This window comes from Nostoc sp. (assembly GCF_036917975.1).
Taxonomy (GTDB): Bacteria; Cyanobacteriota; Cyanobacteriia; order Cyanobacteriales; family Nostocaceae; genus Nostoc.
The window spans coordinates 1-43377 of sequence record NZ_JBALEJ010000084.1; the positions used below are offsets into that span (position 1 = coordinate 1).

A 43377-nucleotide genomic window follows, 5' to 3' on the forward strand; every position below is an offset into this window, starting at 1 on the left:
TCGTTCGCTTCGCTTCAGGCACTTATTCAATATAGCGAACCCATTTCATTGTGTCAACTACTTTTTCCAAAATAATTTGGGAACGCTTTTATGTCACTATCAAAGCCTTAGAGAGTAAGGGTTTTAAGCTATAGTATTGCTGGATGTCACTAAGGAAGCAATTAAAGTTGTGAGGAATTCTGGTGTTGTGCCGCCCTGGTTGGTTTTAGATCCACTGTTGCGTGACTGGTTGATGGAGGATATTGGCAGGGGCGATCGCACTACAAATACGCTACTAGTAGAAGATGTAACACTAGGCTCTGCTAAATGGATCGCTAAGGCTTCAGGGATAATTACTGGCTTACCAGTTGCAGCTAGGGTGTTTAAGATTTTGAATGAGAAAGTCAGCTTTGTGGCGGTGGCGGCTGAAGGTGCATGGTGTGAGCCGGGACAGGTGGTAGCTGAAATTCATGGTTCGCTGGATGCACTGCTAATGGGGGAACGGGTGGCGCTCAACTTGGCTATGCGTTTGAGTGGCATTGCTACGCTGACTAATATATATGTAGATAAAATTGCAGATTTACCTGCTCAGTTGGTTGATACGCGTAAAACTACACCAGGGCTGAGACTGTTGGAAAAGTACGCGACTGCTTTGGGTGGCGCGATTAATCACCGCATGGGGTTGGATGATGCGGTGATGATTAAGGATAATCACATTGCGGTGGCTGGGGGAATTGGAGAAGCTGTTACCCGTATTCGTTCTCAAATTCCTTATCCCTTGACTATAGAGGTAGAGACGGAAAGTTTAGAGCAGGTGAAAGAAGCTTTGCAGCACAAGGCTGACATTATTATGTTGGACAATATGCCTTTGGATATGATGCGTCAGGCGGTGCAGTTGATTCGCCAGCAGGATAGCCGGGTGAAAATTGAAGCTTCGGGGAATGTGACTTTGGAAACGATTCGCGCTGTGGCGGAAACGGGTGTTGACTATATTTCGAGCAGTGCGCCGATTACTCAATCGAAGTGGCTGGATTTGAGTATGAGGATTAAATAATTACCTCTGAATTTGACGTATTAGACCCCTGCCTGGATTAAAAAATGGGAAAATATGGGTGTTTAGATTTCAGTGCGCGGTTGAATATATTTATTAAGGGAATAGCTTTATTGATGCGTTCACGTTTAAAACTGGTTAGTTTGATATTTGTATCCATAACATGTGCTAGTTTTTCTACTTATTACTCTTTAGTTTATCAAGCTAAAACCCTTCATCTAAAAGGAGCAACATTTGATTTTACGGAAGAGTATGCCAAGGCGATAGAGTCCTATCAGCAAGCACTAGTCATACGTAGGATACTGCATGATCGGCGAGGTGAAATTAACACTCTCAATGGAATGGGGATAGTGTATCGTCATCAAGAACAATATTTACAAGCTCTAGAAATTTACCAGCAAGCTTTGGATGTCTCACAGCAAGCAAACTATTCACTAGAAAAAAGTGATACGTTCAGCAATATTGGAGTGGTATATGAAAAGCAAAGAAAGAACTCTGAAGCATTAAGTTCCTATCAGGAAGCGTTGCAACTTGCTAAGACAGAAGGTGATCGAGAACGTGAAGGTACAATTCTCAGCAATATTGGAGTGGTATACGCTAGTTTAGGAGACTCCCGAAAAGCATTAGATTTTTGTTAGCAAGCTTTGATAACTAGTTCTACCGCCCCTGGAATCAAACTCAATATTTTGCTATTGCAAGAAAAGCTGGGAAGAGATGTACTCAATAACACACAGTGTAAGCTGTAGATAACTAAAACTAAAAGGAGTTTCAGCTTAAGTTGACACCAATGGGCATGTTCCCTACACTTTGCGATATAGTTTTGTACCGCATCTGAATGGGAACCGCTATAAGCACCTTTAATACAAAAAGACCAGCCTCCCACAGCTGGTCTAGAAAATGTTTTTTTGCGTTGTCTTCTCAAGAGAGTTAAAACCCAATTGCGCGTTCCCAAAATGCAACGGGCAACTTTTCTTAACAATATTGTAACAGCCAACACAGATTTTTCCTGAATATTCATCAAAAAAAGATATTAACAAAGCTTAAAAGCCTCTATCTATCAGGAGAATTTAGCAAGTCGCAAGGTATAGATGGGGAAATGAAGGGAAGCAGGGAGAGAAATTTTACCTTATCTCCCTTATCCCAGGGTCAGTTTTCACCAAATCAATTTCAACTTGACAAGCTGCTGATGGTGGGAGCAACTTCTGTATCTGCTGATGTTTCGCCCACGCGAAGGATTTTAGCCCCCAATTGCTGCAACTTCACATCAAGTCGATCGTAGCCGCGATCGAGGTGCTGTAATCCTTGAATTGTGGTTTGTCCTTCTGCTGCTAGTCCGGCAATGACTAGCGCTGCCGATGCTCGTAAGTCTGTACCTAATACTGGTGCGCCAGACAATTTTGGTACTCCCCGAACGAAAGCAGCATTGCCTTTGACACGAATATCGGCCCCCAAGCGATTTAACTCTGAGGCATGACGCAAGCGATTTTCAAAGACGGATTCGTTAATCACGCTGTCACCTTCTGCCAATGTCAGCAAAGCCATGAACGGCGCTTGCATATCTGTGGGAAAACCTGGATGGTATTGAGTTTCAATATCCGTTGCCTTGAGGGTTTCCGCAGGCAGAATGCGTAAGTGTTCAGGCTTGTCCTCAATTATTGTCACTCCAATATCCCGCAGCTTGGCAATGACTGGTATAAGGTGTTCTGGAGCCACTGGTGAAAGGATAAGTTCTGAGCGGGTAATTGCTGCTGCCAGCAAAAATGTTCCAGCCTCAATGCGATCGGGAATAATACTGTAGTCAACAGAATGCAATTTGGGGACTCCTTCGATAATAATTCTGCTAGTCCCCGCGCCCTTAATCTTCGCTCCCATCGCATTACAGAAGTTAGCCAGATCAACTACTTCTGGTTCTCTGGCAGCATTTTCGATGATCGTTTCACCCTCTGCCAGGGTAGCCGCCATCATCAAGTTTTCCGTTGCTCCAACACTAGCGATGTCTAAGTAAATCTTCGCACCTTTTAATCTCCGGCTGCTGCCAGGGACGTAGGCATTACAAATGCCATGCTCAATTTGTACTTCCGCTCCCATTGCTTGCAGTCCTCGAACATGCAGGTCAACAGGTCTTGCCCCAATAGCACAACCCCCTGGTAATGGCATCTGTGCTACTCCCAGTCTTGCCAGAATGGCTCCAATGGCGAAAAAACTCGCCCTCAGCTGGGTAACTAGTTCGTAGGGAGCTTTTGATGTTTTAATCTCGCTGGCATTAATGTCTAAAATGTCGCCTTGTCGTGTTAATTGCACACCCAAAGCCAATAACACCTGACCCATACGCTCTACGTCCGCTAACAAGGGGACGTTGCGGATACGACAATCGCCCGGACACAGCAAGGCTCCAGCCATGATTACCAGTGCTGCATTTTTTGCCCCGCTAATTTTCACATGACCTCGCAAAGGATGCCCACCCCAAATTTGCAAGACTGAGGAGTCTGCTTCTGGAGCAATTTTGGCATCTGGTAAGCTGGTAGAAGGATTAATAAGCCTACCTCCAAAAGTAATACGTATTTTATATGTTTGAAGTTGGTTTTGATTCTACAGTAAAGATTCAAAATGTCCACGTTTTAGAGCAGCATCTTGCATAAAAAAATGTTTTTTGAGTGAAAAATACGGGCTGAAAATCAGCAATGGCAAGCCTTTTGAGCTTTTGAAAAAATTAATAAAAAATAACGAGCAAGTAGTACTTTTAAGCAAAATTAAATACTCAGTAAAATAACTTAAGTGTTCTCTAAAAATCAATGCTCTATTGTTTCAGTTAATATTTTAATTTGACCGATCGCTTGAATCACTCGTTTCCAGTCTGAGATTCTGAACTAGGCGCTATATTTTTACTTGACAAAGGTAAAAAATTACGCAATCATAGGAAATTGTCGATAAGTTACAAGTGTGAGCGGAACTGGCGGAATTGGCAGACGCGCTAGATTCAGGTTCTAGTGCCGCAAGGCTTCCGGGTTCAAGTCCCGGGTTCCGCATATCAATTTTGGATTTTAGATTGCCGATTTTAGATTAATCCAAAATCCAAAATCCAAAATCCAAAATCCAAAATCGTGTTGACCAGTTTACAAAATTCCCTAGTTAAGCAAATTCGCAAACTGCACTCCACCAAGGAGCGGCACAAACAGAAGTTATTTTTACTAGAAGGGACACACCTGTTAGAAGAGGCTTGTGCGGTTAATTACCCACTAGAAGCAGTGTGTTGTACCCCAGATTGGCAAGCAGCCCACCTTTTGCTGTGGGATGAAGCTTGTAGCCGATGCGATCGCGCCGAAATTGTCAGTAGAGAAGTCTTGGATGCGATCGCTACTACAGTCCAACCAGATGGGGTGGTGGCAACGGCAAAACGCAGGGAACGCCAAACTCAACTGCCATTTACTGGTTTAGTGCTAGCTTTAGAAACTATACAAGATCCCGGCAATCTTGGTACAATTATCCGCACTGCCGCCGCCGCCGGAGCATCGGGGTTGTGGGTAAGTGGAGATAGCGTAGATTTAGATAGTCCTAAAGTTCTGCGTGCTTCCGCAGGGCAATGGTTTCGCCTAGCAACAGCCGTAACCGAAGATTTGAAAGCGACAGTCCAACAAAGTCAGCAGGCAGGAATGCAGGTAGTAGCAACCTTACCCAGTGCAACTTTAACTTATTGGGAAGTAGACTGGCGAAAACCCAGTCTGATTTTACTGGGAAATGAAGGTGCTGGATTGTCAGCAGATTTAGCAGCGATCGCAGATCAGCAAGTCAGAATTCCTTTGAGTCCTGGGGTGGAATCTTTGAATGTGGCGATCGCAGCCGCTTTAATGTTGTACGAAGCTCAACGGCAACTAATTTGTCAGTAATAAATTTTAACTAACTTTTTACCCCAATTGGGTTTTTGTTATTTCTTCGAGATATTTTTCAATATCAGCAACCGCGTCTTCAAGAGCCGCTAAATCAATATCTATCAAGTCTTGATCGAGTTCAGCTTCAGTGAAATTACTAGTATGCAGTTGGGGTATCTCCTCTTCCTCAGTCGAATTTTCTTGTAAGATATCTTCCAACTGTTCGAGGGACTGTTGAAACACTTGATCGGCAGCGCGGCGCTGTTCTGGCTGATTTTGCTCCATAATATTAACTTGAAAATCCTGATTTACTGACTTAATTTTGATTCTAGTTCCTACAGATTTAAATTTTGCACTTATAACATCATAGTTGTGTGCTGTATCAACTTTAGCAGTGCTTATCAAGAATATCGATAACTGTCTGCAATTGAGAGGAGGCAGGAGGCAAAAGCAGAAGGCAGGAGGAAAGAATTATGATTGATTACTTTAGTTGTAGGTCATTACCCAGTAGACATCTGGTGAAAATGAATGTAGAGACGTAGCATTGCCATTGGTGTTAACTTAAGCTGGAAATAGCTTAACTGTTGGCTTCCATGCCCGCCCGGAAATAAATAAATGAGTAATGAGTAATAAGTAATACCCATTACTCATTACTTATGACTTCAAAAATAAATTTCTTTGGCTTTTAGCTAAAGTCTACTGAAGTAGACTGGAGATTTTTGGCGATATTTAGTCATCTTCAGATGACTTTCGCTATTATACGGGAATTTCAATTCCCGGCGGACAAGCGGTTTCACGTTAAGTTGACACTAATGGTCTCGCCTGCCCACATACAAGGGCGGGCAAGATGCCCACCCCACAAGATTGGGTAATTTATTTCTTGGAAGTCCCATAAGCCAGAAAGCCCCCATTGTAGAGACGCGATTCATCGCGTCTAAAATACTGGCGCATTAGACAGACGCGATAAATCGCCGTCTCTACAAAGACAATTATTTCTGTTTTTTAATCTAGTAGTCTGTCCCATTAATTTTGCAGGGCTGCTAGATCCCCGACAGCTTCTGTGAAGTCGGGGATCTGAACACCACTAACCTCTCAAAACTTTTGGGACAGACTACTAGTCTGCTAAACCTATGTTGTTACTTTCTTCACGCAGCGTGTATCTTTCCCAGCCTCTTTACAGTTTTCAAAAACGATTTTTTTATTAACAATCTCTTGCTTTGCATTCAATACCTTTTGTTTTACTGCTTCCGGTATAATAGCTCCAAATTTCCCTAAAAATAAGATATCTGTTCTTTCTAACCCGATTGTATATATTTGTCCTTTGATTTGTTTTTGTTTAGCTAATTCTGCTATGTAAGCGATGGCTAAATCTAAGCGTTTGACAGCGCTGGTTAAAACAGCTTTTGGTGCAACATCTAATTGATCCTCGGTATTTCCAAAAGCATATACTCCTTTTTCACCTGCTGTTTGTAAGACTGCGGCTGAGGCATTGTCTAACCATTGATAGATGACATCAGCACCAGAAGAAATTAGTGCCAGAGTCGCTTCTTTGGCTTTGGAAACATCATTCCAATCACCTGTAAAAGTAGAAGTAACTTGGATATTTGGTTTAACAGACTTTGCTCCTAATTCAAATCCCCGCAGTTCTCCCTCGGTAGCGGGAAACTTCTCTCCAGCAATATAAGCTAATTTATTAGATTTAGTGACAGAAGCACCAATAATGCCGCACAAATAACTAGCTTGTAGGTGATCTATTCGTAAAGAAGCAATATTCTCAGCCTTGAGATTACCATTTACTCCCACAAAAAATGTGTTGGGAAACTGTGAGGCTACTTGTTCAATTGCGGCATCAAATTGTCCGCCATGCGCGAAGATGAGATTGTAGCCTTTACGAGCAAAATCGGTTAATACTTCTGTTTGATCTGCCTGTGCTACTTTTTCGACATAGGCGGTTTCTGCACCTAGCTTTTGTTTTGCTAGATTGATTCCTTCATAACCAGATTGATTCCAGCCTTTATCGGTAATCGTCCCAGGGAGAGCGATCGCTATTTTAAACCCTTCAGCACCACCCGTTGTTGTCGCTGTAGGTGTCGTCGGCTTATTACTGCAAGCTTGCAGCAGCAAGCTGGTACCAAACCCTGCTGAAGCAAGCAAAATAAATTCACGCCGACTAAAGTTTGTTGTCATACCTCGCCTTTAGATAAATAACTATTTGAGTTATTTCAACACTCTAAAGTCGTAGGTGGTACTTTGGAAACAATTTTTCCCGGATTTCTCAAAGACGCGATAAGGGAACTCCAAGAAATAAATTATCCAAGTATTGTGGGGTGGGCAACATGAGTACCCAGTCTATAGGGCGGGCGAGACGCCCACCCCACAAGAGTTAATTGAATATTTTTTTATTTGTCAGTCCCTAAATCGCCGTCAAGACAAAAGACTAATTGGCGATTCATCGCATTTTTTACCTTATCCTGGATTTTATGCAGTTTTAGCATTCTCATCTGCTGCTTGTTCTGCAACATTTTTCAAGCGGCTTGACCTGATTTTGCGGATGCGATCGCTATAGCGAACACCACCAACCATACACACACATGACACACCAGCGCCAAGTTCTATACAGATATTGTGTGGTAAATTCATAACTTGTTTACATCATTTTTCTTAAGCACCTGGGTATCTCAAGCGTGAAGATACCCTTTTATCTATTTAACTAAATACTCGCCTAATTTATTTTTAAAAGTATTCAATTTTGAAAGAAGAATGCAATAGACATCTCCGAAAATGAATGTAGAGACTTAGCACTGCTACGTCTCTACAAGGGTTTTGGATAACGCATATTTAATTTCTGGAGATGTCTAATGAAGGGATAGAGTTTTAAATGAGTGAAAAAATTTAATACTAGTTTCGCTCACAAGGGTCGTTAGCGTAGCGGGACGAAGTACGGTTTTAAACCAATATTCATTACCCAGTCATACAGAATTCATACTGAGTTCTGACCGGAGCAACGGAAACGTCTCCGGCTCCGTTCCTGAGTTCTGAATTCTTCTTATAAACCTCTCTTAGAGAAGAGTTGCATATCAGATTGACGACGATATGACAAAAATATGACGAAGATGTGACGAAAGTGTGATGATATTGATGAGGCTGTGAATACAAAAAGTAACAAATTATTGACTTGTTGTATATAAAATTAATAACATTCTGAATGTTTCTATCTTAGATATCGGGAAATACTGATACAGTAAAGAATACAGTGATTATATCTGATGTGGCAGGAGTAACTTCATGCAAAATTCTGACCATAAAGTGTATTATTTAATACAGTTTTTTATCAGAAAGAAATAAACAATTAGTCAAATTTATTAGTTTATTCCTGTAAGTGAATATTCAGATTTATCAAAATATCAGTGTTTTTGATATTAGAAAAATGTGGTTAAAAACTTACAGAAAAACTTCTTTTTTGTTGTTGATGGCGTCGCAACTATCGTAATGTGATAGCCTAGCGGTTTTGAGACAATCATGCTCAAGTTTATTTGACATAAATACTTCAGATTATTCCTCAACACCTTGACTGACAATTGAAGTTTTAGTTGTTGAAAAATACTTACCTTGATGGAGGTTTTACTTAGTGGGTAACAAAAGAAGCAGACTAAAAACCATCTTGTTTAAAGCTTGTAGTTCTTTGGGAAAAAACAGCCGCAATTGCCTCAATCTATTTGGCTATTTGGTAACAAGCTTTATTGTCTTTTTCGTGAAGGCGGGATCTACCCAAGTCTTGAAAGGCTTTTTCCTCAAAAAGCATCAGCAATTCCCCACAATCAAGAAAATGCCTCAAAATGTTGGGCAAAGTCAGCAAGTTAACAAGTTGGCGCGATTGGGACAGCGTTTACGCGATCCGGAGTGGAGGCGCTACGGTTACTTACTACTGCTGGGCAAGACAATGGCTATCATGATGCTGTTGATGGTATTTGCCTTCATCCCCAACTTGATAGAAACACCAGCTCTGGCAGCCGATCCAGTACTCAAAGGCAATGACATCGTTAACCCGATTAATACTCTCTGGACGCTGCTAGCGGCCTTCTTGGTATTCGCAATGCAGGTAGGTTTTACGATGCTGGAAGCAGGCTTCTGTCGCTCTCGTGAAACCGTCAATGTCTTGATGGAGTGCATCGTTGACACCTGTCTTTGCGGTTTATTGTTCTATGCCTGGGGCTTTGCCTTCATGTTCAGTCATGGTAACGGCTTGATTGGGCTGAATTGGTTCTTCCTGCAAGGTGCGCCGGCGACTTATGAAAGTTCGGGTGTGGCGTTCCTGGCATTTTGGCTGTTTCAGTTTGCCTTTGCAGACACCTGCTCGACGATTACCTCTGGGGCGATGATTGGACGGACAGGGTTTATTGGCGATCTTCTCTACAGCTTTGGCGTTTCTGGATTTATCTACCCAATTATCGGACACTGGGCTTGGGGACCAGACGGTTTTCTGGTAACGATGGGCAGCAAAGATGGTTTCCTGCCTTTCTTGGGAACTGGCTTCCATGACTTTGCAGGCTCTACAGTTGTTCACACCATTGGGGGATTCATTGCCCTAGCGGGTGCGATCGCCCTTGGGCCGCGTTTGGGTCGTCGGTTCAAGCGCGACGGTGGCGGGCCGATGTTACCTCATGACCTTGTAATTGCTGCTTCCGGCGGTCTAATTCTGTGGTTTGGGTGGTACGGTTTCAACCCCGGCTCGACACTTTCCGCGATGGACTTTGTGGGGACTGGACGAGTTGCCGCCAATACTACCTTAGCAGCATGTGCAGGCGGTCTGTCGGCACTGTTTTTTGGATATCCGAAAACAAAAAAGTGGGATTTGAGTTTCACAGTCAACGGGTTTTTGGCGGGTTTGGTTGCGATTACTTGCCCTTGCTATTGGGTGAATCCAACAGGTTCTATCATCATTGGGACGGTAGCTGGCGTAGTTGTCATTCTCGGAATAGACCTTTTGGAATGGCTGAGGATTGATGACCCCATCGGTGCAGTTCCTGTACATGGTTTTTGCGGGATTTGGGGAACGTGGTCGCTGGGCTTGTTTGCCACTGGTGAATTCGGCGCGACTGGCCCCATCACACCTGATATCTCTGCGCCCTTAAGAGGTCTGTTTTATGGTGGGGGGATACAGGTGTTGAGCGCACAAGTTATTGGCAACCTAATTATTACTGTGTCTACATTTGCTGTGGCAATGGGGTTGATGTATTTGGTAAATTTGACCGGCACACTGCGTGTGTCGAAAGAAGGCGAATTGGAAGGTTTAGATTTACATGAGCATGGCATACCAGCCTACCCTGAATATGTCATTAGTACATCAGCTAATCCTGAGAACTCTCCATTAGAAGAAATGAATAAATAGAGAGTTTTGCCAAGCGCGCCCTAAACAGAGAAAAGTGCCAAAAATCCATTAGTCTTTATCCCCATCACTCGGTGGGGCTTTTTGATGGAGAAAAAGTCACACAATTTTGGATTTTGGATTTTAGATTTTAGATTGACCCCATGCCTAAAGTCAGGGGCTTATCAATTAATTTTAGATTTTAGATTTATTCTCGCGTTTAAATTCGGGGGCTTGAAACCTTTTTAAATTTTAGATTTTGAATCTTCAATTCCATTATCCAAAATTTAAAATCTAAAATTCGGTCAGGATTAGGTATTTTGACGACATTATTTGTTAACTGTCCTTGTGTTGTCAAAGGGCGATCGCTTTTTGCCCACATGAGCGCCTAACACACTGATAGGTAACATGGTGCGTTAGGCTAAAGCCATAACATACCTTACTAAATTGGATATTTTTTTAATTGAATTACCTTATTGTCCAATACAGTTCTGTTAAGAATAATCGTAGAGTAGTATATGCCATCGACAGGAAAACTGCTGTATGAGTCGTCCCCGAATCATTCAACCCGGTCAAAGCTATACATTCAGCAAATATTTTGAACTGCCGTTTTCCCCAGAAGATATTCTTGCTGAACTTGGTTGTTTTTATAAACGCGAACGGTTGCAATTACCAAAAACAGAATTTAACTCTGAGATAATTGCAGAATTGCACCGAATAATTGAGCGTAACCTGCAACGTGTCAAGCTACTTAGTGAGGATGCTCGCAAGCAAGCAATTATCGCACCGATATTACTTGAAGTTTGCGAAATTGCCCAAACCCAATTGAATATTGAGTATCCCATTAATGTTAGTGACCAACTAAAAGGCAGCTTAGATTATTACATTAATAAAGGTAAGGGATTATTAGTAATTGAAGCGAAACAAGCAGATTTAAGTAGAGGATTTACACAATTAGCAGTTGAGTTGATTGCACTCTATCAATGGATAAATTCAGAGTTGCCGATTCTTTATGGGGCAGTAAGTACTGGTGAAGATTGGCGATTTGCAACATATAACCGTCAGGAAAAACAGATAACGGAAGACCTCAAATTATATCGGGTTCCTGAAGAATTAACTGAATTAACTCACATTTTAGTTGGCATATTGAGCAATTAGACTTCACATCTTACGCTGGGTGAATGGAAGCACCAGACGAATGGAATTTGCGACTACACAGACAAAACCCACCTTTCCTTCTCTACGAGAGGCTGCGCCAACGGAACGCTACGCGAATGTGGGTTTCAAACCCTCAATTTTTCCTTAGTCCGCGTAGGCGGACGAAAGTTTGTGTAGCCGCGATTTCTAATCGCCAGGTATTTTGTAAATTATCAAGACTCCATCTCTGCCAATTCTAACCACCGTTCAGTCGCCACATCGATCGCGTGCTTGAGCTTTTCCACATGATCATACAATTTCTGCACTTGGCTATAATTCCCCGGTGAGACATTCGCTAGCGTTTTCTCAGTTTCCGCCTTCTGGGCCTCTAACTCGGCAATTTTACCTTCCAACTGCTCAAATTCCTTTTTCTCCCAATTGGATAATCTCCGCCGTTTGGTATTCTCTACATCCTTGGGTGAAGCTGCACCATTTTGGGTTTCAACATTTTTCGGCTTATCCTTAGCGTTCGCAGCCTGTAGCTGTGCCTCTTCAGCCTTCTTATAGTCCAAATAAATCGAGTAATTACCTGGATATTGCCGCAGATTACCGCCTTCCTCAAAGGAAAATACTGTGTCGATGGTGCGATCGAGAAAGTAGCGATCGTGAGAAACTACAATTACACACCCGACAAAATCTTCTAAATAATCCTCTAGTACTGCCAATGTCTGCACATCTAAATCGTTTGTCGGTTCATCTAAAATCAAGACGTTGGGCGCACCCATCAACACCCGCAACAGAAATAAACGGCGTTTTTCACCACCAGAAAGTTTACTAATTGGCGCATATTGTTGATTACCAGGAAACAAAAACCGCTCCAACATTTGCGAAGCAGTAATTTGAGTTCCATCGGTAATTTTGATAAATTCACCTTCTTCTTTGATGTAGTCAATCACGCGCTGATTTTCGTTTAAGGCTGTGAGCAATTCTTCAGAATGCTGGTCAAAATAACCGATGTGAATTGTAGTCCCAATTTCCGCAATCCCTGAATCTGGTTGAATCTGACCAGTAATAATATCCATTAAAGTGGATTTACCAGCACCATTCGCGCCGATGATGCCGATGCGGTCTTCTGGACTAAATTCGTAGGTGAAATTATTAATCAGGGTGCGCCCATTATATGCTTTAGAAACGTTATTTAATTCAATAACCTTTTTGCCAATGCGACGACCAACTGTCGAAATATCAACTTTACCCTGAACTTGTTTAAATTCAGTATCCCGCAGAGCGTGAGCACGGTCAATTCTAGCTTTTTGCTTGGTACTTCTGGCTTTCGGCCCTTTTTTGAGCCATTCTAACTCGCGGCGCAACAAGCCTTGGTGTTTACGTTGACTGCTTACGGCAGATTCTTCAGCTAAAGCTTTCTTTTCGAGGTAATATGAGTAGTTACCTGTATAGGTGTAAATGTCGCCTCGGTCAATTTCCACAATCCGATTGGTAACGCGATCTAGAAAATAGCGATCGTGGGTAATCAAAAACAATGCGCCGCGATAGCGATTTAAATAACTTTGTAACCATTCTACAGAAAGAGCATCAAGATGGTTTGTCGGCTCATCCATCAGCAAAACATCGGGTTCTGATAGCAAGGCTGATGCTAAAGCAATGCGCTTGCGATAACCTCCAGATAAAGTGCCTATCTTGGCATCAAAGTCAGAGATTCCTAATTTTGTCAGGATAATTTTGGCATTAGTTTCTAGTTCCCAAGCATCATTTGTATCCATCTGCTGCATCACCACAGAAAGACGAGACATCAGTTGACTATCATCTGGATAGTGAACCAATTTATCTGAGAGTTCTTCATATTCACGCACCAAAGCAATATGTTCGCCACTGTCGGCGAAAACTTGCTCTAAAACTGTGTGATTCTCATCTAAATCTGGCTGCTGGGGTAAATAAATAATTTTAGAACCGGAGTTGATTAAAATTTGCCCGCTATCAATGGATTCTAAACCAGCGATCATTTTTAATAGAGTTGATTTACCAGAACCGTTAGTACCAATTAAACCAACTTTATCGGTAGCATCAATGCTAAAGCTAGCATCTTTTAAAATCTCTTTGATGCCAAAGTCTTTTTTGACTGATTGTAGTGTAATAATACTCATAAGATTGAAGTCGTTAGTTATTTTTCATTACTGAGTAGGCAAGGCTCATACCTTACCTACATTATGCATTGCCGAATACTATACAAATAAATCCAAGGGTAGATGTCCATACATTTCGTTGATTCCATCTTCGTGGTAAGACTGGCAAGATACTAATACACCACGATGATGTCCAGAGTATGAATCAAGATAACACAGACCATTTTTACCATTTAATTTGATATAAACTGGGCCTTCCGGTGTTAGTAAATTATCTGGTGGTTCATAACCCAAAGCCAGAGAATAGGTTTTCATTGCCAATATTCCTTCTTCTGCTGTATCAGCACAAATTCCTAAAATTTGGTAATCAGCAAGCTTGGTGAGCAAAATTAAAGCACTACGAATTACTACTTTTTCTGATGAGTCGAGAATAGGAGCAATGTCTAGACAGTTGAATTTGTTCAGTAATTTTTTCGCTTCTTCGGCGGTGAGATTTTGACGATTGGAGGTTGACATAAACTTCGATTTTTATCTTGTTGGTTTTTCTGCTGTGTTTGAGTTGGGACTAGCCAAACTTACTAAGTATTATTGACTCTAATTAAGGTTGATTTTGAACATTCCCAAGATTGAATATGAAGGGAACGCCGCTTTTTGAGTCACCACCCATAACCAGGACTTTCGGCATCTGAGCGCCGCCACTTCTCCAAGCTTCAATTGCTTCTTTTTGTAGAACTAACTGTCCTCCTTGGGCTTTGAGTGTCTCTGCTAAAAGTCTTTGAGCTTCTGCTCTACCTTTAGCGCGATTCACATCTGCTTGTGCTTCTTGTTCGGCTTCACGTGCTACATAAACGGCTCTTTGCGCTCGCTGTTCAGCAATTTGTTTTTCTTCCACTGCTTTGGCAAATTCTGGTGAGAATGCTAAATCAACTACGCTAGTATCTAACACAATTATCCCATATTTGTCTAAGCGATCGCCTAACGCTTGATCGAAGTCTTCTTTCAGTTCACTTCTCTTGGTAATTGCTTCTTCTACTGTTCTTCTAGCTGCGGCAATTTTAAATGCTTCTTGTGTCTGAGGGGCAATGATTTTTGAGACAATATTTTCTAATGTTCCTTGTTTTCTTCTAACTTCAACTACCTTGATCGGATCGAGGCGAAAGTTAATTGCAAATCTCGCAGATAAATTTTGCAAATCTTTAGTAGAACTCTCTGCTGGGACTTCAAATTTTTGCACTGTTAAATCATACACATCTATCACAGTAATAAAAGGCGGTTTCAGGTGAATACCTTCCAATAAAGCGCCATCTCTCGCTTTACCCAAGATGCTGATTACTCCTGCTTGTCCTGGGTTAATAATGATAAAGGAATTTAGCCCGATAATCACTAGTATTGCTAACACGATTCCTAAAACTGTGGTTTGCCAATTACCCAATTGCTGATTTTTCAAATTCCTTTCTCCAATATGAGTGCTGAGTGCTGAGTTAGGAGTTAGGAGTTAGGAGTTAGGAGTTAGGAGTTAGGAGTTAGGAGTTAAGAGTGATTATTCTACTTATTGTCTCCTTTTCCCAGTCTCCAGTCCCCAATCCCCAGTCCCCAGTCCCCAATTTAAGTTTCTCACTAGTCTGTCTGAATCAATCTTCAGACTCAGGACTTAGGACTCAAGACTTTGTTCCGTGGTAATATCAGTGACACAAAACCGCAAAAAGCCGTGGCTACTGTATTAAAATCTCATCGGGCATCAAGAAGGCGTAAACATTCAACGCATCCTCTCCAGCGTTTGCTGGAGTATGGACACCAGTATCGTAAACAAATTTGGCTGGCAACTACTTATTCTATCGTCAATAAATTTTTCGACTTAGCACCACCCGGCTTAATTGGCGTGGCGGTGGATGTGGTAGTCAAGAAACAGGATTCCATAATTGCACAGTTAGGGGTACGGGATGTCTTTCAACAATTTTTGATTATTTCATTCTTGACTGTGGTCATTTGGATACTAGAATCGGTTTTTGAGTACGCCTACGCTCGACTTTGGCGAAATTTGGCTCAGAATATTCAGCATGACTTACGTTTGGATGCCTACAAACATTTGCAAGAGTTGGAATTGGCTTATTTTGAAGAACGCAGCACTGGCGGTTTAATGTCTATCCTCAGTGATGATATTAACCAATTAGAGCGGTTTTTGGATGGAGGAGCGAATGATATTATCCAAGTTTCTGCAACTGTTGTGATTATTGGCGCTGCTTTCTTTATTTTGGCTCCTAGTGTAGCTTGGATGGCTTTGTCACCGATGCCATTTATCCTCTGGGGTTCTTTTGCCTACCAACGACTACTAGCACCTCGCTACGCTGATGTCAGAGAAAAGGTAGGTTTTCTCAATTCGCGGTTGTCAAATAATATTAGTGGAATTACTACTATTAAAAGCTTCACCTCTGAAGCTTATGAAGCCTCTCGTTTGGAATTAGATAGTGACGCTTATCGCCACAGTAATTCTAAGGCAATTACTCTTTCTGCTGCTTTTGTGCCCCTAATTCGGATGCTGATTTTGGTGGGGTTCACGGCATTACTTTTGTATGGCGGGATGGCAGCGGTTTCGGGAACAATGTCTGTAGGTACTTACAGCGTATTAGTGTTTTTAATCCAACGCTTGCTGTGGCCTTTAACTAGATTAGGCGAAACTTTTGACCAATATCAAAGGGCAATGGCTTCTACTAATCGAGTCATGAATTTGTTAGATACTCCTATTGCTATTCATACAGGTGATGTGGCGTTACCTATAGATGAAGTGCGCGGTGAAGTGCAATTTAACAATGTTTATTTTGCCTATAAAGATAGATTTCCAGTGATTAAAAATCTGTCTTTGGATATTCCGGCGGGGAAAACCATTGCAATTGTCGGTTCTACTGGTTCTGGTAAAAGCACTTTAGTCAAACTATTGTTGCGGTTGTATGAAGTGCAAGCTGGAAGTATTACTCTGGATGGGATTGATTTGCAAAGTTTGAATTTGCAAGATTTACGGCGCTGCATTGGTTTGGTGAGTCAAGATGTGTTTCTCTTTCATGGCACTGTAGCGGAGAATATTGCTTATGGTAGCTTTGAAACTACAGAGCCAGAAATCATCAGGGCAGCGAAGATAGCCGAGGCGCACGAATTTATTATTGAATTGCCCGAAGGTTATGAGACAATTGTGGGGGAAAGAGGACAAAAGTTATCTGGTGGACAAAGACAACGGATTGCGATCGCACGCGCAGTCTTAAAGAATCCCCCTATTCTGATTTTAGATGAAGCTACCTCAGCAGTGGATAATGAAACAGAAGCGGCAATCCAGCGATCGCTAGAACGGATTACAGTAGATAGAACTACAATTGCGATCGCTCATCGTCTTTCTACCATCCGCAATGCCGATTGCATTTATGTTATGGAACATGGGAAATTAGTAGAATCGGGAACCCATGAGCAATTGCTGGAGAAAGACGGTATTTATTCCGGCCTCTGGCGTGTACAGTCAGGTTTGAGATAAGTTTCGCCTATTGTCTGTGTCTTCATTACGAATTATTTATGTTTTTTGGTAATAGTCAACCAGAATCAGGTGATACTAAGTGGCGTCGCCAGTTGGATAAGTTTGTCAAAGCAAATCAGCAAGAATTGGCGGCGCTGTTTTGGGGATTGTGGTTAGCAAATGGTGACAGTCAAGGTACTATTGGTATTGATTTGCAACCAACGCCGCATTTTGTTTATTGTCCGAAAGAGCAGATTGAGAATTTAAATATTAGAGTTGAGAATCGGCTTCAGGAAATTTTGGGAATTGTGGAGAATCATCAGCCGGATGTGGAAGTTGTGATGATTGGGATTGGGAAGGGGGAAATTAAGTTAATTCAGTTTGCGCCGGAACCAGCACCACCGATTTGTTTTGAGCAAGTTGGGAAGGATGTGGATGGGTTATTGGATGTGTTGGAGGAGAGGATGAGGGGGGAGATTGTTTTTTAACAAACTCCGTGGGTTTAAGTCCCCCGGTTCAATAACCGGCAAGTTTTGGGTCGGGGTCTAAATCCCCGGACGCTCGCAGACTCGCTACCGCTTCGCTAACACAAAACTTAATTACGAATTACGAATTACGAATTACGAATTATTTAACGCAAAGGGACGCTAAGGGAAGCGCAGAGGAACGCGGAGGAAATGCTCTCGTCTTGAAAGACGTAGCTCTGTTCCCACGATGAGAGTAGTGGAAGCGTCTTTTTCCCCTACTCCCTACTCCCGCCCCAACGGGGCTTGGTCAAATCCAGTAGCAAGACTGTGAGTCTCAATTAGATGATCCAGTCTTGCTAACATTCAAATGCGGTAAGCTTAAATGCAGCGATTAGACACCAAATTGGCTCTCGATATCCTTTGGCGGCAAGGGTTGGCGTTCCTTCTGGGAATTATTATCTGGTGTGTGGCTGATCCCGCACTGGCAGTAGACTGGACTCATCCACTGTCATTTAGTAATGCAGAGTTATCAAGACGTGATTTTTCTGGACAGAGTTTGCAAGCTGCGGAGTTTTCTAACGCCAATATGGAACTGGCTAACTTTGCCAACGCTGACTTACGGGGAGCAGTCATGAGCGCTTCAGTGATGACAAAAGCAAATCTCCACGGAGCAGATTTAACGAATGCAATGGTCGATCAGGTAAACTTGACTAAGGCAGATTTGAGCGATGCAGTTTTCAAAGAAGCTCTTTTGCTCCGCGCTATCTTTAATGATGTAAATATAGACGGTGCAGATTTTACAGATGCAATTTTGGATAGGGTGCAAATCAAAGAACTGTGCGGTAAAGCCAGTGGTGTGAATTCTAAAACAGGCGTGCAAACTCGTGATTCTCTAGGATGTCAATGAAACGTGTTGGTGTAATTGGTGGCGGACAACTTGCCTGGATGATGGCAGATGCAGCACAAAAGCTAGGTGTAGAATTAGTAGTACAAACTCCTAGCGTTCACGACCCGGCCGTGTCAATTGCTGAGGAAATCGTTTTCGCTCCGGTAGATGACGCTAGTGCTACAGAGATATTAGCTAAAAAATGCGATGTCATCACCTTTGAAAACGAATTTGTTAACCTGCAAGCTTTATCTTTTTTAGCACAGCAAGGCGTTTGTTTCCGCCCCAGATTAGAAGCTTTAGCCCCTCTTTTAGATAAATATCATCAGCGTTGCTATTTACGCGATTTGGGCTTACCAGTTCCTCAGTTTTTCGCCTTTGACGAGGTGGAAAATATCAAATCAAAAATAGAATATCTAGGTTTTCCAGTAGTTCTCAAATCTCGCCGTCACGGTTATGATGGTCAAGGTACTTTCATAATTCAGGATTTTGCTACTTTAGAACAAAAGCTAAGTGATGAAAGCACAACAAAGACTTTAAATCAATCACTTTTCTTGTTAGAAGAATTTGTGCCTTTTGAACGGGAACTAGCAATAATTGCAGCTCGTTCTGTACAGGGGGAAATTGTCACTTATCCAGTAGTGGAAACCCAACAAGAACAACAAGTGTGTCGGCGGGTGATTGCGCCAGCCGAGATTACGCCCAATCAAGTAGCAGAAATAGAAGCGATCGCACATACTCTATTAAATAGCCTAGAAGTAGTAGGAATTTTTGGAATTGAGCTATTTATCCGTGCTGATGGCAAAATCCTGGTAAATGAAATTGCCCCCCGTACCCACAATTCTGGGCATTTTTCTCTTGACGCCTGCGAAACTTCTCAGTTTGAGCAGCACCTCAGAGCCGTTTGTGGTTTACCTTTGGGAAATCCAGCTTTGCAGTGCGCGGGTGCTGTAATGGTGAACCTACTGGGGTATGAAAATTCTCACAGTGACTACCAAAGCCAGCGTCAACAAATAGCAGAAATTCCCTACGCGCACATTCACTGGTATGGGAAGACAGAATCACGTCCTGGGCGAAAGTTAGGGCATGTCACTGTTTTGCTGGATAATCAAAATAAAGAATCGGCAACTGTATACGCCAACGACATCGCCCACACCATAGAATCTATCTGGTATCCCAGGTAAACGAATCAGAAAGTTTCGATGTTGAACACACAACATCTTTTTGAAAGCTATAATGAATGAGTTGCACTACGACGTTGGTGACTGCCATCAAGTTTTTTGATCTATGCCTTTAATGACAAGGGAGTCAACTGTTCTCGTGGCAGTATACCGGGCATGTACCCGGAAACTTTAAACGAGGAATTTAGGTTCCCACCTGGATAAACCCAGGTCATAAACTTAGGTAAAACGGCGTCGCGGTGAACTTAAAATTATTAGCTCTCAAAGTCAATTAGAACTTGGGAGCTTTAATTATTTCAATCAGTTTCAAATAAGCAAACTGATATTAGAGAAATGAGTATTACTTATTACTCATTTATCAAGGAAGGCAGGAGGCAGAGGGCAGTTCTTGCTGGAGGAAAACAGCGCTGGTGTCTCCTGCCCGTGACCGTTCGCGCAGCGTCTCCAAGAGTTGGGAACAAGGGTTTAAAACCCCACCGTCTACACGGTGCTTACAATTTGGTTGGGGTTTGAATCCCCATCCAAATTGTGCCTCCTGCCTCCTGCCTCCTGCCTCTTTCAATTATTCCCTGGCGGGCATGGAAGCCAACAGATAAGCTATTTCCAGCTTAAGTTGACACCAATGGGCAGTGCCCTTACGGGTGTACTTTAGGAGCAATTCATCTAGACCAAAGCGGCTTACCGCAGGGTATGGCCCCTACGACAGATGTGATTTTCCCAATTATTCATATTTGGTCTTTTATGTCAATGCGTAATTCCTATCGTCTTGGTTTTGGCATTTGTTATAAACTTGAGTTACAGCATTTCTTGAAATTGAGTACTATATCATCAGCAACCCAATGTTATGAATATAGAAGGTTAATGATAGTTCTCGCTTCTATTACTATATAACCGAGTAGTTAGCCTCTAACGAAAGAAATTTTTTTAATAAATAAAAATCTATCTGTAGATAAGTTACTAAAACTTGCAAACTAGCTTAGGGTATGTACAGCCTATGCAATAAGTATTGGTTGTTCCAAGACATTTTCATGCCCCATATTCATTATCCCCAATTATTGCGTTATAGTATTGCTGTATTAATTGTCACATCTGCGTTAATGATAATGTTGATGTTAGACCCCTGGTTAAGCATGAGTGGAACTCCTTTTTTGCTATTTTTTAGCGCTGTCATGCTGAGTGCTTGGTATGGTGGTTTGAAATCAGGGCTATTGGCAACCTCCTTGTCTGCGTTACTGAGCAATTACTTCTTTCTCCCGCCAGTTTTTGAGCTAAGTTTTGACCTCTCAAATTCTGTGAGAATTGGTTTGTTTGCATTACAAGGATTGCTTTTTAGTATCATCTGTGAAGCATTAAAGACTGCTAAAAAACGGGCTGATGAAAATTTCCAAAAGCTGAGAGTTAGTGAAGAACGATTTCGATTAGCGTTAAGTAGTTCAGATATCACGATCTCTCAGCAGGATCGTGATTTACGATACCAGTGGATTCATAATCCTCAAGGTGTAGATACTGCTGAAGAAATGCTAGGTAAGTCTGATGATGAATTATTTCCAGCTATAGTAGCAGAACAATTGAGGGAAATTAAGCTGAAGGTAATAGAGACTGGCGTTTCAGCCCGTGAAGAGGTTTATCTGACAGCTTGTGGAGAAGACCGTTATTATGATTTGCTAGTTGAACCGCTAAGGGATGTAGACAATAGCATTCAGGGTATTACCTGTGCAGGTGTGAATATTACTGAACGCAAGCAAGCAGAACTAGAAAAAGCCAAGTTGCACCAGGAACTTCAGCAAGCTATTCAGCAAAAAGACGAATCTCTAGCGTTACTCAATGCTTGGCTTACTAGTTCACCTGTGGCGCTGGCTTTTCTCGATACTGAACTGCGCTACATTTATGCTAATGAAGCCCTGGCTGCTATCAACGGTGTACCGCAAAATCAACATATTGGCCGCACCTTTAGGGAAGTATTACCGGAATGGGTAGCGCAAATTGAGCCTGTTTTTGAGCAAGTGATGGCAACTAGGCAGCCCTTGCTTGACCAAGAAGTGAGTGGTGAAACCTATCCGCCTGGAGTATATCGTTATGCTCTTGTCAGCTATTATCCGGTGTGTTTGCCGGATGGGCAGTTGTTGGGAGTGGGCATTAGTTCAATTGATATCACTCAACTCAAACAAACTGAGCAAGCATTACGCGAAAGCGAAGCGAAGTTTCGTAGTGTAGTTGAGTCCAATATGATTGGTATTGGCTTCTGGGATAAAGACGGTAAGATTACAGATGCTAACGATGCCTTGCTGAATATGGTGGGTTATACCCGTGAAGAATTAGTTGCGGGAACACTTCGTTGGCAAGACTTAACTCCTACAGAGTACGTGCCACTCGATAAACAAGCAACTCAATTTCAAGATAGCCCCTTTTGCACACCATATCAAAAAGAATATATCCGTAAAGACGGCTCACGCTTGTCAATTTTGGTAGGTGGTAGCCATTTTGAAGGGACTGTAGATCGAGGCGCTTTTTTTGTTCTCGATATTACAGAGCGCAAACAAGCTGAAGAAAGACTGCGCTATATCGCCCAAATTAGTAGTTTACTCTCTACTTCACTAGATTACGAACAAACCTTAGAACAGATCGCTAAAATCTCAGTTCCCCAGCTTGCGGATTGGTGTAGCGTAGACATTTTAAATGATGATGGTTCCATTCGCCGCCTACCCATTGCCCATGCAGACCCATCAAAAGCGGAGTTAGCGCGTAAACTTCAGGAGTCTGCGACAGATTACAAAGGTGCAAGTGCAATTACTAGAGTATTGCGAACTGGGCAAAGTGAATTAATCTCAGAGTTATCTGACTCGCTATTAGTCGCCAGTACTCAAAATCAGGAACACTTAGAACTTGTTCGGCAATTGGGGATGAAGTCTGTGATGATTGTGCCGTTAATCACACAAGGGCAAATACTCGGCACCATCAGCTTTGTCAGCGCCGAATCAGCCCGTCGCTACGATCGCACTGACCTAACTTTAGCAACAGAGATTACCCATCGTGCTGCCTTAGCAGTGGAAAATGCCCGACTTTATCGAGATATCAATCAAGCTTTAGTCCATTATGCCGAATCTCTATCTCTTTTGGATGCGCTACTCCAAGCAGCTCCTGTTGCTGTATGCTTTTTAGATCGCCAACTGCGATATATCCGAATTAATCAGGTTTTTGCTGACATTAACGGTTTGACCATCGAAGAACATCTAGGGCGCAAATTTGCAGAAGTGTTACCTGCGATGGCCTCTGAGTTTGAGCAACAGTTACAAGGCGTATTAGAAACTGGAGAACCCCTGCTAAATATCGAAATTAGTGGTGAGACAAGAGAGCAACCCGGACGTTACGGCTACTGGCTGGGCAATTATTACCCAGTCAACAACGCAATAGGTGAAACGGTAGGAATTGGAATTATTTTAGCAGACGTGACAGCAGCAAAGCTAACAGAAGTTGCCTTGCGGGAAAGTGAAGAAAGATTCCGCACCATCTTCAATCAGGCCACCGTAGGTATTACCCTACTTGCATTAGATGGACAATTTCTCCAGGTAAATCCGGCTTTTTGTGAGATTACTGGCTACAGTGTGGAAGAATTAATCGAGTTGAGTTTTCAAGAGATTACTCACCCTGATGACTTGGTAGTTGATCGGCTTTATGCTCGACAAGTATTAGCTAGAGAAATCAATGGTTATTCTTTAGAGAAACGCTACATTCGTAAAGATAGTTCCCTAGTGTGGGTGAAGGTGACTGCATCAGCAGTTTGGGATGCTGAGGGTAAACCAAAACATGGTTTGGCGATTATCGAGGATATTAGCGATCGCAAACGAGTAGAAGCCACGCAACAATTTTTATTAGAATCCAGCGCCTTACTAGCTGCTTCCTTAGATTATGAAGTCGTTTTGAAGAACGTCGCCCATCTAGCCGTTCCCACCCTAGCCGACTGGTGTGTTGTCGATATTTTTACGGAAGATCAGTCAGTTAAACATCTGGAGATCGCTAGTGCTTACCCCATCAAAACCAAGATCATGGAGGAATTACAACGGCGTTATCCTAGAAGTACCGAGCGAAGACGTTCAATTTTCTTCAAGTTAAAGGAAGGAAAATCCGTTTTTCATCCAGAATTTTCGGACTCGTTGATCGCAGGGTTCGCCGAAGATGAGGGACATCATCAGTTGCTGTCCAGTTTAGAGATTCGTTCTATGATGCTAATTCCCCTCTACTCTCGTGGGCAATTATTCGGCTCAATAGCTTTTACTACAGCCGATTCTGGGCGCTATTACAAAGAGGCAGATTTAGCTTTCGGAGAAGATATCGCCCGACGGGCGGCGACAGCCATTGACAACGCCAGACTTTATCAAGAAACTCAACAGGCAAAACAGGATGCTGAAAGGTCTGTCAATCGCACCCTACTTTTACAAAGAATAACTGCTGCCCTCTCAGAAGCCCTAACTCCCCTACAAGTGGCTGATGTGGTGGTAAACCAAGGAATTGCCGCCTTGGAAGCTACTGGCGGTTCCGTTGTCTTGTTTGACCAACTCGGTAGTAACCTAAAAGTTGTGCAAGCAATTGGCTATCCCCAATCACTCATTGATACCTGGGCAAGTTTTCCCATTACCGCACCTAACCAAATAGCAGAAACAGTCAGAACTAGGCAACCGATTTTTGTGGAAAATTTAGCAACCATGATTGCTAGATATCCGAGTTTAACAGATGTTGTTACCTTCACCGGAAATAATGCCTGGGTTTCCATTCCCTTGATTGCAGAAGGCGAAGTAATTGGCGCATTGGGATTAAGCTTTACTAATGTGCAAATATTTACCGAAGAAGACCGGGGATTTATGTTGACACTGGGACAACAGTGTGCCCAAGCGATCGCCCGCGCTCAACTTTACGAAGCTGAAAAGACTGCTAGGGCACAAGCCGAGACAGCCAACCGCCTTAAGGATGAATTTCTCGCTGTCCTTTCCCATGAACTCCGAACTCCCTTGAATCCGATTTTAGGGTGGGCAAAGTTACTTAGAACCCGCAAGTTTGACGAAGCTACTAAAATCCAGGCATTGGAAACAATCGAGCGGAATGCTAAATTACAAACCCAATTGATTGGAGATTTACTTGATGTTTCGCGGATTTTACAAGGTAAAGTTAGCTTAAATCTCTATGCAGTAGATTTGAAAGTAGCGATCGCAGCTGCCCTAGAAACGGTGCGTTTAGCAGCAGAAGCTAAATCAATTCAAATTCAAACAGTATTAAGTAATGATATCGGCAAAGTTCTCGGTGATAGCGATCGCTTGCAACAAGTGATGTGGAATCTCCTCTCCAATGCCGTGAAATTCACCCCCACAGATGGACTTGTAGAAGTACATCTCAAACAAGTTGGGTTAGATGCCCAAATCCAGGTAATTGATACAGGTAAAGGAATCAGCCCGGAATTTTTGCCCTACGTCTTTGACTACTTCCGACAAGCAGATGCTAAAACAACCAGAGTCTTTGGTGGACTGGGATTGGGACTAGCCATTGTGCGCCATCTAGTAGAACTTCATGGTGGGATAGTTCAAGCCGAGAGTCTGGGAGAAGGACAAGGGGCTACCTTTACAGTCAAACTACCTTTGCTGAAAAATTCTGAGTTGCGAGTCAGCAGTGGTGAGCCTTCTCAACTAGAATTCAGTAATGACGACACATTACTTACGGGAGTGCAAATACTGCTTGTGGACGATCAAGCTGATGTGCGAGAGTTTTTTAGCTTTGTGCTGGAACAATATGGCGCGACGGTAACAGCAGTTGAATCAGCAGATGAAGCGTTGCAAACATTAGTGCAATCATTGCCAGATATCCTGTTAAGCGATATTGGAATGCCCTTAATGGATGGCTATATGTTGCTGCGCGAGGTGAGAAAATTACCACCAGAAAAAGGCGGGCAAATTCCTGCGATCGCATTGACAGCTTATGCTGGAGAAATTAATTATAACCAAGCAATGGCCGCCGGATTTCAAAAACACCTACCTAAACCAGTCGATCCGGTAGATTTAGCGAAAGCGATCGTTAATCTCATTGGGGACAATTAACCAAATTAAGTTGTGGGGTGGGCAACATGAGCGCCCAGTTATCCAATTTAAATAATAGAGTTTTTTAAAAGATATATTTATGAAAAGAAGTGAGGTTTAAAACCGTACTTCGTCCCGCTACGCTAACGCCCGCAAGTGGGGCGAAAGAATCATTGTTTCCCAAGGTAGGTAGAAACCCCACCCCTTGTGGGTGGCTGTCTTTAATTTTGAATTTTGAATTTTGAATTGATTCATGTAGGTTGGGTGGAGTGAAACGCAACCCAACATTACCACCAAATTTTATGTTGGGTTACGCTATCGCTGCACCCAACCTACAAAACTACGGTTCTCAAGGTAGACGAGGTTTATATGTTTTATTTTGAATTTTGAATTGATTCATCTCTCTTTAGAAATTTGCCGTTTGATAATTGATGTTATAAATTAGTGCTGAGATTTCAACAGAAATTTATTTACCAATGAAAACCCAACAGATCAGTTCAACGACACAAGAAAATAGACCCACCAAGACTAAAAAACAGTCTTTTCCTGGCATGAATATTGCTAGTCGTAAAGTACCATTCCGCAAATACCAGAAAATATCACAACAGTATGAATTACTCAGTAGACATCTCCAGAAATTAAATATGCCTTACCCATAACCCTTGTAGAGACGTAGCACTGCTACGTCAAAACAATTCTTTTTCGGAGATGTCTAGTGATTGGGAACACGCAAGTTAATTTAGCAACTTCGATTTAGATTTGTTGATGTTGTGATTGATTGGGGAATTATAAGGGCGGCAACACACGTTGGCATTGCCAGTTCATAGGAATCAGCCGTCATGTCTTCCTTATCAAAAAAAATCATCGCCCCTCGCTTGATTCAGCGTTTGCCATTGCGATCGCTTTTGATTGTTCCCTTTGTTGTGCAAATCTTTGCTGCTGTTGGGCTAACGGGATATATTTCCTTGCGGAATGGGCAGAAAGCAGTCAATGATGTTTCCAGTCAGTTACGCCAAGAGATGAGCGATCGCCTCAACCTGCAAGTCCTGAACTATTTGGAAAGACCTTATATTAATGGACAAGCGATCGTCGCACTGGCTCAAGAGGGGCAGCTTAGTTTAACCGATGTCACGAAACTCGAACGGTCTTTTTGGCAGTTAGTCAGCCAAGATATAGTCGAATTCACCAACATTTCGATGCCTGACGGCACAAGTATCCAAGTAGAAGATGCATCGAATAAAGGCATCTTGGCTTTTGTTGGCAAAAAAGAGGATCTACCTCAGCGCAAAATTTACCGACTTGATGAGAGAGGTGAACGGGCTGCATTGATAGAAACCATAGCAAATTTTGACCCCCGATCTCGACCCTGGTATCAAATTGCCCAGAAAGCTGGAAAACCAACCTGGACGAAGCCGTTTTTGGGTAGTTCTGTGAAAACCCCTTCAATTGCTTTAGTCCAACCCATGTACAACAATAATGGCGTGTTCTTGGGAGTTCAAAATAGTATTTTTCGGATTAGTAAAATCCATGATTTTCTCAAGGCGCTAAAGGTGGCACACACGGGACAAACCTTTATCATTGATCGCTCAGGCAACCTGATTGCAAGTTCAAAGCTTCAAGAACCCTACATCATCAACCTGAAAGAGAAGACTTTGCAACAAATTCCTGCTGTCAAGTCTGAAAGCCCTGTAATTCGCGCCACGGCACAAGCTATTCTCGATCGATTTGGTAGTTTCAATACCATTCAACAGAGTCAACAGATTGATTTCAAGCTGCCAACTGGCCGCCAGTTTGTGCAAGTTTCAACGATTCGGGACGGACGAGGCATTGACTGGTTGAGCGTAGTTATTGTGCCAGAATCGGACTTTATGGCTCAAATTGATGCCAATACACGCAACACAATTTTGCTCTGCTTCGGTGCGTTGGGTTTAGCAACCATGTTGGGTATCTATACCTCGCGCTGGATTACCGATCCCATCCTCAAATTACAGCAAGCGAGTGAAGCGATCGCCACTGGAGACCTCGATCGCACCGTAGAAGTGAGAGGCATCAATGAACTAGAAGCATTGGCGCGATCGTTTAATCAAATGGCAACCCAACTCAAAACCTCTTTTACCGAACTCGAAGATCGCGTTGCCGAACGCACCATTGAACTTCAACAGGCAAAAGAAATAGCTGACAGTGCAAACCACGCCAAGAGCGAATTCCTGGCCAACATGAGCCATGAGCTACGTACACCGCTCAATGGCATTCTCGGCTTTGCCCAAATTCTGAATCGCTCTAAATCTCTACCCGATCAAGAACGTCATGGGGTGAATATTATTCATCAGTGCGGCTCTCATCTGCTGACACTGATCAACGATATTTTAGATTTGTCTAAAATTGAAGCCCGCAAACTCGAACTCGTCCCCAAAGCCATCCATTTTCCTTCATTCCTGCAAGGAATTGTGGAAATTTGCCGCGTCCGGGCTGACCAAAAAGGCATCGACTTCCTTTATCGGCCCGATGATAGCTTTCCCGCAGGTATTGAGGCTGACGAAAAACGTCTGCGCCAAGTTTTTCTCAACCTTCTAGGCAACGCGATTAAATTTACTGACGAGGGTTGTGTCACTTTCAAAGTTGAGGTGTTGGAGACAAATACAGATGTTTCCATCTCTCGGATCAAATTTCAAATTCTCGATACTGGAGTTGGTATTGCAGCCAATCAGGTACACCAACTCTTCCAACCCTTTGAACAAGTCGGGGATCAGAAGCGTCAGTCAGAAGGCACCGGCTTAGGGCTAGCCATTAGCCAAAGCATCATCCAACTTATGGGCGGGCAAATTCAGTTAAAGAGTGAACTTGGGGCGGGGAGTGAGTTTTTCTTTGAAGTGGCATTACCGATCGCCACCGATTGGGTGCAACAAAGCGCTCATGGCTCTGGCAAGCAAATCATTGGCTACGAAGGGCAAAAACGCAGCATTTTAGTTATCGACGATCGCTGGGAAAATCGGTCGGTGATTGTGAACCTACTAGAGCCTCTGGGTTTCAACTTGCTGGAAGCGGAAAATGGCCAAGAGGGGTTAGTTCAAGCCCAACAGCACCACCCTGATTTGATCGTTACCGACCTCGCCATGCCAGTGATGGATGGCTTCGAGATGTTGAAACAACTCCGCAGTTCAACCGATTTACAGCATCACAAGGTAATCGTCTCTTCCGCATCTGTGGCAGAAATCGATCGGCAAATGAGCATCAATGCAGGCGGGAATGATTTCTTGCCCAAACCCGTCCATGCTGATGAGTTATTCACGACTTTGGAAAAATTTTTAGATTTGGTTTGGCAGTATGAAATCCCAACTAATCAAGAAACTGCGGAAATCGCGGCTGACTCCACCCAATTGACCGCCGATCGCGTGCCACCGCTAGAAGACTTGCAAAAACTTCTCAAACTGGTGCAACAAGGACGGTTGAAAAAACTCATCGAAATGGCAGAAGAGTTAGAACAACGCGATCGCATTTACCAACCCTTTACGCAACAGATTATCAAACTGGCTCAAAAATTCCAGCCAAAGCAGATTGACCAGTTAATCCAAGGTTATTTAGAGGGAGGAGTAAGTAAATGAGTAATGGCTTAATCTTGATTGTGGATGATACGCCCACCAATTTGGAAATTATATCTAGAACCCTAGAAGATGCTGGCTTTGAAGTGGCGATCGCTCTAGATGGACTCAGTGCGATCGAACAAGTACAACTAAACGAGGAACTCGATTTAATCTTATTGGATGTGATGATGCCGGGAATTGACGGCTTTGAAACCTGTCAACGCCTCAAAAGCAACCCCGCCACCTCCCATATCCCAATTATTTTTATGACTGCACTCTCGGATACCGAGAACAAAATCCGCGCTCTCGAATTGGGAGCCGTAGACTACATTACCAAACCCTTTTCCGAGCAAGAAGTCCTCGCACGAGTCAAAACTCAAACCAAACTATATCGATTAAGCCGTCATTTAGAACAGCAAGTGGCCGAGCGCACAAACCAACTCTCTGAGGCATTGGCAGAACTCAAGACCTCACAAATCCAACTCGTGCAACGCGAAAAACTATCTGCCTTGGGCAACTTAGTTGCAGGAGTCGCCCATGAAATTAATAATCCCATTGGATTCTTGAGCGGCAATATCGAGCCTGCTCTAGAATATATCAACGATATCTTTGGATTAGTTCACCTTTATCAACAGGAATATCCACAACCCACTGCTGCGATTCAAAAGGAGATTAAAACCATTGATTTCGATTACATCCGCGAAGACCTACCTAAGCTAATTGGCTCGATGTCCGAAGGAGTGAGGCGAATCAAGTCTATTAGCACTAGTCTCAGAACCTTTTCTCGCGCTGACACCGATCGCCCCGTCGCTTTCAACCTTCACGATGGCATTGACAGCACAATTTTGATTCTCAAACACCGCCTCAAAGCCAATGAACTGCGACCAGAGATTCAAGTAATTACCAACTACGGCAATTTACCACTTGTAGAATGCTACGCGGGGCAGTTGAATCAGGTGTTTATGAACATCTTGGCTAACGCGATCGATGCCTTCGATGAAATCGCCCAAGTCAGATCCTTTGACGAACTTAAAGCCAATCCTCAAAAAATCATTATCCGTACAGAGGTTTGGGAAAACCAGGTATTAATCCTGATTCAGGATAATGGCACTGGCATACCTGAGGCAGTCAAAACCAGAATTTTTGATCGCTTGTTCACCACTAAAGAAGTCGGCAAAGGAACTGGATTGGGATTGGCGATCGCCCATCAAATCGTCGTTGATAAGCATGGTGGCAGTTTAGAGGTGCAGTCTGAGTTAGGTCAAGGCAGCGAGTTCTACATCCGCCTGCCAATTTGTGTTGGCCAACTCTAGCAAAAGGAGAAGAAAAGAGATAGGACTGCTATATTATCTCAACCTAAGTTCATGCTAAAAAACCCGCAATCTAATTTCCTGTTTCTCTAAGAAGAGAACCAAATAATCATATTTTTGGCTGAGTCAAGCAATTTTTAAATCAGCGATGCAATGATATTAATAGTCATCGCTAAAATGGTGGTATTGAAAAAGAAGGATAATATGCTGTGTAACAGAGTCAAGCGCCTCATATCGCGCGATCGCGTTTCCACATCGGAAACTTGGCTAGTCATACCAATTACAAAAGAATAATATAAAAATTCCCAGTAGTCTGGATAATCGTTATTAGGAAAATCTAAACCTCCGGTGATTTCTTCACTATGATTACGATTTACATATTTGTAATAGCTATGTGCATATTGCACTGCAAACATCGTATGCACTAGTAGCCAAGAACCGACAATGGTCATAATTGAAAGTACGACATGGAGGATAAGCAGAATTGTTGACAACCCTTTTTTATCAGTTAGTAAAAAACCAATGGCTAAAACACTGGCACAAGCCGCAGCAATCACCAGCATGAATATAGCAAAATGTCCTTCATATTCACTCTCAGCGTAACGGCGAATTTTTTCCGGGCTAGCCTTAATCATTTTCCACCAGGTTATGGCTAAGAAAAAGTCAACACCAGAGTTCCAAGCGCAGAGAATGCGAGTCGGTAAGTGTAGCCACTGGGGAAGGATTACTGAAACTAATACAGCAAGTCCGACAGCAATGATTAGTCGGGGGCGGGAATCAAAGTTTTTAAATAAATTAAGTCTCACAAATATGGCGATCGCAGAGTTTAACTAATTCGTAATTTTCGGTGAAATACCAACACCAAATCATTATATCTACAGCTACGAATTATTTTCCCAGTAAAAAGTCCCTTTTTAAATCAAGATTACAGACTATATTAGTAAATCAAACTCAGTACACGTCTATTCCCTTCTTCCCCGTTCCCTCCCTACGCAAGTAATACCAATTTGAAAAATGATTACGACAGATGGATTAATAGAACCCAGATAGAGAAGGTGATTCCCAATCCAAAATCTAAAATCTAAAATCCAAAATGGTATAAGTTCAGGAATGAAATCGGATTCCTATATGATCCTGTAAGTATCGTCTAGGCGAAGACAGATTATGACGCAAACAATTTCAATTAACGACTCTGGACGCTTGCAACTCACACCGCTAGACATCCCATCCCGTCTACTGTTAGGGCCTGGGCCATCCAATGCCCATCCCACAGTTCTCCAAGCGATGAATACCTCACCTGTTGGGCATCTTGACCCAGCTTTTCTCGCACTCATGGATGAAATTCAGTCGTTGCTACGCTATATATGGCAAACAGAAAACTCACTCACCATTGCAGTTAGCGGTACGGGAACAGCTGCAATGGAAGCAACCATCGCCAATGCTGTAGAACCCGATGATGTGGTTTTAATTGGTGTAACTGGTTATTTCGGTAATCGCCTTGTAGATATGGCTGGACGTTATGGTGCTGATGTGCGAACCATTACCAAACCTTGGGGACAAGTCTTCAACCTTGATGAACTACAAACTGCCTTAAAAACTCATCGTCCAGCTATCTTAGCTCTAGTTCATGCTGAAACTTCCACCGGCGCACGTCAATCGTTGGAAGGGGTTGCTGATTTGTGCAGTGAATTTGGTACTCTGCTGCTGGTGGATACGGTGACAAGTTTGGGTGGTGTCCCCTTGTTTTTGGATGCTTGGGGAGTTGATTTAGCCTATAGTTGCAGTCAAAAAGGGTTGGGTTGCCCGCCAGGTGCTTCTCCCTTTACGATGAGTGCGCGTGCAGTTGAGAAATTGCAACAGCGCCAAACAAAGGTTGCAAACTGGTATTTGGATATGTCGTTACTGGGCAAGTATTGGGGCACTGAACGCACCTATCACCACACAGCACCAATTAATTTATACTATGCCTTGCGGGAAGCATTACGCTTGTTGGCAGAAGAGGGGTTAGCAAATTCCTGGCAGCGGCATCAAAAGAACGTAGAATATCTCTGGGAAGGGTTGGAAAACTTAGGACTGAGTTTGCATGTTGAGCAAGAATATAGACTACCAACGTTGACCACTGTCCGCATTCCAGCTGGGGTAGATGGTAAAGCGATCGCACGACAGTTACTCAATGAACATAATATTGAAATTGGCGGTGGTCTTGGCGAACTCGCGGGTCTTGTTTGGCGCGTCGGCTTGATGGGCTTTAATAGTCGTAAAGAAAGTGTTGACCAACTTTTAGCAGCGCTGCGGCAAGTTTTACCTAAGTAACTTTTGTGTTATCAGGTGCGTTAACGGTAATATAAGGGACTTCCAAATAAAAAAATATTCAATTAACTCTTGTGGGGTGGGCGTCTCGCCCGCCCAGTTCATAGGGCGGGCAAGATGCCCACACCACAATATTGGATAATTTATTTCTTGGAGTTCCGTAACGCACCGAAAAAAAAGAGCGTAAGCGTAGCCCAAGCTAGGCATGGCGCTAATATTGTTTGAGAATTAAATGTCACACAATTTTGGATTTTGGATTTTAGATTTTAGATTTACCCCATGCCTGAAGTCAGGGGCTTGTAATTTAATTTTAGATTTTGGATTTTAGATTTATTCTCGCGTTTAAATAAGGTTCCATAATGAACGATTGGCTTTACCGTTACCCACCTTTGTATCCTGGCATTTTACTCAAGCGTTACAAGCGATTTTTTGCAGATGTTCAACTGACTTCTGGCGAGATAGTGACAGCGCACTGTCCCAATACAGGGCCAATGACTGGAGTATCGACTCCCCAAAGTGCGGTACAGCTTTCCAAAAGTGATAATCTTAACCGCAAATTGGCTTACACTTTAGAACTAATTCAAGTACATGACAACGAGCCGACTTGGGTAGGTATAAATACATTTTTGCCCAATCGGGTGGTAAAGCTAGCTTTGGCGGAACACCTTTTCCCAGAATTGGGCGACTATAGTCAAATTAAGGGCGAGGTAGTTTATGGACTAGACAAAAAAAGTCGAGTGGATTTTTTCTTGACGGGGAGTGATGAGGAACGCCCGATTTATTTAGAAGTAAAAAATACAACTTTGTCTGAAGGGAGATTAGCCCTATTTCCTGACACGGAGACTACAAGAGGGCAAAAGCACTTGCGAGAACTAATGGCGCTACTACCTTCAACTCGCGCAGTGATGCTTTACTTTATCAATCGCGGTGATTGTATCGAGTTCTCTCCTGGCGATCGCACAGATCCTATATATGGTAAATTATTGCGAGATGCGATCGCTCTCGGTTTAGAAGTATTACCTTGCCGTTTTGACATTTCCCCCGAAGGTATCCGTTACTTGGGTTTGGCAAAACTAAAAATTTGATTACATCTAATAAGCACAAAAGAGACTAGCAATTGCAACGTCTCTACATGCATGAAACAGTAAATCCATCTAGACAGTATCTAGATGGATTTATTGGTAGTTGGTATTTACTAAAAAACATCCAACCAGACTGTAATTAAAAAACGACTATAGGTAGTCGCCGCCCCAGAAATAGCATTCGCTATTCTGATGCTTGCTTATGCAGGAATCAAAACTGTGTCAATTACGTGAATGACACCGTTATCAGCAGCAACATCTGCTGTTGCAACTTTTGCATCATTGATCTTAACGCCATTAGAAGCGTCAATTTTGACATCTGAACCTTCAACTGTTTTAGCTGTCTTCAATTTAGCTACATCAGCAGCCAGTACTTTGCCTGAAACAACATGATAGGTCAAGATTTTCTTGAGTTTTGCAGGATCTTTCAGTAATGCGTCTACTGTACCTGCTGGAAGCTTATTAAATGCTGCATCAGTAGGTGCAAAGACGGTAAATGGGCCAGCGCCTTTCAGTGTATCTTCCAAACCAGCCGCTTGGATTGCTGCAACTAGTGTCTTGAAAGAACCATTGTTAGTGGCAGTGTCAATTATGTTGGCCATGTGTTTTACCTAGTTCTGTGTAACTTGTTACAAATCTAAACTGTTTTTTTTATAAAATCTATCTATCATTAGGTGTATGTTAAATCAATTTTTTTATTGATACCATAAAAGTTTATATACATTTTTATACAAAGAAAGAATTATAATGGTATGTGCGTAGATGTTTTACCAAAAAAGTTAGTCAAGTAGATAATCAAAACTACTTTATTGGTATAATCCAATACAGTTCAGATAAGCTTTTTTCTGCATTCCCTGCTCCTCCTGCCTGCCTCAACGGATAAATTTCTTAACTGAACCGTATTGTGGTATAATCTGAGTTTTAAATATCTAGGAATATCTGGTCATTTTATAATCAAACCTATAGTAGGCAGTATTTTTAGGGGTTTTTTAGGATTTATACGCGCCTACATAGTTTTTTGTCAGGATTCGATAACCAAAAAAGTTGGTAATAAACTAATTTAACTGATATTATTTCATCACTTAATAAATTTCACTCGCTGTTTGTGTAATTCCACCTGGAAATAATAAACAGCCAATCAGTAATGCTTTTAGCAATTGTGATTGGCTGTTGATTTCCAGTAGGACTTACGCGTAATCGCTTCCCTCAAAAAGTTGGCTCTTAGGATTTCCCCTTTTTAATAGGGCTTCTAGGTAATATTTTCCCCAAACTATGACTTTTATGAACAGAAGAAGACTTATTGGTTGGATTGCTACGGCAGTTACCAGCATGATGCTAGTAATAGGGTGGCAGTTTGTCAATTTCTCACCAGCACAATCTGTAACTACACTTAACGTATATGCGGCTGTTAGCTTAACAAACGCGCTGAATACCATTAAGACTCAGTACCAAAATGCTAACCCAGGTGTCACTGTTAATTATACGTTTGGTGCTTCTGGTACTTTGCTTAGTCAAATACAAGCAGGAGCTCCAGCAGATATTTTCATTTCTGCCGCCACCGACCAAATAGATGTCTTGCAGAATTCAAGCCCAAGTAAATTGGTAGCAGGTAGCCGTAAAAACATTGCCAGAAACAGTCTAGTTTTGATTAAACCTACGACACCTCCTATTAGTGCTGGTAGTGCTGCTCTTACTAGCATCAATGGTTTGACCAACGCCAATATTACTGGCATTGCGATAGGTGACTACACAGGTACTCCTCCTGTTGTGCCAGCAGGAAATTATGCCAAACAAGTTCTCACTACCCGAGGTATTTTTAACACTGTTAGTCCTAAATTATCCCTTGCTCCCAATGTACGTGCCGTTTTAACTGCTGTTGAAAATAAAACTATCGTAGTTGGAGGTGTAAATAAAACTATTGACGCAGGTTTTGTTTACACAACTGATGCTTTCATTTCTAACAAAGTAAAAGTCGTAGAAACTGCGAAACCGTCAGAGAGTGATCCGATTGTCTATCCATTGGGTATACTCACCAGAACTACAGTTCTATCAACGGCACAGAGTTTTTCTACCTACTTAAGTGGTACTACTGCCCAGGGTATTTTTAGATCTAACCAATTTAAGGCGCCTTAATCACCAGAAAGTAAATCAATTAAGTACTCGTTGTCGTCAATTTTGAACTATTTGGAGTAATGTTTTGTGAAGTTTACTAAAAAACTCTCAATTATTGTTTGTGGTTTGACCACTGCTTTCCTTCATACTGCTGTGATTACTAATACTTATAAATCAGCAGCACAAGCAGATGGACAAAATCTGATTTATAACGGCGACTTTGAAATTGATCCTCTCATAGATCCTAATGATGCCACCATTTCAAATCCTAATATTACAGGATGGGTTAAGTCTGGCGATCCGATAGATACAGCAATTACTAGAATTAGCAACTTTCCTTACACTGGTAACCAGGGGGTATCGCTTGGTAACGTTTCAAACATTACCTACCTATCACAGAATATCAATACAGTTCGTGGTCAATACTACCAACTTACTTACTATTTAGCATCAACAGAAGAAGCACCTGACCTGAAGAATAAATTTCAGGTTTTTATAGGTGAAAAGAAGGTTGATGTTAAAAATGATATTGCTTTTCAAGGATACACAAAATACGCGTTAGTTTTTAAAGCAAAATCAACATCCACACAGATAAAATTTGGTTACAAAGTCAAGTTTGCATTTTTATATTTGGATGATGTGAGTGTTAAAGCTATACCTTAATATGAAGATGAAAATTATGGAAATCTAGGGGTAGATGATGGAGATGAATAAACTACATACAACAAGCTAATCTTCATTCTCTTAAAAGCCCAAGCAATGTCTGGCTTTATAGTGTCGAGAATGTTACCATGCTAATAATTAGACTTAAGTACGAACTCATCCATCTATAAGTCAATACAGTTCAGCTAAGGTTTGTTAGTGAGAATTTTCGGCTTGTAGAGACGCGAGATTTCGCGTCTCTCGCGTTTCTAAAGAGTTTAATAAACCTAAATCTTCTAAAGTGAAGATAAAGTGTTTAGTTTTATTGACACTACTTAGAGTCAGCATAAATGTAACTATCAACTGGTTTTAAAGATTGTCGTAAATTGGAATAATTTGGAGTCAAGTCTCATGAAGTTAACTAAAAAACTCTCAATTATTGTTTTTAGTGTTACCACTAGCTTAATTAGCACTGCTGTGATTACCAATACTTATAATGCAGCAGCACAAGCCGTAGAACTTGTTAAAAACGGAAGCTTTGAATTAGACCCCCTCGTAGATCCTAATGATCCCAACCTTACAAATCCTAATGTTACAGACTGGATTAAATCTGGTGATCCGATGGATACATCATTAACTAAAATTAGCAATTTTCCTCAATATGATAGTGGTAATCAGGGCTTATCACTTGGTGGATTTGTAAACCTCAGCTACATATCACAGATCCTTTCTACACAACCTGATCAGACATACGAACTTAGTTACTATTTAGCATCTGTAGATGAAGCCCCTTGGCTTGATAATCAATTTCAGACATTTGTAGGTGGAAATAAAATTTTTGATCAAAAAAATATTTCTTTTCAACCATACACGCAATATAAGTTCAATTTTACGGCAGACGCATCATCCACAGAGTTAAAGTTTGGGAATGTAGATAAATACGGATTTTTATACTTAGATGCTGTGAGTGTAATACCTGTGCCTGAGTCATCAACTATTGGAGGAATAGCAATTGCTGGGTTGTTGGGAATTTTGCTGAGGAAAAAGAAGGCAATTAGCTAGAAAGAATAGCCCTTTTTTGTCACTCTCATAAATTGAAGAAGAATTCAGGAGTCAGAATTCAGGAGCGGAGACGGAGCATCTCCGCCTCCGGTCAGAATCAAGACGCTCGTTCCTCTCTACGAGACGCTGCGCTATCCGCTTTTTCGGTCAGAAAAGATTGCTGAATTCTGACTCCTGACTCCTGAATTCTGTTCGATAACAGAATGCAAATCCCTCAAATTACTATGTGGTAGTGATGAGGGATTTTGTCATTTGTCATGCCTCGATGCTATTACATTAACATTTTTACCAATATTATTGGTAATATGTAGCACAGGATACAATCTTGCCGATCGAGTTCAGCTTTGATAGTTAGTATCAAGTCGTATAAGGTCGTATGAGTAAGTTGGCACAATAAACTAGACTAAAACCCTCTTCCCTCCTGACTTGAAAGTGCTGAGTGCTGAGTGCTGAGTAAAAATACTAGTCCCCAGTCCCCAGTCCCCAGTTATTCTTTCATTCAAGGCTGTGAAACTTGTTTCATCAGGACTGCCTTCTCGCAAGGACAAATTTTTACGCCGACTTACTTACTCCATCGAAAATATACCAACTAATGCCAATAAACTAGGCACAAGCTTTTTCATGAATCCAGCACAGCTAAAAAAAATAACTGTCAAAGCGAGTCGTGTTACAAGAAAACTTCGCCGCCGTTTTTACCTTACACAGTCTGCGATACCCCTACTTAAAAGCCAGCGACACGAAGATAGAGAAGGGATACCTGGGGTGGGCAAAGCGATCGCACCATATGCGCTTACTTGGTTCGAGGTTATTGGCTATACAGTTTTATTAGAGCCAGATATTGCTTTGGGTAAGCACCAGATCGGGCGGAGTAGTTATAGTGACGTGGTTTTGTATCAGCGCCTCCATCAGGCTTTGCAGAAAATTAACCCAAAAAAACCTGATGAAGCGATCGCCGCAGCTATTCATCAGGTTACTTGCATTCCGAGTTCTGACTTGCTGGAAAATAACCGTCGCTTTCACAAATTATTGACCAATGGTGTGGAAGTTGAATACCTGTGTAACGAAGAAATAGTTCATGACACAGTGTCGCTCATTGATACGTCTAATCTACTGAACAATGATTGGCTAGCTATTCATCCCTTGACTGTAGTTGAGGGGAATTATGCTCACTATCCCGATGTAGTTGTCTTTATCAACGGTTTACCTTTGGCAGTTATTGTTTCGATTCAGCCCAGTGATGAACAGGCTACTTTCAAAGAAGGTTATCAGCGAATTCAGACCTACATCGAACAAATACCGAAGCTATTTGACTACAATATATTCCTAGTTATTACTTATGGAAATCGGGCACGAGTCAGTACATTAACCTCAGATTGGCAGGAGTTTTTACCCTGGCGCACCATTGATGGCGAGGACTTTCCTGCCAAGGGCGCAACTGAACTAGAGGTGCTGATTCAAGGTATTTTTGACAAACGGCGTTTCCTAGAGCAAGTATTGCACTTGATAGTGTTTGAGGATAACGGAACCAGCATTAGGAAAAAATTGCTTCGCCGACCTTTTTGTACTACACAATATTTCAAAAAATCTTCGCGCCAAGACTAGCCAGACAATTTTGGATTTTAGGTTGACCCTAGCAATCAAGTCACTCTCGTTTCCAGCCAGAGTCGGGAAATGCTGCTCCTGGCGCCAGAGCCGCCAGTAAGAGAGGCGGAGCCTCAACGACGAGCATTCCCAGTCTCCGACTGGGAACGAGGCAATCTAAAAGCTTGTATTAGACTAGTTTTCACGTTAAGGAACGTGAAATAAAATACAAAATCTTCATCCTGTCTCTAGCTTCCCTCTCCAATATATCCGAGAAGGATTGAGGGTGAGGTAAACCAGGTACATAAATTGTATGTTATTTGATTGTTATTCCTATACTAAAAACGGCTGAGAACTTGACTTTTGAATAATCGCCAAAAGCTTGTTTGTGCCAAGCTTATAGCCATTTTTTAAAAAGTCTCGTTGTTACCCGTTTGCAGTATAAGTTGACACCAATGCAATACTGTTTGGTATCACTGTACTATAGCAATCCGATAGCGAAGCGGTAGCGAGTCAGACGCTCCTGCGTCGCTAACGCTGCGCTATCGAGCGTCTTTGATTTCTGAATCACTCGTAGAGGTAAGGGACTGGGGACTGGGAAGAAGGAATAAAGGTGTACTGAGTTTTTTCAAAAATCAAATATGAGTCCTATATCACAGAGTATGTTTCTTGAAATTTATTGCAGATTAAGTTCATTTATTTTTTCTAAAACCTGCTGATAGCTAGTGGGTTGGTTACGTTGAAGATAGAGATCGGCTGAACGAATTAGATTTTGCGCTGCATCTTCTTTACGATTCAACTTAGCAAATGACAAACCTGCATAGTAATAGGCTTCTGGTTGATCTGGAAAAATTTTTAGACTAAAGAGAAAATCACGAATTGCTATCTCATATTGCCCTAAATTATAATATGCAATACCACGGGTTAAATAGGCAGGAAAAAATGTTTTTTCAGTGACTATCATTTGATTCATCTCTTCTAGTACTTGTTTAAACTGACTAAGCTGAATACGTAAGTTTGCAAGATTCAAGCGATTAATTAATGTTGGTGCCAATTGTACGGATTTACTTAAATCTTCTAAAGCTTGGGGCAGTTTTCCGTATCTTTGATATGCCAATGCTCGATTGTTATAAAGCAAAGGAGAAGGCTGTATTTTTTCTGCTTGATTAAAGCTTTGAATCGCTTCTGGTAGTTGGTTTAATTCACTCAGTGCAATTCCCCGGACAATAAATACACGGGCTGGTGTATTTTGTCCTTGGACTTGAATCAGTTGATTTAAGTCTTGTACTGCAAAATTGTATTGCTTTAGCAAAATATAAGCTTGGGAGCGATTAAATAAAGCTTCAACAATATTAGTACGATTTTTAATATCGCGGCTCCATTGTTGAATGGCACGAGTGAGATTACCATGCTGAAAGTTTTCTTCGGCACTGAGAGAAGAATTGTTAACAGGTGGTTGATTAATAGGGGAAATTTGGGCTTGAACACTTGTGGAGAAAGTCATTCCCAATATTCCTATCCCTAGTAAATAAGCTAATCGATGTAAATGATTAATCCCAGGATTATTGAACCCAGACATAATATTTAAGGACGATAATTAGTTTGGGCAGAGCAACGATCTAGTTCAGGTTTCATCATTAAATTAACTAGGCGTGGCCCATCTTGTCCTACTTGAGTAGCTAGAGCATTAATCTGAGAAAATAGCTGGGGATTGTAGCGAGTTTTATAAGCATTCAAGGCACATTGGCAAAAACTCTGTTTAGTAGTTCTTTGATTAGGTTGTAGGTTTTGTTGTCCTACACACCCTTGCATAAATTCTTTTTCAGTGTTGGGAGTTTGTGACCAATCATTTACCCTGACTGGGTTGGTGCGGGGTTGTGGAGGGCGATTTTGAGCTGTAGTAGGGAGAGAGGTTAGGAGTAAGGAGAAGATTGACAGCACAGAAAGTGCGATCGCGTTTGTTCTCATGATATTAAATGTCCTAGCAGTTGAAGTAGTTGGGAAGAAAGTAAATCTGACGAATCTACTATATTTCATGTAATTAAAATTCGCTATAAAAAGTGGAATTTTGTTTGTAGTAAGACTATTACTCTGTGAACTTTAAATTGATGGATACGCAAGTTGTTCAACCTTTAAAATTAGACATCTCCAGAAATTAAAGATGCGTTACCCAGAACCCTTGTAGAGACGTAGCAGTGCTACGTCTCTACATTCTTTTTCGGAGATGTCTATTAGATTGTTGAGGATGACTTCAAGATTTATAACTGAAAGAAAAAGCCTATACGCCCCATAAAGCCAGAACTGTTGCTGTAACTAGAGGAACCAGGAGTAGATGTGATTGAGGCAGCCGCATTAAAGGTGATACTGTGACTAATGCGGGTAACGCAACCAAATGCACCGGCCAAAGAACTGCCGTAAATACCTGCACCAGCCCCACAACCTCCATTACTACCTGTGGGAAGTATGTTAGGAATGGATGAGAGGGCAGCAGCGAGAGCGCCAACAGATTCAATTTGTTTTCCTAATGTGACTAATCCTCTTTCAATTTTTTCCACAGTACTAGGATCAAAGAAAGCCTCAGCAGTACCTAAGTTACCAGATTGGTCTACTGTAACAAAGCGCCTATCTCCAGACTGATTAGCATTGCCAACAAACTCTCCAGAAGGAGCTAGCCCTGGCAATGTGTAGTAGCTGGCAGGAGTACCAAAGGCCATTTGATTTGTACCTGTGGCGATCGCACCTGTACCAATTGCGGTTGAGCCGATGCCAGAAGCTACTGCATTTGAACCGATGGCAGTCGAGTTAGCACCATTGGCTTGTGTCGCAGTACCAATAGCAGTGGAATAGTCACCATTTGCTGTAGCTCTATATGCGAAAGCTGCCGAATCTATACCTACTGCCGAGGCGGAATCACCAACTGCGGTTGCTGGATCGGCAAGTGCTTGGGCATTGCGACCAATTGCAACTGTACCAGCCTCGCTTGCGATCGCATTTTGTCCTATGGCGATCGCGGATTGACCACTCGCAGTAGCTGTACCCACTGCAATAGAATCATCCTGGAGGGCATTGGCTCCAAATCCGGTGGCTACTGACCGATTACCAGACGCGGTTGCGGCTTGGTCAAATTTGCCAGTGGTAGTGTTGAAATTACCACCACCAACAGCTACAGAATTTGCACCTGATGCCGTCGCACCAGCACCTGTGGCCGTCGCACTGATTTGACTGGCAGTGGCATTGTAGCCAAATGCTGACGTATTCTCTTGATTTGAATTGGCGTTGTACCCGTAGGCAGTGGCATTATTAGCAGTGGCTTGGGCACTGTTGCCGTAAGCAGAGGCGTTGTTACCACTAGCAATGGCGCTATTACCGTAGGCAGATGCGTTGTTACCACCCGCATTAGCACTATTACCATAAGCAGAGGCATTAGTACCACTAGCAGTGGCACTATTACCGTAGGCGGAGGCATTGTTTTGATTGGCAGTGGCGCTATTACCGTAGGCAGTGGCATTGTTACCACTAGCATTAACAGTTCTGCCTATAGCGATCGCATTTTCACCAATTGCAATAGTGCCAGCACCTGTGGCAGTGGCATATGAGCCTTGTGCTAGGGCCGCAGCACCTGTGGCAGTAGCATATGAGCCTTGTGCTAGGGCCCCTGCACCTGTAGCAGTAGCATTAAAACCATCTGCCTTAGCATTGGTTCCTGTAGCAATGGCATTTTCACCAATAGCCTGGGTTTGAGTGCCTGTGGCAATGGAACCAATTCCTGATGCTACAGACCCTTTACCAATTGCGATCGCATTGTTAGCACTGGCATTAGCACTATCACCATAGGCTGATGCTGATGTACCTGTGGCTTGAGCGGCATTACCTGTGGCGGTAGCACTTTGTTGATTTGCGACTGTGTTTGTACCAGTAGCGATCGCATTTTGTCCACTAGCATTGGCAGTATCACCAGTAGCAATGGAACTATCACCCAATGCTCTAGAACCTTTACCGATGGAAGTGGAATTTAAGCCACTGGCATTAGCACTATCGCCATAAGCTGATGCAGAAATGCCTGTGGCTT

Annotated in this window: 34 protein-coding genes, 1 tRNA gene and 1 other RNA gene; 22 read left to right on the forward strand and 14 right to left on the reverse strand. The window is 42.3% G+C overall.

Annotation, left to right across the window (positions count from 1 at the left end):
- Positions 1-169 precede the first annotated feature (169 nt).
- The gene (gene nadC, locus V7K76_RS28285) at positions 170-1033 is read left to right on the forward strand and encodes a carboxylating nicotinate-nucleotide diphosphorylase (protein WP_334778617.1); all 864 of its coding nucleotides are present in this window, start codon (positions 170-172) and stop codon (positions 1031-1033) included.
- Between the two features lie 44 nt (positions 1034-1077).
- On the forward strand, positions 1078-1668 hold the full coding sequence (locus V7K76_RS28290; RefSeq protein ID WP_334952153.1) for a tetratricopeptide repeat protein: 591 nt from the start codon (positions 1078-1080) through the stop codon (positions 1666-1668).
- On the opposite strand, the gene V7K76_RS28295 is transcribed toward V7K76_RS28290, so the two are convergent.
- Together V7K76_RS28295 and murA are read right to left on the reverse strand one after the other, a co-directional pair.
- Positions 1665-2048: a hypothetical protein gene (locus tag V7K76_RS28295; protein WP_334778612.1), complete on the reverse strand. Its 384-nt coding sequence runs from the start codon at positions 2046-2048 to the stop codon at positions 1665-1667. The two genes, V7K76_RS28290 and V7K76_RS28295, sit on opposite strands and share 4 nt — an antisense overlap.
- Before the next feature lie 149 nt (positions 2049-2197).
- On the reverse strand, positions 2198-3565 hold the full coding sequence (murA, locus tag V7K76_RS28300; protein WP_334778616.1) for a UDP-N-acetylglucosamine 1-carboxyvinyltransferase: 1368 nt from the start codon (positions 3563-3565) through the stop codon (positions 2198-2200).
- Positions 3566-3974: 409 nt separating this feature from the next.
- Between murA and V7K76_RS28305 the strand changes: the two genes are divergently transcribed.
- Positions 3975-4056: transfer RNA gene (locus V7K76_RS28305), tRNA-Leu, on the forward strand.
- Positions 4057-4131: 75 nt separating this feature from the next.
- The gene (locus tag V7K76_RS28310; protein ID WP_334778611.1) at positions 4132-4914 is read left to right on the forward strand and encodes a TrmH family RNA methyltransferase; all 783 of its coding nucleotides are present in this window, start codon (positions 4132-4134) and stop codon (positions 4912-4914) included.
- Positions 4915-4932: 18 nt separating this feature from the next.
- Here the strand turns inward: V7K76_RS28310 and V7K76_RS28315 are convergent, their stop codons facing one another.
- The 3 genes from V7K76_RS28315 to V7K76_RS28325 form a co-directional block, all read right to left on the reverse strand.
- Positions 4933-5181, reverse strand: a complete 249-nt coding sequence (locus V7K76_RS28315; RefSeq protein WP_334778610.1) for a hypothetical protein — start codon at positions 5179-5181, stop codon at positions 4933-4935.
- An 843-nt stretch (positions 5182-6024) separates the two neighbouring features.
- The gene (locus V7K76_RS28320) at positions 6025-7083 is read right to left on the reverse strand and encodes a BMP family protein (RefSeq protein ID WP_334778609.1); all 1059 of its coding nucleotides are present in this window, start codon (positions 7081-7083) and stop codon (positions 6025-6027) included.
- Positions 7084-7374: 291 nt separating this feature from the next.
- A complete protein-coding gene (locus V7K76_RS28325) occupies positions 7375-7536 on the reverse strand; it encodes a hypothetical protein (protein WP_334778608.1) in 162 nt (53 codons plus the stop codon).
- Positions 7537-8524: 988 nt separating this feature from the next.
- Here V7K76_RS28325 and V7K76_RS28330 point away from each other — a divergent pair.
- Both V7K76_RS28330 and V7K76_RS28335 read left to right on the forward strand, forming a co-directional pair.
- Positions 8525-10285 carry an ammonium transporter gene (locus V7K76_RS28330; RefSeq protein WP_334952147.1) on the forward strand — a complete coding sequence of 587 codons (1761 nt, stop codon included), beginning with the start codon at positions 8525-8527 and terminating at the stop codon, positions 10283-10285.
- A gap of 519 nt (positions 10286-10804) precedes the next feature.
- The gene (locus V7K76_RS28335) at positions 10805-11419 is read left to right on the forward strand and encodes a hypothetical protein (protein ID WP_334778606.1); all 615 of its coding nucleotides are present in this window, start codon (positions 10805-10807) and stop codon (positions 11417-11419) included.
- A 212-nt stretch (positions 11420-11631) separates the two neighbouring features.
- Here the strand turns inward: V7K76_RS28335 and V7K76_RS28340 are convergent, their stop codons facing one another.
- The 3 genes from V7K76_RS28340 to V7K76_RS28350 form a co-directional block, all read right to left on the reverse strand.
- Positions 11632-13560 carry an ABC-F family ATP-binding cassette domain-containing protein gene (locus tag V7K76_RS28340; protein WP_334778605.1) on the reverse strand — a complete coding sequence of 643 codons (1929 nt, stop codon included), beginning with the start codon at positions 13558-13560 and terminating at the stop codon, positions 11632-11634.
- A 78-nt stretch (positions 13561-13638) separates the two neighbouring features.
- Positions 13639-14055 carry a DUF1824 family protein gene (locus V7K76_RS28345; protein WP_334778604.1) on the reverse strand — a complete coding sequence of 139 codons (417 nt, stop codon included), beginning with the start codon at positions 14053-14055 and terminating at the stop codon, positions 13639-13641.
- A gap of 82 nt (positions 14056-14137) precedes the next feature.
- Positions 14138-14986 (reverse strand): prohibitin family protein, encoded by an 849-nt coding sequence (locus V7K76_RS28350; protein WP_334778603.1) that lies wholly within the window; start codon positions 14984-14986, stop codon positions 14138-14140.
- A 261-nt stretch (positions 14987-15247) separates the two neighbouring features.
- On the opposite strand from V7K76_RS28350, the gene V7K76_RS28355 reads away from it, so the two are divergent.
- From V7K76_RS28355 to V7K76_RS28395, 9 genes are all read left to right on the forward strand, one after another.
- Positions 15248-17056 (forward strand): ABC transporter ATP-binding protein, encoded by a 1809-nt coding sequence (locus V7K76_RS28355; protein WP_334778602.1) that lies wholly within the window; start codon positions 15248-15250, stop codon positions 17054-17056.
- A 38-nt stretch (positions 17057-17094) separates the two neighbouring features.
- Entirely contained in the window at positions 17095-17523 is a 429-nt protein-coding gene (ccmS, locus tag V7K76_RS28360; protein WP_334778601.1) for a beta-carboxysome assembly chaperone CcmS, read from the forward strand.
- A 361-nt stretch (positions 17524-17884) separates the two neighbouring features.
- A complete protein-coding gene (locus tag V7K76_RS28365; RefSeq protein ID WP_334778600.1) occupies positions 17885-18409 on the forward strand; it encodes a pentapeptide repeat-containing protein in 525 nt (174 codons plus the stop codon).
- Complete coding sequence (locus V7K76_RS28370) at positions 18406-19572, forward strand: 5-(carboxyamino)imidazole ribonucleotide synthase (protein ID WP_334778615.1); 1167 nt, start codon at positions 18406-18408, stop codon at positions 19570-19572. The genes V7K76_RS28365 and V7K76_RS28370 overlap by 4 nt, the downstream gene beginning before the upstream one ends.
- A 60-nt stretch (positions 19573-19632) precedes the next feature.
- A non-coding RNA gene (gene ssrS / locus V7K76_RS28375) (6S RNA) lies at positions 19633-19816 on the forward strand.
- Between the two features lie 781 nt (positions 19817-20597).
- Positions 20598-25649: a PAS domain S-box protein gene (locus tag V7K76_RS28380; protein WP_335030282.1), complete on the forward strand. Its 5052-nt coding sequence runs from the start codon at positions 20598-20600 to the stop codon at positions 25647-25649.
- A 455-nt stretch (positions 25650-26104) separates the two neighbouring features.
- Entirely contained in the window at positions 26105-26287 is a 183-nt protein-coding gene (locus V7K76_RS28385; RefSeq protein WP_334952143.1) for a hypothetical protein, read from the forward strand.
- Positions 26288-26467: 180 nt separating this feature from the next.
- Entirely contained in the window at positions 26468-29230 is a 2763-nt protein-coding gene (locus V7K76_RS28390; protein WP_334952141.1) for a hybrid sensor histidine kinase/response regulator, read from the forward strand.
- Positions 29227-30522 (forward strand): sensor histidine kinase, encoded by a 1296-nt coding sequence (locus V7K76_RS28395; RefSeq protein WP_334952139.1) that lies wholly within the window; start codon positions 29227-29229, stop codon positions 30520-30522. The genes V7K76_RS28390 and V7K76_RS28395 overlap by 4 nt, the downstream gene beginning before the upstream one ends.
- 134 nt (positions 30523-30656) lie before the next feature.
- On the opposite strand, the gene V7K76_RS28400 is transcribed toward V7K76_RS28395, so the two are convergent.
- A complete protein-coding gene (locus V7K76_RS28400; RefSeq protein WP_335030284.1) occupies positions 30657-31244 on the reverse strand; it encodes a DUF1345 domain-containing protein in 588 nt (195 codons plus the stop codon).
- On the opposite strand from V7K76_RS28400, the gene V7K76_RS28405 reads away from it, so the two are divergent.
- The 3 genes from V7K76_RS28405 (at position 31168) to sfsA (ending at position 33914) form a co-directional block, all read left to right on the forward strand.
- Positions 31168-31353, forward strand: a complete 186-nt coding sequence (locus V7K76_RS28405; RefSeq protein ID WP_334778618.1) for a hypothetical protein — start codon at positions 31168-31170, stop codon at positions 31351-31353. The genes V7K76_RS28400 and V7K76_RS28405 overlap by 77 nt on opposite strands.
- Positions 31354-31683: 330 nt before the next feature.
- Complete coding sequence (locus V7K76_RS28410) at positions 31684-32832, forward strand: alanine--glyoxylate aminotransferase family protein (RefSeq protein WP_334778595.1); 1149 nt, start codon at positions 31684-31686, stop codon at positions 32830-32832.
- Between the two features lie 356 nt (positions 32833-33188).
- Entirely contained in the window at positions 33189-33914 is a 726-nt protein-coding gene (gene sfsA / locus V7K76_RS28415) for a DNA/RNA nuclease SfsA (protein ID WP_334778594.1), read from the forward strand.
- A gap of 197 nt (positions 33915-34111) precedes the next feature.
- On the opposite strand, the gene V7K76_RS28420 is transcribed toward sfsA, so the two are convergent.
- The gene (locus V7K76_RS28420; protein ID WP_334778593.1) at positions 34112-34513 is read right to left on the reverse strand and encodes a fasciclin domain-containing protein; all 402 of its coding nucleotides are present in this window, start codon (positions 34511-34513) and stop codon (positions 34112-34114) included.
- 679 nt (positions 34514-35192) lie between these two features.
- Here V7K76_RS28420 and modA point away from each other — a divergent pair.
- Both modA and V7K76_RS28430 read left to right on the forward strand, forming a co-directional pair.
- A complete protein-coding gene (gene modA, locus V7K76_RS28425; RefSeq protein WP_334778592.1) occupies positions 35193-36044 on the forward strand; it encodes a molybdate ABC transporter substrate-binding protein in 852 nt (283 codons plus the stop codon).
- Positions 36045-36110: 66 nt separating this feature from the next.
- Complete coding sequence (locus V7K76_RS28430; RefSeq protein WP_334778591.1) at positions 36111-36686, forward strand: DUF642 domain-containing protein; 576 nt, start codon at positions 36111-36113, stop codon at positions 36684-36686.
- Between the two features lie 195 nt (positions 36687-36881).
- Here V7K76_RS28430 and V7K76_RS28435 read toward each other — a convergent pair whose 3' ends face one another.
- On the reverse strand, positions 36882-37013 hold the full coding sequence (locus tag V7K76_RS28435) for a hypothetical protein (RefSeq protein WP_334778590.1): 132 nt from the start codon (positions 37011-37013) through the stop codon (positions 36882-36884).
- A gap of 63 nt (positions 37014-37076) precedes the next feature.
- Between V7K76_RS28435 and V7K76_RS28440 the strand changes: the two genes are divergently transcribed.
- On the forward strand, positions 37077-37727 hold the full coding sequence (locus V7K76_RS28440) for a DUF642 domain-containing protein (protein WP_334778589.1): 651 nt from the start codon (positions 37077-37079) through the stop codon (positions 37725-37727).
- Positions 37728-38234: 507 nt separating this feature from the next.
- A complete protein-coding gene (locus V7K76_RS28445) occupies positions 38235-39329 on the forward strand; it encodes a type I restriction endonuclease (protein WP_334778588.1) in 1095 nt (364 codons plus the stop codon).
- 655 nt (positions 39330-39984) lie between these two features.
- Here V7K76_RS28445 and V7K76_RS28450 read toward each other — a convergent pair.
- The 3 genes from V7K76_RS28450 to V7K76_RS28460 all read right to left on the reverse strand — a co-directional run.
- Positions 39985-40887, reverse strand: a complete 903-nt coding sequence (locus V7K76_RS28450) for a tetratricopeptide repeat protein (RefSeq protein WP_334778587.1) — start codon at positions 40885-40887, stop codon at positions 39985-39987.
- A 5-nt stretch (positions 40888-40892) separates the two neighbouring features.
- Positions 40893-41276, reverse strand: coding sequence for a hypothetical protein (locus V7K76_RS28455; protein WP_334778586.1), 384 nt, complete (start codon positions 41274-41276; stop codon positions 40893-40895).
- Positions 41277-41566: 290 nt separating this feature from the next.
- Positions 41567-43377: YadA family autotransporter adhesin (locus tag V7K76_RS28460; protein WP_442936802.1), on the reverse strand; the 1811-nt coding region annotated here is incomplete at its 5' end.

Bases quoted from the DNA above. Each gene is read 5' to 3' on its own strand.
- V7K76_RS28320 (WP_334778609.1), bottom strand. From the start codon at position 7,083: ATGACAACAAACTTTAGTCGGCGTGAATTTATTTTGCTTGCTTCAGCA.
- V7K76_RS28365 (WP_334778600.1), top strand. From the start codon at position 17,885: ATGCAGCGATTAGACACCAAATTGGCTCTCGATATCCTTTGGCGGCAA.
- V7K76_RS28380 (WP_335030282.1), top strand. From the start codon at position 20,598: ATGCCCCATATTCATTATCCCCAATTATTGCGTTATAGTATTGCTGTA.
- V7K76_RS28315 (WP_334778610.1), bottom strand. From the start codon at position 5,181: ATGGAGCAAAATCAGCCAGAACAGCGCCGCGCTGCCGATCAAGTGTTT.
- V7K76_RS28295 (WP_334778612.1), bottom strand. From the start codon at position 2,048: ATGAATATTCAGGAAAAATCTGTGTTGGCTGTTACAATATTGTTAAGA.
- V7K76_RS28450 (WP_334778587.1), bottom strand. From the start codon at position 40,887: ATGTCTGGGTTCAATAATCCTGGGATTAATCATTTACATCGATTAGCT.
- V7K76_RS28325 (WP_334778608.1), bottom strand. From the start codon at position 7,536: ATGAATTTACCACACAATATCTGTATAGAACTTGGCGCTGGTGTGTCA.
- sfsA (WP_334778594.1), top strand. From the start codon at position 33,189: ATGAACGATTGGCTTTACCGTTACCCACCTTTGTATCCTGGCATTTTA.
- V7K76_RS28385 (WP_334952143.1), top strand. From the start codon at position 26,105: ATGAAAACCCAACAGATCAGTTCAACGACACAAGAAAATAGACCCACC.
- V7K76_RS28335 (WP_334778606.1), top strand. From the start codon at position 10,805: ATGAGTCGTCCCCGAATCATTCAACCCGGTCAAAGCTATACATTCAGC.
- V7K76_RS28440 (WP_334778589.1), top strand. From the start codon at position 37,077: ATGAAGTTAACTAAAAAACTCTCAATTATTGTTTTTAGTGTTACCACT.
- V7K76_RS28340 (WP_334778605.1), bottom strand. From the start codon at position 13,560: ATGAGTATTATTACACTACAATCAGTCAAAAAAGACTTTGGCATCAAA.
- V7K76_RS28405 (WP_334778618.1), top strand. From the start codon at position 31,168: ATGGCTAAGAAAAAGTCAACACCAGAGTTCCAAGCGCAGAGAATGCGA.
- V7K76_RS28455 (WP_334778586.1), bottom strand. From the start codon at position 41,276: ATGAGAACAAACGCGATCGCACTTTCTGTGCTGTCAATCTTCTCCTTA.
- V7K76_RS28390 (WP_334952141.1), top strand. From the start codon at position 26,468: ATGTCTTCCTTATCAAAAAAAATCATCGCCCCTCGCTTGATTCAGCGT.
- V7K76_RS28420 (WP_334778593.1), bottom strand. From the start codon at position 34,513: ATGGCCAACATAATTGACACTGCCACTAACAATGGTTCTTTCAAGACA.
- V7K76_RS28345 (WP_334778604.1), bottom strand. From the start codon at position 14,055: ATGTCAACCTCCAATCGTCAAAATCTCACCGCCGAAGAAGCGAAAAAA.
- modA (WP_334778592.1), top strand. From the start codon at position 35,193: ATGAACAGAAGAAGACTTATTGGTTGGATTGCTACGGCAGTTACCAGC.
- V7K76_RS28410 (WP_334778595.1), top strand. From the start codon at position 31,684: ATGACGCAAACAATTTCAATTAACGACTCTGGACGCTTGCAACTCACA.
- V7K76_RS28290 (WP_334952153.1), top strand. From the start codon at position 1,078: ATGGGAAAATATGGGTGTTTAGATTTCAGTGCGCGGTTGAATATATTT.
- V7K76_RS28370 (WP_334778615.1), top strand. From the start codon at position 18,406: ATGAAACGTGTTGGTGTAATTGGTGGCGGACAACTTGCCTGGATGATG.
- V7K76_RS28435 (WP_334778590.1), bottom strand. From the start codon at position 37,013: ATGCTGACTCTAAGTAGTGTCAATAAAACTAAACACTTTATCTTCACT.
- V7K76_RS28395 (WP_334952139.1), top strand. From the start codon at position 29,227: ATGAGTAATGGCTTAATCTTGATTGTGGATGATACGCCCACCAATTTG.
- ccmS (WP_334778601.1), top strand. From the start codon at position 17,095: ATGTTTTTTGGTAATAGTCAACCAGAATCAGGTGATACTAAGTGGCGT.